General features: G+C 66.9%; 49 protein-coding genes (2 of these 49 running past the window's edge). 26 read left to right on the forward strand and 23 right to left on the reverse strand.

What is annotated here, in order from left to right; translation table 11 throughout:
* The 5 genes from AC3IT0_RS10505 to rsgA all read right to left on the reverse strand — a co-directional run.
* Positions 1–930, reverse strand: partial view of a DUF5682 family protein gene (locus tag AC3IT0_RS10505; protein ID WP_489323625.1) — the beginning only. 1,371 nt of this gene lie to the left of the window's left edge; 930 of the gene's 2,301 nt are visible here — the first part of the coding sequence; the start codon lies at positions 928–930; its stop codon lies beyond the left edge, outside the window.
* Positions 931–933: 3 nt separating this feature from the next.
* The gene (locus tag AC3IT0_RS10510; RefSeq protein ID WP_489323626.1) at positions 934–2,040 is read right to left on the reverse strand and encodes an ATP-binding protein; all 1,107 of its coding nucleotides are present in this window, start codon (positions 2,038–2,040) and stop codon (positions 934–936) included.
* The gene (locus tag AC3IT0_RS10515) at positions 2,037–3,488 is read right to left on the reverse strand and encodes a DUF5691 domain-containing protein (RefSeq protein ID WP_489323627.1); all 1,452 of its coding nucleotides are present in this window, start codon (positions 3,486–3,488) and stop codon (positions 2,037–2,039) included. The genes AC3IT0_RS10510 and AC3IT0_RS10515 overlap by 4 nt, the downstream gene beginning before the upstream one ends.
* Complete coding sequence (locus AC3IT0_RS10520) at positions 3,485–4,783, reverse strand: SWIM zinc finger family protein (RefSeq protein ID WP_489323628.1); 1,299 nt, start codon at positions 4,781–4,783, stop codon at positions 3,485–3,487. Before AC3IT0_RS10520 ends, AC3IT0_RS10515 begins: the two co-directional genes overlap by 4 nt.
* 179 nt (positions 4,784–4,962) lie before the next feature.
* A complete protein-coding gene (gene rsgA / locus AC3IT0_RS10525; RefSeq protein WP_489323629.1) occupies positions 4,963–6,150 on the reverse strand; it encodes a ribosome small subunit-dependent GTPase A in 1,188 nt (395 codons plus the stop codon).
* Between the two features lie 382 nt (positions 6,151–6,532).
* Here rsgA and AC3IT0_RS10530 point away from each other — a divergent pair, with 382 nt between their 5' ends.
* From AC3IT0_RS10530 to AC3IT0_RS10540, 3 genes are read left to right on the forward strand one after another with little or no spacing between them, the layout of a single operon-like run.
* On the forward strand, positions 6,533–8,095 hold the full coding sequence (locus AC3IT0_RS10530; protein ID WP_489323630.1) for an MFS transporter: 1,563 nt from the start codon (positions 6,533–6,535) through the stop codon (positions 8,093–8,095).
* On the forward strand, positions 8,088–10,592 hold the full coding sequence (locus AC3IT0_RS10535; RefSeq protein WP_489323631.1) for a PEP/pyruvate-binding domain-containing protein: 2,505 nt from the start codon (positions 8,088–8,090) through the stop codon (positions 10,590–10,592). The genes AC3IT0_RS10530 and AC3IT0_RS10535 overlap by 8 nt, the downstream gene beginning before the upstream one ends.
* Positions 10,589–11,221: a TetR/AcrR family transcriptional regulator gene (locus AC3IT0_RS10540; RefSeq protein WP_489323632.1), complete on the forward strand. Its 633-nt coding sequence runs from the start codon at positions 10,589–10,591 to the stop codon at positions 11,219–11,221. The genes AC3IT0_RS10535 and AC3IT0_RS10540 overlap by 4 nt, the downstream gene beginning before the upstream one ends.
* Here AC3IT0_RS10540 and AC3IT0_RS10545 read toward each other — a convergent pair.
* Entirely contained in the window at positions 11,218–11,757 is a 540-nt protein-coding gene (locus AC3IT0_RS10545) for a dihydrofolate reductase family protein (protein ID WP_489323633.1), read from the reverse strand. The two genes, AC3IT0_RS10540 and AC3IT0_RS10545, sit on opposite strands and share 4 nt — an antisense overlap.
* A gap of 155 nt (positions 11,758–11,912) precedes the next feature.
* Between AC3IT0_RS10545 and AC3IT0_RS10550 the strand changes: the two genes are divergently transcribed.
* The gene (locus AC3IT0_RS10550) at positions 11,913–12,218 is read left to right on the forward strand and encodes a putative quinol monooxygenase (protein WP_252568731.1); all 306 of its coding nucleotides are present in this window, start codon (positions 11,913–11,915) and stop codon (positions 12,216–12,218) included.
* 5 nt (positions 12,219–12,223) lie between these two features.
* Here the strand turns inward: AC3IT0_RS10550 and AC3IT0_RS10555 are convergent, their stop codons facing one another.
* Both AC3IT0_RS10555 and AC3IT0_RS10560 read right to left on the reverse strand, forming a co-directional pair.
* Positions 12,224–12,808 (reverse strand): histidine phosphatase family protein, encoded by a 585-nt coding sequence (locus AC3IT0_RS10555; RefSeq protein WP_489323634.1) that lies wholly within the window; start codon positions 12,806–12,808, stop codon positions 12,224–12,226.
* A 63-nt stretch (positions 12,809–12,871) separates the two neighbouring features.
* Entirely contained in the window at positions 12,872–13,687 is an 816-nt protein-coding gene (locus AC3IT0_RS10560) for an alpha/beta fold hydrolase (protein WP_489323635.1), read from the reverse strand.
* 380 nt (positions 13,688–14,067) lie between these two features.
* On the opposite strand from AC3IT0_RS10560, the gene AC3IT0_RS10565 reads away from it, so the two are divergent.
* Positions 14,068–15,009 carry a 5'-3' exonuclease gene (locus tag AC3IT0_RS10565; RefSeq protein WP_489323636.1) on the forward strand — a complete coding sequence of 314 codons (942 nt, stop codon included), beginning with the start codon at positions 14,068–14,070 and terminating at the stop codon, positions 15,007–15,009.
* Positions 15,010–15,071: 62 nt separating this feature from the next.
* Here the strand turns inward: AC3IT0_RS10565 and AC3IT0_RS10570 are convergent, their stop codons facing one another.
* Together AC3IT0_RS10570 and AC3IT0_RS10575 are read right to left on the reverse strand one after the other, a co-directional pair.
* The gene (locus tag AC3IT0_RS10570) at positions 15,072–16,667 is read right to left on the reverse strand and encodes an HNH endonuclease signature motif containing protein (protein WP_489323637.1); all 1,596 of its coding nucleotides are present in this window, start codon (positions 16,665–16,667) and stop codon (positions 15,072–15,074) included.
* Between the two features lie 221 nt (positions 16,668–16,888).
* Complete coding sequence (locus tag AC3IT0_RS10575; protein ID WP_489323638.1) at positions 16,889–17,470, reverse strand: hypothetical protein; 582 nt, start codon at positions 17,468–17,470, stop codon at positions 16,889–16,891.
* Between the two features lie 162 nt (positions 17,471–17,632).
* On the opposite strand from AC3IT0_RS10575, the gene AC3IT0_RS10580 reads away from it, so the two are divergent.
* From AC3IT0_RS10580 to ggt, 3 genes are all read left to right on the forward strand, one after another.
* Positions 17,633–19,792 (forward strand): elongation factor G-like protein EF-G2, encoded by a 2,160-nt coding sequence (locus AC3IT0_RS10580; RefSeq protein ID WP_489323639.1) that lies wholly within the window; start codon positions 17,633–17,635, stop codon positions 19,790–19,792.
* A gap of 10 nt (positions 19,793–19,802) precedes the next feature.
* Positions 19,803–21,059: an MFS transporter gene (locus tag AC3IT0_RS10585; RefSeq protein WP_489323640.1), complete on the forward strand. Its 1,257-nt coding sequence runs from the start codon at positions 19,803–19,805 to the stop codon at positions 21,057–21,059.
* A gap of 102 nt (positions 21,060–21,161) precedes the next feature.
* Positions 21,162–22,991, forward strand: coding sequence for a gamma-glutamyltransferase (gene ggt / locus AC3IT0_RS10590; protein ID WP_489323641.1), 1,830 nt, complete (start codon positions 21,162–21,164; stop codon positions 22,989–22,991).
* A 42-nt stretch (positions 22,992–23,033) separates the two neighbouring features.
* Here ggt and AC3IT0_RS10595 read toward each other — a convergent pair whose 3' ends face one another.
* Positions 23,034–23,294, reverse strand: a complete 261-nt coding sequence (locus tag AC3IT0_RS10595) for a hypothetical protein (RefSeq protein ID WP_489323769.1) — start codon at positions 23,292–23,294, stop codon at positions 23,034–23,036.
* Positions 23,295–23,356: 62 nt separating this feature from the next.
* Between AC3IT0_RS10595 and AC3IT0_RS10600 the strand changes: the two genes are divergently transcribed.
* On the forward strand, positions 23,357–26,005 hold the full coding sequence (locus AC3IT0_RS10600) for an ATP-dependent RNA helicase (RefSeq protein WP_489323642.1): 2,649 nt from the start codon (positions 23,357–23,359) through the stop codon (positions 26,003–26,005).
* A 164-nt stretch (positions 26,006–26,169) separates the two neighbouring features.
* Complete coding sequence (locus AC3IT0_RS10605; protein WP_489323904.1) at positions 26,170–26,313, forward strand: hypothetical protein; 144 nt, start codon at positions 26,170–26,172, stop codon at positions 26,311–26,313.
* A gap of 43 nt (positions 26,314–26,356) precedes the next feature.
* On the opposite strand, the gene AC3IT0_RS10610 is transcribed toward AC3IT0_RS10605, so the two are convergent.
* Positions 26,357–27,034, reverse strand: coding sequence for an alpha/beta hydrolase family protein (locus AC3IT0_RS10610; protein ID WP_489323643.1), 678 nt, complete (start codon positions 27,032–27,034; stop codon positions 26,357–26,359).
* A gap of 78 nt (positions 27,035–27,112) precedes the next feature.
* On the opposite strand from AC3IT0_RS10610, the gene ligD reads away from it, so the two are divergent.
* Complete coding sequence (gene ligD, locus AC3IT0_RS10615) at positions 27,113–28,135, forward strand: non-homologous end-joining DNA ligase (RefSeq protein ID WP_489323644.1); 1,023 nt, start codon at positions 27,113–27,115, stop codon at positions 28,133–28,135.
* A gap of 17 nt (positions 28,136–28,152) precedes the next feature.
* On the opposite strand, the gene AC3IT0_RS10620 is transcribed toward ligD, so the two are convergent.
* Complete coding sequence (locus AC3IT0_RS10620; protein WP_058932553.1) at positions 28,153–28,773, reverse strand: L-threonylcarbamoyladenylate synthase; 621 nt, start codon at positions 28,771–28,773, stop codon at positions 28,153–28,155.
* 173 nt (positions 28,774–28,946) lie between these two features.
* Between AC3IT0_RS10620 and AC3IT0_RS10625 the strand changes: the two genes are divergently transcribed.
* Positions 28,947–29,702 carry a ZIP family metal transporter gene (locus AC3IT0_RS10625; protein WP_489323645.1) on the forward strand — a complete coding sequence of 252 codons (756 nt, stop codon included), beginning with the start codon at positions 28,947–28,949 and terminating at the stop codon, positions 29,700–29,702.
* A 20-nt stretch (positions 29,703–29,722) separates the two neighbouring features.
* On the opposite strand, the gene AC3IT0_RS10630 is transcribed toward AC3IT0_RS10625, so the two are convergent.
* Complete coding sequence (locus AC3IT0_RS10630; protein WP_489323646.1) at positions 29,723–31,696, reverse strand: APC family permease; 1,974 nt, start codon at positions 31,694–31,696, stop codon at positions 29,723–29,725.
* Positions 31,697–31,873: 177 nt separating this feature from the next.
* Between AC3IT0_RS10630 and AC3IT0_RS10635 the strand changes: the two genes are divergently transcribed.
* The 3 genes from AC3IT0_RS10635 to AC3IT0_RS10645 all read left to right on the forward strand — a co-directional run bounded on the left by AC3IT0_RS10635 (position 31,874) and on the right by AC3IT0_RS10645 (position 35,084).
* The gene (locus tag AC3IT0_RS10635; RefSeq protein ID WP_489323647.1) at positions 31,874–33,826 is read left to right on the forward strand and encodes a DUF4118 domain-containing protein; all 1,953 of its coding nucleotides are present in this window, start codon (positions 31,874–31,876) and stop codon (positions 33,824–33,826) included.
* Entirely contained in the window at positions 33,823–34,542 is a 720-nt protein-coding gene (locus AC3IT0_RS10640; RefSeq protein WP_489323648.1) for a response regulator, read from the forward strand. Before AC3IT0_RS10635 ends, AC3IT0_RS10640 begins: the two co-directional genes overlap by 4 nt.
* A gap of 110 nt (positions 34,543–34,652) precedes the next feature.
* Positions 34,653–35,084 carry a VOC family protein gene (locus AC3IT0_RS10645; protein WP_489323649.1) on the forward strand — a complete coding sequence of 144 codons (432 nt, stop codon included), beginning with the start codon at positions 34,653–34,655 and terminating at the stop codon, positions 35,082–35,084.
* A gap of 5 nt (positions 35,085–35,089) precedes the next feature.
* Here the strand turns inward: AC3IT0_RS10645 and AC3IT0_RS10650 are convergent, their stop codons facing one another.
* From AC3IT0_RS10650 to AC3IT0_RS10675, 6 genes are all read right to left on the reverse strand, one after another.
* A complete protein-coding gene (locus AC3IT0_RS10650) occupies positions 35,090–36,199 on the reverse strand; it encodes a class I SAM-dependent methyltransferase (RefSeq protein WP_489323650.1) in 1,110 nt (369 codons plus the stop codon).
* A gap of 186 nt (positions 36,200–36,385) precedes the next feature.
* A complete protein-coding gene (locus tag AC3IT0_RS10655; protein ID WP_489323651.1) occupies positions 36,386–38,023 on the reverse strand; it encodes a LuxR C-terminal-related transcriptional regulator in 1,638 nt (545 codons plus the stop codon).
* A gap of 125 nt (positions 38,024–38,148) precedes the next feature.
* Positions 38,149–38,901 (reverse strand): maleylpyruvate isomerase family mycothiol-dependent enzyme, encoded by a 753-nt coding sequence (locus AC3IT0_RS10660; RefSeq protein ID WP_489323652.1) that lies wholly within the window; start codon positions 38,899–38,901, stop codon positions 38,149–38,151.
* Complete coding sequence (locus AC3IT0_RS10665) at positions 38,901–39,737, reverse strand: fumarylacetoacetate hydrolase family protein (RefSeq protein ID WP_489323653.1); 837 nt, start codon at positions 39,735–39,737, stop codon at positions 38,901–38,903. Before AC3IT0_RS10665 ends, AC3IT0_RS10660 begins: the two co-directional genes overlap by 1 nt.
* The gene (locus AC3IT0_RS10670; RefSeq protein ID WP_489323654.1) at positions 39,734–40,867 is read right to left on the reverse strand and encodes a cupin domain-containing protein; all 1,134 of its coding nucleotides are present in this window, start codon (positions 40,865–40,867) and stop codon (positions 39,734–39,736) included. Before AC3IT0_RS10670 ends, AC3IT0_RS10665 begins: the two co-directional genes overlap by 4 nt.
* A 131-nt stretch (positions 40,868–40,998) precedes the next feature.
* The gene (locus AC3IT0_RS10675) at positions 40,999–41,820 is read right to left on the reverse strand and encodes an IclR family transcriptional regulator (protein ID WP_489323655.1); all 822 of its coding nucleotides are present in this window, start codon (positions 41,818–41,820) and stop codon (positions 40,999–41,001) included.
* A 48-nt stretch (positions 41,821–41,868) separates the two neighbouring features.
* On the opposite strand from AC3IT0_RS10675, the gene AC3IT0_RS10680 reads away from it, so the two are divergent.
* The 6 genes from AC3IT0_RS10680 to AC3IT0_RS10705 all read left to right on the forward strand — a co-directional run bounded on the left by AC3IT0_RS10680 (position 41,869) and on the right by AC3IT0_RS10705 (position 47,258).
* Positions 41,869–43,185 (forward strand): MFS transporter, encoded by a 1,317-nt coding sequence (locus AC3IT0_RS10680; RefSeq protein WP_489323656.1) that lies wholly within the window; start codon positions 41,869–41,871, stop codon positions 43,183–43,185.
* On the forward strand, positions 43,178–44,428 hold the full coding sequence (locus AC3IT0_RS10685; protein WP_489323657.1) for an FAD-dependent oxidoreductase: 1,251 nt from the start codon (positions 43,178–43,180) through the stop codon (positions 44,426–44,428). Before AC3IT0_RS10680 ends, AC3IT0_RS10685 begins: the two co-directional genes overlap by 8 nt.
* A gap of 134 nt (positions 44,429–44,562) precedes the next feature.
* A complete protein-coding gene (locus AC3IT0_RS10690; RefSeq protein ID WP_489323658.1) occupies positions 44,563–45,072 on the forward strand; it encodes an HAD domain-containing protein in 510 nt (169 codons plus the stop codon).
* Between the two features lie 153 nt (positions 45,073–45,225).
* Positions 45,226–46,443, forward strand: a complete 1,218-nt coding sequence (locus tag AC3IT0_RS10695; protein ID WP_489323659.1) for an inorganic phosphate transporter — start codon at positions 45,226–45,228, stop codon at positions 46,441–46,443.
* Positions 46,440–46,661, forward strand: coding sequence for a hypothetical protein (locus AC3IT0_RS10700; protein ID WP_193342919.1), 222 nt, complete (start codon positions 46,440–46,442; stop codon positions 46,659–46,661). Before AC3IT0_RS10695 ends, AC3IT0_RS10700 begins: the two co-directional genes overlap by 4 nt.
* 39 nt (positions 46,662–46,700) lie before the next feature.
* On the forward strand, positions 46,701–47,258 hold the full coding sequence (locus tag AC3IT0_RS10705; RefSeq protein ID WP_489323660.1) for a dihydrofolate reductase family protein: 558 nt from the start codon (positions 46,701–46,703) through the stop codon (positions 47,256–47,258).
* 22 nt (positions 47,259–47,280) lie between these two features.
* On the opposite strand, the gene AC3IT0_RS10710 is transcribed toward AC3IT0_RS10705, so the two are convergent.
* Positions 47,281–47,754, reverse strand: coding sequence for a hotdog fold thioesterase (locus tag AC3IT0_RS10710; RefSeq protein ID WP_489323661.1), 474 nt, complete (start codon positions 47,752–47,754; stop codon positions 47,281–47,283).
* A 196-nt stretch (positions 47,755–47,950) separates the two neighbouring features.
* Here AC3IT0_RS10710 and polA point away from each other — a divergent pair, with 196 nt between their 5' ends.
* From polA to rpsA, 3 genes are all read left to right on the forward strand, one after another.
* Positions 47,951–50,587: a DNA polymerase I gene (gene polA, locus AC3IT0_RS10715; protein WP_489323770.1), complete on the forward strand. Its 2,637-nt coding sequence runs from the start codon at positions 47,951–47,953 to the stop codon at positions 50,585–50,587.
* Between the two features lie 137 nt (positions 50,588–50,724).
* Positions 50,725–52,014: a GNAT family N-acetyltransferase gene (locus AC3IT0_RS10720; RefSeq protein ID WP_489323771.1), complete on the forward strand. Its 1,290-nt coding sequence runs from the start codon at positions 50,725–50,727 to the stop codon at positions 52,012–52,014.
* Positions 52,015–52,249: 235 nt separating this feature from the next.
* Positions 52,250–53,728, forward strand: coding sequence for a 30S ribosomal protein S1 (gene rpsA / locus AC3IT0_RS10725; RefSeq protein WP_489323662.1), 1,479 nt, complete (start codon positions 52,250–52,252; stop codon positions 53,726–53,728).
* Positions 53,729–53,848: 120 nt separating this feature from the next.
* Here the strand turns inward: rpsA and AC3IT0_RS10730 are convergent, their stop codons facing one another.
* Together AC3IT0_RS10730 and AC3IT0_RS10735 are read right to left on the reverse strand one after the other, a co-directional pair.
* Positions 53,849–54,379 carry a GNAT family N-acetyltransferase gene (locus AC3IT0_RS10730; protein WP_489323663.1) on the reverse strand — a complete coding sequence of 177 codons (531 nt, stop codon included), beginning with the start codon at positions 54,377–54,379 and terminating at the stop codon, positions 53,849–53,851.
* On the reverse strand, positions 54,363–55,052 hold the full coding sequence (locus AC3IT0_RS10735; protein ID WP_489323664.1) for an IMPACT family protein: 690 nt from the start codon (positions 55,050–55,052) through the stop codon (positions 54,363–54,365). Before AC3IT0_RS10735 ends, AC3IT0_RS10730 begins: the two co-directional genes overlap by 17 nt.
* Positions 55,053–55,148: 96 nt before the next feature.
* Here AC3IT0_RS10735 and coaE point away from each other — a divergent pair, with 96 nt between their 5' ends.
* Positions 55,149–56,363: a dephospho-CoA kinase gene (gene coaE, locus AC3IT0_RS10740; protein WP_489323665.1), complete on the forward strand. Its 1,215-nt coding sequence runs from the start codon at positions 55,149–55,151 to the stop codon at positions 56,361–56,363.
* Between the two features lie 78 nt (positions 56,364–56,441).
* A protein-coding gene (gene uvrB / locus AC3IT0_RS10745) for an excinuclease ABC subunit UvrB (RefSeq protein WP_489323666.1) crosses the window boundary here: on the forward strand, positions 56,442–57,357 show its beginning. The gene runs 1,184 nt beyond the window's last position; the window shows 916 of its 2,100 coding nt (coding positions 1–916); its start codon is at positions 56,442–56,444; its stop codon lies off the right edge, out of view.

A 57,357-nucleotide genomic window follows, 5' to 3' on the forward strand; every position in this document is an offset into this window, starting at 1 on the left:
GACCAGCCAGGTGGTGGAAACATCCGTGCCGGGATCCCGGGACATCCAGTGGGTGAACAGGTGCTGGTACCAACCGGGCGCCGTGACGCCGGCCCCGTATCCGCTGCGCAGGCTGAGCCGTTCCGAGGTCCACGGCACCCAGGTGACGGCGATCTTTGCCTTGGGTAGGCCGGCTAGCACCAGGTTGTCGGCGGACGCCGGGGGAAAGCCCGCGGGAACCAGGGCTGGGGCGTGGTAGGCGCCACAGACCACGGCAATCCGCGCGTGCCCTTCTCGCATGGCTGCCCGCAGCAGGCGCCGCATCGCGGCTTCCCGCCGATTGTTCTCCATCACGTCGGGATGGTCGCCGGGCCTGTCGTCAACGGCACGGATCTCCGCAATGGCCTCGGTCAGCGCCGCGAACCGCTCCACCGGGTCCGTGTTCCGGTGTTCGACCGCGTCCTCCCACCACCGTTCGGCATCGCTGTACCCGGCGGCCCCTGCGAGCATCCCAATGGCATCGGGGCGATAGGGCAGCTCTGGCGGAGCCGCCGGTTCCGCGCCCGCTTCGGAGGGGTCGCCGTCGTCCTCGGCTGACACCGGCGGCCCGGCAGCGAAGGCAGCCAACCGGAGTCCGAGGGTGTGCGCCGCGGGCAGGTCGATCGCCCGCACCTGGGTGCCGGTGGACAGCGCCCAGCGGATCGCCACCCACTCCGGCGAGAAGCTTGCCATCGGGTAGAACGAAGCCAACCGGGGCTCATCGGCGGCGTAGATGAGTCCCGCGACCGGCGGGACCATCTCCGGATCGGACAGCAGCGGGATCACCTGGTCAAGTTCCGGGGGACCCTCAACCAGCACCAGGTCCGGCCGCAGGGTTGCGAGTGCTTCGGCGACTGAATGTGCCGACCCGGGACCGTGGTGCCGGATCCCCAGGACGTGGACGGCTGTCATCGGTCAGTTCGACGATTCGAGGTCGCGGCAGGCCCGGTACAGGTCCTTCCACTCCGGCCGGTTCCGGACGACGGTTTCCAGATACTCCTGCCAGACCACGCGGTCCTGCACGGGATCCTTGACTACCGCGCCCACCAGGCTGGCCGCCACGTCCTGGGCCCGGACCGTTCCGTCACCGAAATGGGCTGCGAGGGAAAGCCCGTTGGTCATCACCGAGATGGCCTCAGCAGTGGACAGCGTCGCGGAAGGCGATTTGATGGTTGTGCGCTGGTCCTGGGTCACGCCGGCGCGCAGCTCACGCATGACGGTGACCACACGGCGGACCTCGGAAAGCGCGGCAAGGTCGGCTGGAAGTTCAAGTGCAGTGCCGAGGCTCCGGACACGGCCGGTGACGATCTCGACCTCCTGCTCGATGCTGTCCGGCAGTGGCAGCACCACGGTGTTGAAGCGGCGGCGCAATGCCGACGACAGATCGTTCACGCCCTTGTCCCGGTTGTTGGCCGTCGCGATGATGTTAAAGCCCTTCCGCGCCTGTACTTCCTCATTGAGTTCGGGGATCGGCAGGGTCTTCTCGCTGAGGATCGTGATCAGGGAATCCTGCACATCGGACGGAATCCTGGTCAGTTCTTCCACCCGTACCAGGCTTCCGGTTTCCATCGCGCGCATCACCGGCCCAGGGACCATTGCCGCCCGGGACGGCCCGTCGGCGAGCAGCCGCGCATAGTTCCAGCCATACCGCAGTGCCTCTTCCGGCGTGCCGGCAGTGCCCTGCACCACGAGGGTGGAGGATCCCGAAACGGCGGCCGACAAGTGCTCGCCCAGCCAGGTCTTCGCGGTGCCCGGCACACCAAGCAGCAGCAGGGCCCGGTCCGTGGCCAGGGATGCGACGGCGATTTCCACCAGCCGCTCCGAACCCAGGTATTTCGGGGTGATCTGCACTCCGTCCGGCAGGGTGCCGCCCAGGATATAGGTGGTCACCGCCCATGGAGACAGCCGCCAGCTGGGCGGCCGGGGCCGGTCGTCGACGGCGGCCAATGCGGTGAGCTCGTCGGCATAGGCGTTCTCGGCATGGGCGCGAAGAACGTCTGTGTCGGTCTGGGCATCGGTCATTGAAAAGCCTCCGTCAGGGATTGTCGGAATGATTGGTATTGCACGGCATCACGAAGCACACGGCGGCGCCCTGCGTCGTCGTCGGACTGCTCGAGCAGGCGCCGGCAGTGCGGGGCCGCCTCCGGCGGCAGTGCCGCAGGAAGAACGGCGGCCAGCAGCGCCGCCAGCTGGCCGCCGTTCGTGGCGGAGATCTGCTCAAGCACGGCCTCAGCCAGGGCAGGTCCCCAAGGTCGTGGCATGTCACGCAGTGGTGTGGCCAGCAGGAACGGGCTTGCGGTGCCGGCCCGGATGTGCCGCATCAGCGTGTCCTCACGCTCGTCAGGGGGGAGGATCTGCAGGAGCCGCAGGTCGGTGCGGACCTCCAACAGCGCACGCACCCAGTCGAGATCGGCCCGTAGCACCGCAGTGGTGAGGATCGTTTCCAGGACGCGGGCTTCGCCCGTAAGCAGTGCCACGGTCGCCGCGTGGCTGCGGCCGGACACCGTCGTCCAGACATCGAGCGGGGCGCCGCGGACGACGGCGTCAAGCCGGCCCAGCCGGTCGGGTTCCCCAGTGCGCGGGTCCGGAGCGATCCCGTCCCGCAGGGCAGCCTGATCGGGTTCCGGCGGCAGGTCGATCTCGAACTGTTTGCGCAGCACGCCCTTGACGTGGAGCAGCGGGAGCAGCCGGGCGGCCATGCGGCCTGCGCGGGCGCTGGCGGGGAGCCGGTCCAGCAGGCCGGCGGCGACCTCACGCACGCTCTTGGCCTTGTCGTCCAGGCCCCGCTCCAGCAGCTCCTCGTCGTCGTCCCTGAGGTTTGTGGCGAAGGTGGCCAGATGGGCTGCGCGCTCCCGGGCGCCAAGGGCGTCCCAGTGCGTGGCCAGTTGTTCGCGGGCGGCAGCCGGATCACCGGCACGAAGCCGTCCAAGCTCCGCGGTGGCGTCAGCACTCGTCAGCTCCGCCCAGTCGGCCGGCGTTGCAGGGAGCGGGTCCGGGCTACCGGCCTTGAGATCCTGGAGCCAGCGGCCCCGGATTCCGATGGCTGGATTCAAGTGCCTGGCTACGCCGGGTTTGGTTTCCGCCAGGGAGAGCAGCTTGGGCAGCAGCCGGTGCGGAACCCGTTGTCCGGAGGCTCCGGCGGTCTGCAGCCAGTCCGTCACCAGTTGGTCGCGGAGTTCCAGCCCGACGGGCGGCTGGGTCAGCAGGAGGTCCAGCAGCCTGGCGGCTTCACCGGAGGCTTCGGGGACATCGTCCGGCGGCGCGGGCTCGGGTAGGTCAGCAGCGTCCAGTGTGATGGAACGTCGTCCCGCACGCGTGGCGGTGTCCGCCAACGCCGCCTGAGCAAGGAGCGCTTCCTCGCTGGACAGGCCATCCGGTGGGCGGACGCCCAGCTCACTGGGAGGGGGCGGTGCCGCGTGCCGCGCAGTTCCTACGAGCGCTGCGGTTCGAAGTTCGGCGAGCCAGGTCATGGCGTCACCACCGTTCCACCGACGACGGCGGACAGGGGCCGGATGCGGCCCGCCTCCAGTTCTCCGAAGACGTCCACCGGATGGCCGCCGGTCAGGGCAAGCAGCGAGTCCAGGGGTGCGTCGACCAGGGGGAGGGCGTTGCCGGATCCGTCGCTGAGCCAGCCATGGTCGCCGGGGGAGACCCGCACTCCGGCCAGCAGCACGGGGTGGCGTTCACGCCACGGGGAGAGCGCCACGGCAGCCGATTCAGCTTCGAGCGCTTGCAGAATGCTGCCGCCCTCTCCAAAGCTGGTTGCCATTCCCTGCGGCTGAACAGGGCTGGTGAACATTGCTCGCTGTGGCCCGGATCCGGGGTACCGCGCCACGGTGACATCCAGCACCGCGCCCGCAAGCTGCGGTGTCGCCAGCGCCTCGCTCTGGGTAGCAAAATCAAGGACGACGACGACCGTTCCGTCGGGTGCGCGGAGCCAGGTCCGCTGCTGCTGGAGCCGCCCGTCGTCGCTGCGGTGGGCGCCGAGCACCAGCCACGGCCCATGCAGTGCCTCGGTGCCCTGAACGTCGGCGGCAGGCGTGGCCCAGCCGACGGCCACACGGAGATCCGCAAGTTCCTGGCCGCTCAAGGTGTCCCGCTTGCGCCACGCCTTGGTCACTGCCCACCAGCGGCCCGCCCGCAGCAGCAGGTGATCTGCCCAATCGGTCCGTGCATGCACATCCGATCCCATGGCCCGCACCTGTTCAGCCAATCCTGGGAGCTGGGCGTCGACGAGCCGTGCTGCCACTCCGTCCCACCAGGAATACGGCTGGGTGCGGGCAGTGGCCAGGCCTGTCCGCACCAGATCTGTCAGCCAGCGGGCAAAGTCGTCCATCCCGGCATCCATCAGGGCCATTCGGTCGGCCAGCCGCTTGGCCTGGGCCGCCGGATCCACCGGTTGATCAGTCTGGCGCCGCTCCCTTACGGTGGCCCGTTCCGCCCGCTGGGCCGCCCATTCCTGGGCGAAATCGGCGGTCTCCGCGCCGGCGTCGGCCGCTTCACCGCGGGACCACAGAAGCAGCAGCGCCAGCGCGTGCTTGCAGGGAAACTTCCTGCTGGGGCAGGAGCAACGGTAGGCGGGGGCGGCAGTATCCACGCTCACCTGGTAGGGAGTCTTGCCGCTGCCTTGGCACTTGCCCCAGACCAGGACATCGTTGCTGCCTGTATCGGACCATGGGCCCTGACGTGCCAGCTTACGGGCGGCTGCCAGGGAAGATGCGTCGGGAGCGGCGTTGATCACCCGCTCCTCGCTCCAACGCCCCATGAAGCACATTGTGCCCGATGTCACAGGAAGCGCAAGCGAGGCGGCGCGGCGTGGCGGCGGCGCGAGCGTCACCAGCGTTAGGAGTGCACTATGTGGCCCAGAAAAGTTCTCCCGACGAGCCGAAGGCCAGGCGCCGTCTCTATGGCTATGACGAGGATCTGTGGCGCTGAACCGTCGGCTCATCGCCGTCTCCGCTTGGACCGTTGCTCCTCCCGCCGCTCGGAGCTGTCACGCTCGGCGGAACGCTGCGACTTCCCTGCCACCACCACCTTCTGGTGCCACTCGCGCTGGTAGGCGCGGCGGGCGGCCGCGTCAGTGCGGCGGGCCAGTGCGGCGAGTTCGCGCTGGAGTTTTCCGTAGCTGAGCCAGCGGCGCTCGTCGATCGTCCCGTCCGCCAACGCCGCCTGCACGGCGCAGCCCGGCTCGCTTTCATGAGCGCAGTCCGCGAACCGGCAGCGGCTGGCCAAATCCTCCACGTCCCCGAACATTTCGCCCAGGCCTTCGTCGGCGTCGAACAGGCCGAATCCGCGGACGCCAGGGGTGTCCATGATGACGGCACGGTTCGCCAGCGGCACGAGTTCGCGCGAAGTCGTGGTGTGTTTGCCTTTGAAGTCGCCGGAGCGGACCTCGCCGGTGTGCTGGACCTCGCGACCCGCCAGAGCGTTGATGAGCGTGGACTTGCCGGCGCCCGAGGGGCCCAGGAGGACCATCGTGCCGTGCGGCGGCAAGTGCGCCAGCAGCGCATCGATCCCGTCACCGTTTTCGGCTGACGTGGTGACCACGTCCACGCCCGCCGCCTGCAGAATGACCTTCCCGACGACGTCGTCCGCTATGTCTGCAAGATCGGCTTTGGTGATGATCACCAGCGGAACCGCGCCGGAATCCCAGGCGGCCACGAGTGTTCGTTCCAGGCGGTTGTGCGTCAGCGGCCGGTCCACCGGGACCACTACACCCACCACATCCATGTTCGCGGCCAGGACCTGCGCCCCCGAGGAGTCTTCAAAGGCGCGCTTGCGGCTGAGCTCAGACCGGCGCGGGAGGATCCCGGTGATCTGGCGGCCGCCCGCGCGGTTGGGCCCGATCCAGACCCAGTCGCCGGTGACGGGAATGCCGGCGTCGAGCGGGTACGGCAGGTGGAGAAGTTCGCGGCCAACGGCTGTGAGCACGAGGCTGCGGTCCAGGCGCACCACCCGTCCTCGCTCGTATTGCATGATGGCTGGGTGGCGGCCCTGGTGCTGGGGTTGGTGGGCGTCAAAGTAGGCGGCGACGGTGGGGGAGTAGCCGTACGTTGTGGGTCCGTCGGGTCCGTCGGGGCTGGAGGTGGATGGGGCGGAGCTTTCCAGGCTTGTGCCTGAGGAATTGTTCAAGGTGAGTCCTCGGGAGAGGTCTCCAGACTCAGGAATCAGCGCAGACCTGCGGCTGTTAGGCCTGTCAGTTAGTTTGTTGCGCGCTTACGCTGTGCGGATGCTGGAGACGGTGGTGATTGGTTTGAAGTGTGCGGGGCGCTCTGGGCGCGGGGCTGTAGCAGTCATCAAAACCACCTCCGTTTCTCTCCAGGTGTCCGGGTGCCGTCACGGACTCTCGGCTCTGAGTGTAGCTGCCCGGGGTCGCGTTGGGTAGGGAAGTTCCCGCTTGGCGCCGCTGGCGTTCGTATGGCGCAGTCCACAATCAACGCGGAACCTTGCGGGCTCCAGACACAGCGGCGTAGCTTATAGAGAACTAACGGTTCTCTACTTCTGGGATCCTTCAATGAGCAGCAAGCAGCGCCGAAACACCGCAGTTCCGACGGCCATCCGTGGGGCGCTTCCGGGAATTCTGCTGGTGATGTTTCTGGGGGCTCTGGACCAAACGGTCATGGCTGCTGCCTTACCGACTGTCGCCGGTGACCTGCGTGGTTTGGACCAGATGCCCGCCATCATTACCGGGTACCTCGTTGCAGCTACGGCGGCCATGCCCCTCACAGGAAAGCTGGGGGACGCCTTCGGTCGCAAGCTCGTCCTGCAGGCTTCGCTGGTTCTGTTCGTCGTCGGCGCCGTCCTGTGTGGACTGGCGCGGTCGGTGCCCGAACTCATCGCCTTCCGGGCCGTGCAGGGAATCGGCGGCGGCGGTCTGATGATCGGAGCCCAGGCCATCATCGGCGAACTCGTCAGCCCGCGGGAGCGCGGGAAATTCCTCGGCATCATCGGAGTGGCCTACATTGTGGCGGCCGTCGTCGGTCCCCTGGCCGGCGGGGCGGTCGTTGACACACTGTCCTGGCGGTGGATCTTCTACGGCTACGTGCCGGTGGGGCTCACGGCCCTCGCCGTGGTTTCGCTGGCCCTGCACCTGCCGGCGCCACCGCGGGGCCGGCGCATCGACTACGGCGGCGCGGCGCTGCTGAGCCTGGCCTTCGTGGCGATCATCCTGCTATGCAGCGTCGGCAATTATGCCGGACCCCAGTGGCTCGTACCGGTCCTGGCCGCGGTGGCAGCGGCGTCGCTGGCTGGCTGGGTCCTGACGGCACGCCTGGCGGCCGATCCGATCGTCCCGCTGGCCCTGTTTCGAGACCCGGCCTTCACCATTCCGACCGCCATCAGCTTCCTCCTCGGTTTCGCCATGTTCGCGGCCGTCAGCTACCTGCCGGCCTTCCTCCAGGTCGGGATGGGTCTGTCTGCCACAGCGTCCGGGGCCATGCTGATTGCCCTGGTAGCCAGCATTCTGCTGACGATGGCGGCCTCTGGGCTGCTGATTACGCGCACCGGGCGCTATAAGCAGTACCCGATCGCCGGGACGCTGCTGGCGGCGCCGGGGATGTGGCTGTTCAGCACCTTGGATTCGACGAGCAGCCTCTTGCTGGTCCTGGTAGCCATGCTGCTGCTGGGGCTGGGGATCGGCCTCGTCATGCAGGTCATGGTGCTTGTGGTGCAGAACTCCGTGGAACTGCGCGATCTCGGTGCCGCCACCTCCACCGTAACCTTCCTGCGGCAAGTGGGCAGTTCCGTGGGCGTCGCGGTGCTGGGATCGCTCATCACCGTGCGCTTCGCCGCTGCGGTCCCCGCAGGACTGGCAGCCCAACTCGGCGACAGGATCAATTCGCTCACGCCGAAAATGCTGGCGGAGCTGCCGGCGGCGGACCGCTCCGCCGTGGCGGTGGCCTTCGGTCAGGCGCTGCCGCCTGCGTTCGGCTACGCGGCGATCGTGCTCGCGATTGCCTTTGTGCTGACTCTTTCCCTCCCTGAACGGGAACTGCGCACTACGGCGCATGCCGATTCCGGCCAGGGCCGCTCCAACCCCAACCCCAACCCCCGTCCCCAAGGAGCCTCGGATGACTGAAAAATTTACGGGTACGCTCGCAGACTTCGGCGCCGCGGACCTGGCGTCGGCCGGCGGGAAGGGCGCGAATCTCGGCGAACTCGTGCGCCACGGTTTCCCGGTTCCTGCGGGTTTCCTCGTCACCACCGCCGCCTACGCCACCCTACTGGCGGAAACCGGGTTGGGTGCCGAGCTGGAAAGGTTGCTGGAAGCCGAAGCCGAAGCCGAAGACGCCGGAGCACGGATCCGGGCGCTGTTTACCGAAGCCCAAATTCCGGCGCGCGTCTCCGCGGACGTTGCTGCGGCCTATGCAGCCCTGGGCGGCGGACCGGTGGCCGTGCGTTCCAGCGCCACCGCCGAAGACCTGCCCGGTGCCGCGTTTGCCGGGCAACAGGACACGTTCCTGAACGTTGTCGGCGAGCAGGCGGTGATCCAGGCCGTGGTGGAGTGTTGGGGCTCGTTGTGGACGGACCGCGCCATCTCTTACAGACAGCGCCAGGGGATCGACCCGCGGGAGGTGTCCATCGCCGTCGTCGTTCAGGATATGGTTCCGGCGGACACCGCCGGAGTGTTGTTCAGCGCGAACCCGGTGACGGGCGAACGGGGCGAAATCGTGATCGATGCAAGCCCGGGCCTGGGCGAGGCGGTGGTTTCCGGGCGGGTCACGCCGGAGCACTACGTGCTGGATGGCACCGGCCGGACGCGATCGTTTACCCCCGGCGCGCACGAGGTGGTCATCCGGGCCTCGGCAGGCGGGGGCACGGAGGAGAGCGCCGGCACCGGCAGTACCCGTCCGGCCCTCGGCGAAGAGCACCTGGCGGAACTGGCGCGGCTGGCTCTGCGGGCCCAGGAGCATTTCGGCCGGCCGCAGGACATGGAATGGGCCATCGCCGGCGGGCGCGTATACGTCGTTCAGGCGCGTCCGATGACGGCCCTGCCGCCGCAGCCAATGCGCCTCAACCCGTTCCAACGGGTCGTGGGCCCGTTCTTCGTCGAGATGTTCCAGATCCGTCCCTATCCGCTGGACGTGTCGGGCTGGATGCAGCGTGGAATCCTGGCCATGCTCCACGGCATGGCCGGAAGCGTCGGGGTCGTCTTCCCGTCGGTGAAGGAGCTGCTGCCGGAGGAAGACGGCGTGGTGATCCGGCTGGTTCCGCCGACGCCTCGCCCCACGGTGCGCACACTCGGCGCGCCGGTTTCCGTGGCACGCCGTGCCCGTCGGTTCAATCCTGCCCGGTGGACCCAGGACAGCAGGTTCGCCGCGTTCCTGGAGAACGTCCGGCGGCTCGCAGGGCAGGATCCCCGGTCCTTGTCATGGCGAGGGGTCGTTGGGCTCGCGGAGGACGCCTACGCCACGATGCGCGGGATCACCGAGCTGCGGATCTCATACCTGCCGGGAGCCTTTCTTCCCCAGCTGAAGCTGCGCCTGATGCTCCTGCTGCTGGGCAAGAGGCACCTTGGCTCGGCACTCATCGCGGGCGCGGAAACCCGCACAAGCCAGGCCAACCGTGCGCTGGAGGAGCTGGCCGACCGGGTCCGGCCCCATGGCGAGCTGGCGCGGGCCTTTACGACGCTGGCACCGGGCGAACTGCTGTCCCGCTTTGAGCACGACCCGGAATTCAGGGAGTTCCACGCACGTTTCCAGGCATTCCTGGCCGAATACGGGCACCGCGAAACCGTCAGCGTGGTGATGAGCAGTTCACCAACCTGGTCCGATGCCCCCGAGGTGGTTCTCGGGCTGATCACGTCGATGATGGGCGAGCGGCGACCGGCCACAGACCAGACCGGCCAGGCACTGGCGGAACTGAAGCGACATCCTGCCCTGCGAATCACAGCCGTGCGCCGGCACCTGCTGTCCGCCGTCGACGCCGCCAAGGCCGGCATGGCCTTCCGCGAGGACAGCCACTTCTACGCCACCATGGTGCTGCCGCCGCTGCGCCGCGCGCTGTCGGAGCTGGGCCGGAGGCTGTGCGAGGCCGGTGTGCTGGCGGATCCAGCCGATGTGAATCACCTGCGCTTTGAAGAACTGGCGGAAATGGACGACGGCGGCGCGCTGCCGGCCGCGGAGCGGGAACGTTACCGCCGCCTGGTGGTGGCCAGGGCCGCCAAACGCCGGGAACTGGACGGTATTCCGCTACTGGATACTGCCACGTTGTTCCAGCACGGACGCCGGAGCCCGGGCGCCCTGGTTTCCGGCACGCCAGCCAGCCGTGGCCAGGCCCTCGGAGCGGTAAGGATCATCCGGGGGCCGGACGAATTCGGGTTGCTCCGCAGTGGCGAGATCCTTGTCTGCCCCTATACCAATCCATCCTGGACGCCACTGTTCCAGCGTGCAGCCGCTGTTGTGGTCGACGCCGGCGGGATTGCTTCCCATGCAGCCATCGTCGCCCGGGAATACGGGATCCCCGCCGTCATGGGCACCGGGTCAGGCACCAGTGCCTTGCAGGACGGCCAACTGGTTCTTGTGGACGGCACCCGCGGCCGGGTCACTGCTGCTGTTGCCGGGCCATCGGCGTGACCGCTGCGCCGGCCCCGGACCACCGAAAGCTGCCGCGCCGCCGCGGTGCGGTGCTGAGCAGGGCGATCTTCGATGCCGTCTTGGCCGAGATCGCCGAATCCGGCTACTCCACCCTGACCATGGACCGCGTCGCCGAACGTGCGCGCGCAAGCAAAGCCTCGCTCTACCGTCGCTGGCCTGGCCGCGCCGCCCTGGTACTGGACGCCGCCTACGAGGCGATGCCCGGCCCCGGCGCCGTCCCGAATACCGGCAGCCTGCGCCTGGATACCCTGACCGTCATGCGGCAAGGCGCCCGGCTGCTGGAAGGGATCGTGGGACAGGCCATGCGTGGAGTGCTGGGTGAGGCCTTGCAGAACCCCGACGTTGCCGCCGAGGTCCGAGAATTCGCGCGCGGAAACGCCAACAGGATGATGCACGAAATCCTTGCCAACGCGGTCAATCGGGGCGAATGCGAGCCGGACCTCGTGACCGACTTCAGGATCGAGGCCGGTCCCGCCCTCTTGAGGCAACGGTTCATCTTCGGTTCGGGACCGATCGAAGATGACTTCCTGGTGGGGATTGTGGACCAAGTGGTACTGCCTCTGTTCGGCGTCGACCCGAAGAACAACCTGCCACGCCGTTCCCGTTAGCCGGTGGGGCCGGTCAGTTGATAGTCCAGCAGCACAATACCGGACGGGAAGGAGCGGCACTCCCGGAGCGAAAGCTTTTTCCATTGGCTGATCCTGCCGAAGATTGGCACTCCGCCGCCGAGGATGACCGGCACGACGGCGACGCCCAGTTCGTCCAGCAGGCCCAGCTCGATGAATTCAGTGAGGAGCTGACCGCCGCCGAACACGCAAATGTCCTTCTCCTCAGGGATGGCGGACTTTATCCGGGCGACAAGATCGCCCAAATCGCCGGCGTACAGATGCGTGTTCCGTGCCGTGGCCAGAGTGTCATCGTGGGTGAGAACATACGTGGGAACCGCGGAGCCCCCGCCGCCCATACCCGCCATTTCCCGGTAGGTATTGGCACCCATGACATAGGCGCCGGTCCTGCGCTCGGTCGCCTCGAATCCGTAGTCCTCATTCTTGGCCATGGCATCGTTCAGCCATGACAGGTCGCCGCTCTCTGAACGGATGTAGCCATCGAGGCTGACCGCCATGCCGCCAAATATGGTGCCCATAATCGCGACGCTATCCAGCCCTGATTCGAGGGTCAAGACCACCGGTGCGCCGGTGGAAACCCCGGCTGACACACTCGTGGTGGCGGCTCAGCGGTCTCCACGGAAAGCAATAGGGTTGGGGGCAGCCCATACTTCCGAGAGCAAGGAATGCCGATATGTCAGAAACATACTTCCAGGTGGTGGTCCGCTACCAGGTGAAACCTGAAGAGACCGAAACGGTCCTGGGCCTGCTGGGCGAGATGGCCGCAGCCACGCGGACAGAGGAGGCCAACATTTCCTACGAGTTTTTCCAGGGAGTGGAGGACCCCGCGCAGATCGTGATCCTGGAGCGCTACACGGATGCTGCCGGTTTTGCCGCCCACCGCGAATATGAGCATATCGAGCGGATCGGGGCTGCGCAGATTATCCCGCGGCTCGAGCGCAGGACCATCCAAACCTTCGAGGTCACCGCGGACGCCTAAGCTGATCAGCCCTGGGCTGCCGCCACGACGCGCTCGCCGTTGAAGTATTCGAGCTCCCAGCCATCAACGGCATGGTGGTGGGCCAGGTTCAGTACGGCGTTGTCGATGCTGTGCAGCGTGCGGCCGATCGCACGGCCGAGGCTCATACGGAGGAGCGTGCCGTGGGCAACTACTAGGACGCGGCGGCCACGGAATTCATCGGCCAGTGCTTCCAGTGCCCCCAACCCACGGGACGCTGCCTCGTCCTCGCTTTCCGCGCCTCGGTAACCACCGGGGATGCGCAGGGCCTCCAGTTCTGCGCCGGCCTGCAGGCCCTCAGCCGGTCCGAAGCTGCGCTCGGTCAGTTCCGGAATGTGCCGGGTCACGCCAAGCCCCAGCCCGTCCGCAATCAGGTTCGCCGTTTCCGCGGCCCGGCTCAGTGGCGAGGACACGATCGCATCCCACTCGTAACCTGACAGGACCTTAACGGCGTCGCGCGCTTGGCCGCGGCCGACGTCGTTCAGCGGGATATCAGTGGCTCCCTGCAGCCGGCGCTGGGCATTCCAGTCTGTCTGGCCATGGCGGATGAGGGCGAAGGTCGTTAGGGTCATGCTGTCTATTCTGCCCTGATTGCGGGCTCGGTCCCGCAGCCGTCAGGAGCAAAGGAATCCCTGCTAGGCCCAGGCGTTCGGTCCGGCGTTGCGGTCGATGAAGGCCAGGACAGCCGCATGAGCTGGATCTATGAGGTGTCCGCCCGGGACCAGGACTTCATGCGTAAAGGGCAACGCGCCCGACAACCGTGCGTTCACCAACCGGCACGCTTCGATGGAGTCCTCGGCGGAAACGATCAGGGTTGGCCGGCGGATCCCGGCAAGTTGGTCCTCGGTCAGTTCCAGAGCGTCGTCGCTGAGATCCATGCCATGGCCATTGATTTCCGCGAGGACGGCGTGGCTGGTGCCGGCAAACATCTGCTTGAGCTCCGCTGGAAGCGACTCCCACGTCGCATCACCAAGGGCCTCCCGGATCACGCTCTCCGCAGCAAGCCCGGGCCGACCCTCCGAGCGCTCAAGCACCCGGCGGCGCAGGCTGCGAGCCCAGGCGTCTGCAACCGGATCGATGGTGAACAACGCCGGTTCCAGGAGGACCAGAGCTTTGACCTTGTCCGGGAAACGGCGGGCAAGTTCGACGGCGATCAGGCCACCTGTGCTGCGGCCGATCACGATAGCAGGCCCGGCATGGAGCGCCGCCAGGACGCCCGCCGCGTCGTCGACGTGATCCACCAAATCCAAGGCCACGAACGGCAGCGGCGGGGCGCTGCGGTGGAAACCCCTGCGGTCATAGATGATGCAGCGGCCGTGCCGGGCGAGTTCGCTTGCGGCGTCCGCCCACATCACCGCAGAACTTGGCGTTCCGTGCAGGCACAGTATTGGTGTCCCTTGGCCTTGCTCTTCGTAGAAGAGATCCACGCCGTTGACACTGAGTCGGGGCATGCCGTCAGCCTCTAATTCTTGCGCTCACCGCAAAGGACAGCGCCCGGGCTCATGAGTCCGGCCAGTGCTCCGGATTGAAGCCGTACCGGTTAGGGGCGGCCGTTCGATCGGCCGGCGCAGCGGGGCGGTCCCGGCCAGCGTGGTCGTCATGACGCGTTGAGGCTGGCTGAACATTGGCCCGTTTCACACGCGTGCGGGGCGACGGGGCAACAGGGGCATCATGAGACAAGGTCGAACCTCCCAGACAAGGTTGGTTTGGTCCCGCTGCTTGAACCGTTAGAGGCATCCTAACCCCGCCGGAGCGTTTGTGGGCATGCCTATCCGCGCCGGACAGCGGAAGTCCTGTTAGCCCAGCGGCTGCTTCCGTGTCAGGATCAGGTATGCCACACCGTTTGATGCTGCTCGACACCGCGTCCCTGTACTTTCGCGCCTTTTACGGCCTGCCGGACACCCTCCGCCGCGCTGACGGAACACCGGTGAACGCCGTGCGCGGCCTCCTGGACATGATTGCCCGCCTCACCACTGACTACGGGGCAACCCATCTGGTTGCCTGCTGGGACGACGATTGGCGTCCGCAGTGGCGTGTGGACCTGATCCCTACGTACAAGTCGCACCGGGTCGCCGAACTGGTGTCGGATGCCCCCGACGTCGAGGTGGTCCCGGACGCGCTCGAAGCGCAGCTTCCGATGATCCGCCGCGTCCTCGAGCTGGCCGGCATCGCTATCGTGGGCGCTGCTGAACACGAGGCCGACGACGTCGTCGGTACCTATGCCAGCCACGCGGACCTCCCCGTCGATGTGGTCACCGGCGACCGTGATCTTTTCCAGACCGTCAATGACGACCGTCAGGTGAGGGTGATCTACACTGCGCGGGGCATGAGGAACCTCGAAGTCGTGACCGACGCCGTCGTCGTCGGGAAGTACCGCGTGCTGCCCGAACAATATGCCGACTACGCGACCCTTCGCGGCGACGCCTCCGACGGGCTGCCAGGCGTGGCCGGCATCGGCGAGAAGACCGCTGCGTCGCTCCTGGGCGAGTACGGCACACTGGAGAACTTGCTCGCTGCAGCCGCTGACGGGGGCGGCGGAGTATCCGCGTCCATTCGCTCGAAGCTGGCCGCGGCCGCCGACTACCTCACGGTCGCGCCAACGGTTGTGAAAATTGTGCGTGACCTCAAGCTTCCCACCCTCGAGGAAGCGGGAGCCCAGCTGCACCCCATCGACGGCGAATCGCGCGCCGAGCTGGAGCGCCTCGCCGTCGAATGGAACCTGGGCGGCTCTGTCAAACGGCTGCTGGACGCGTTTGACCGGCACGAACGTTAAATTGCTGCATACGCACCGACCGTGCTGTCCGGGAGCGGCCTCACTGACGCTGCCTGTGGGTGTCAGTGTGCCGCACGGTTGGGGGACGGCTGCTCTGATAGCCAGAGAAAGTCAGCTACTGACAGGCAGGGTCCCGGTTCGTCGAGGGCTTGCCGCAGCCAGGCGGGATCCGGCGACCGGTCTGCAGGGGGCAGAAAATCGGGCAGCGCGCCGTCAAGCATGGCATCGTTAGACACCGTTCCGTCACGCGGGACTTCGTCGGGCGGGGCGTCGTTGGGCAGTGCGGAGCCTGGTTCCTGGTGGCATAGCTCGTCCAGTATCTGGGGTGGCCAGTGGGGTGGTTCCCAGTCCTGATGTTCGCTTTGGTAGTGGCGGCCTGACGGTGAAGTCCAGCCGGGTGGGTTGTTGGTTGCTGCCCCCGTGGGTGTCCAGGTTGTGGTGTGTTTCAGCCTGTGGTGCTTGGGGCAAGGCGAACCGAGGTTCGATATGCCGGTGGTGCCGCCGTCCGCCCAGGAGAGCAGGTGGTCGGCTTCGTTGTCGAGGGACTGGTTGCTGCAGCCAGGGAACGGGCATTTCCCGTCCCGCAGTCTCAGCCATTGGCGCATCGCGGCAGGGATCCGGTAGCTGGTCCGTCCGATCTCCAGCGGTGCCCCGTCGCGGGGGTCGGTCAGGACGCGGTGGAACGAGGACGCCCCTTCGGCAACAAGTTGGCGGGCCATCGACGCCGGGATGGGTCCGTATCCGTCGAGCATGGCGGGTTCGTCGGTGAGGCCCATAAGGGCGAATACAGGCACGGTCACCAGGACCTGGGCGGTGGGTGAGGGCACGTGCTCGGCGGTGCCGCCCAGGAGCCACAGGGCGGCCACATCGGCGCGGAGTTGGGTGAGGGTCCGGCCCTCGGTGGGGCCTTGGAGGGCGCGGGCTGCAGCGGTGGTGCGGTCCCAGATCCCGGCGGCCTGATCCGCAGGGAGGTAGGCACTCAGCCAGGCCATGCCGTCCCGGTCCGGGGCGAGCTCGAGGCGCCGGTCGGCGGCGCTGCGGGTGTGGCGTTTTTCGATGCTGTCCGGGTGGTGGCGTTCGCGCCAGGTCCGGGCTTTGTGCCGGAACCGGGACGGGATCATTTCCCCGGCCGCGCAGCGACAGGCCGCGTTCTCCGCATTAGGGTCAAGGAAGTGCGCCTCCAGCGCGGCGGCGTCAGCGGGGTTGAGGTTGGCTGTTTCGTCGACCATAACCCGGGCGTGCTGCCACGAAATGCTCCCACCCTGTAACGCGGCGAGCGTCAGGGGCAGGGTAGTAGTCAGTTCGTGGGCCTGGGCCAGCAAGTCCCCGGCAGCGGGTTCGCTGACGGTCAGCACACAGGCGAGTTCCGACACCACACTCATTTCCAGGGCGGTGTCCTGGCCCGGGCCCGTGGCGGGGGCGGCCATTTTCATGGACTTGTCTGCGAACGCGGCGGTAAGGTGCACCTTCACAGCTGCCAGCATGGCTTCCACCCTTCCCGCTTCTTCGAGCCCGTCGAGGCATGCATCCGCCTGGTCCCGGAGAGGATCGGCACCTGTGGAGCCCAAAGCCGGTGCGGCGCGGCGCATATGAACAACAAGCGCGGCGACAGAAGCCTCAAGGGCCCCTACTGCTTCACCTGCTGTGATGCGTTCCATAGATCCATCATCATGAGGGGGTACGACATTTAAGGACCCGTCCGGCCTGGTCCGAGAAAACCTTTTGAAAAGTTTTTCGGCCCGCCGGCCGGGCGGGCCGGAACTGTCCGTTCGCGCAGGGCGGCCGCATGCACAGCGGAGCGGACGACGGCGGTGGGTCCCGCCGTCGTCCTCCGTGCTGCGTACCGGCAACTTTCAAAGTGGAATGACACGCCGGCTGCTCAGTCTGCTGCCGTGAGGGACCGGCCGTTCCTGATCCGCGACGGACCAAAAACGACGGTCAGCGGGGCAATCGTCCGCGGCGCGCGTTCCCGCGACAGTGGACGGCCGACGGCGACATGGGGCACCCAGTGCGGAAAGCGGTAGCCCAGCGCCGGTGAGCTGAGGATGAAATCGTCCACATTGTCCACGAGGAGCCGGTCCAGGAGATCATGCAGGCCCTGCACCAGGGACACCTGGTAGTCGTGCACGCGATCGGGCACGTCCACTTCGAGCCCGGAGATGCCTCCTCCTCCCAGCACGATCAGTTGTTGCGACGTTGCCGCAAACCCGTCCAGTACGGGCAGACCCTGCAACCAGCCCGTTGTTTGCCGGACGGCCTCACCGGCCGGGGTGATCCCCTTGGTCCAGTCCGCGACGTCCTGCGCAAAATCCGCCAGGATGCCGACATGCAACAGTGTCAGGTGCAGCCCCTGCGGCCGGCGGAGGGCGTTGACATAGCTGCCCAGCGCCTCGTAATCGGACGGGCCCGCACCAACCATGAGGACGGGAACCTCCACTGTGATGCGCGGAACCGGCTGCATTGGACCCCTTCACAGTGGCACGGACTCTTGGGCTCTGGCTGCCATTATCCTCCGCTGCGGCCGCCCCGACCCGGTGGTTGCTCTTGCCCTTGCGCCCGCCAGGGTGTCGAATCAGAGAACACGATTCGGCCCGGTGCATGGCAAAGACGCCAGGAGGTTCCCATGTCAGTGAAAGCCGCAAAGGACGTAGCGCGGACACCGGGGCGGGGAGGGCCGGAGGTGCGCCGGGCTGATGCTCCGCACGGCATCGCGGCAACAGATCCGGAACAGGTGCGCAACGTGGCGCTCGTGGGGCATTCGGGCGCCGGGAAGACCCTGCTGATCGAAGCATTGCTGGCCGCCCACGGCATGATTTCACGCAAAGGCTCCATCGCAGAGGGCACCACCGTCAGCGATTCCGACCCCTCGGCAGTGCGGCAGCAACGGTCGGTCACGCTGTCCCTGGTTCCGCTGCTTGTCGACGGGATCAAGGTGAACCTGCTGGACACTCCGGGCTATCCGGACTTTATCGGCGAACTTCGGGCGGGGCTCCGGGCTGCGGACGCCGCCCTCTTTGTTGTCTCCGCCGTTGACGGCATCGACGCCACCACTACGGCGCTCTGGGGCGAATGCGAAGGCCTGGGGATGCCGCGGGCTGTGGTCATCTCCCGCGTTGACCACCTCCGGGCAGATTACGACGGCGTCCTGGCCGCCTGCCAGCAGGCGTTCGGCGACGCGGTGCTGCCGTTGTACGTCCCGGTCCGTGCCGGCGGCGAAACCAGCGGGCTGCTGGGATTGCTGACAGGCACGGTTTCTGACTACTCCGCCGGGAACGCGGACGCCGGTTCCCGGGACGCTGACCCCGGCGAGCGCGCGGCGTCGGAGGCCGCCCGGGGCCGGCTCATCGAAGGGATCATCGCGGAGAGCGAGGACGAGACCCTGATGGACCGCTATCTGGGTGGTGAGGACATCGATACCGATGTCCTGATCGCGGACCTGGAAACCGCCGTCGCCCGCGGTTCCTTTTTCCCGGTGGTGCCGACCTCGGCGGTCACCGGGCTTGGTACGGCGGAACTGTTGGAAGTCCTGACCCGGGGCTTCCCGTCGCCGGTGGAGGGCGCCCTCCCGGAGGTGACTGACCTGGCGGGCGCGCCGGCGTCCGCCTTGGCCTGTGACCCGGACGGGCCGCTGGCTGCTGAGGTGGTCCGCACCACCATTGATCCGTTCCTTGGCAGGGTCTGCCTGACGCGGGTCTTTTCCGGCACGCTGCGTGCTGACACTCCAGTCCACGTCGGCGGGCACGGGCTCGCCGACCGCGGCCATCAGGACCATGACACGGACGAGCGCGTCACGCACCTGTATTCTCCGCTGGGCCCCAACCTGCGCCCTGTCGCGCACTGTGTGGCCGGTGACATCTGTGCGGTGGCGAAGCTGGGAAGCGCCGAAACCGGGGACACCATTTCGGCCAAGGACCAGCCGCTGCTGCTGGCCACCTGGGAGATGCCGGAACCGCTGATGCCGGTGGCAGTGGAGGCGGACTCGCGCAGTGACGAGGATGCGCTGGCCCGGAGCCTGGCCAAGGTGGCCGCCGGCGATCCCACGCTGCGTGTGGAGCGGAACGCGGAAACACACCAGCTGATCCTCTGGTGCATGGGGGAGGCCCATGCCGAGGTGGTGCTGGACAGGCTGCGCGACCAGGGCGTGAAGCTTCACACCATTGACGTGGTGACGCCGCTGCGGGAAACGTTCGCCGCCCCGGCAACGGGCCACGGCCGGCACGTCAAACAGTCCGGCGGCCACGGGCAGTACGCCGTCTGCGACATCGACGTGGAGCCGCTGGACCGTGGCGGCGGGTTCGAATTCGTCGACAAAACAGTGGGCGGGGTGATCCCCGGAACGTTCATCTCCTCCGTGGAGAAAGGGGTGCGCGCGCAGATGCAGAAAGGGCTGGCTGCCGGGTTCCCCGTAGTGGACCTGCGCGTCACGCTGGTGGGCGGCAAGGCCCACAGCGTTGACTCTTCCGACGCCGCGTTCCAGGCGGCGGGGGCCCTTGCGCTCCGGGAGGCCGCCGCCACAGGTCGCATCCAGCTGCTCGAGCCGGTTTCCTTCGTCAGCATCACGGTATCCGAAGCGCACGTGGGGGCCGTGATGAGTGACCTCTCAGCACGCCGCGGCAGGCTCACCGGCACGGCCACATCCGGTGGTGAGCTGACCGAAATCAGCGCGGAAGTTCCGGACCAGGAACTGCTGAAGTACGCCGTGGAGCTGCGGGCGCTGACTGCCGGGACCGGCCGGTTCCGGCGCCGGTACCTCCGGCATGACCCGGTGCCCAGCAGCTCATGAAAGCCAGCCTATGAACGCTGCCGCGCGGAGGATCCAACGCATCTACCTCACCCTGACGCTGGGCAATACCCTTGCGGCCTCCTTCATCTGGGGAATCAACACGCTCTTCCTGTTGGACGCCGGGCTGAGCAACCTTGAAGCATTCGCGGCCAACGCCTTCTTCACAGCCGGCATGGTCCTGTTCGAAGTACCCACCGGGGTCATTGCGGACAGTTGGGGGCGCCGCGTTTCATTCCTGCTCGGCACCGTCACCCTGGCCGTCTCCACCTACCTGTACTACCTGCTCTGGCAGATATCCGCGCCCTTCTGGTCCTGGGCGGTGGTGTCGGTCCTGCTGGGTCTGGGCTTCACTTTCTTCTCCGGGGCAGTGGAGGCGTGGCTCGTCGATGCGCTGCATTTTTCGGGTTATTACGGGGACCTGGAGACCGTCTTCGGACGGGGACAGATGGTGTCGGGCTTCGCGATGCTGGTGGGCTCGGCGGCCGGCGGCGTGATCGCCCAAGTCACTGACCTGGGCGTGCCGTTCCTGGTGCGCGTCGGAGTGCTCGTGGCGATGTTTAGTGTGGCCTTCTTGCTGATGCGCGATGTTGGATTCACTCCGGAACGCTCCCCGCATCCGCTCAAAGCGACCAGGGCAGTGCTGACGGCCTCCATTGAGAGTGGCCTCAAGAACCCGCCCGTACGGTACGTCATGCTTTCCGCCCCGTTCAGTGCCGGCATCGGGTTCTATGTGTTCTACGCGCTGCAACCGTACCTGCTGGAGCTCTTCGGGGACCCGCGGGCCTACTCCGTCGCCGGACTCGCGGCGGCCGTTATGGCGGGAGCGCAGATCCTGGGCGGCTGGTTGGCACCAACTGTCCGGCGCCGGGTCCGCAGGCGCACCACTGTGCTGGTGGTGAGCAGCAGCATGGGCGGGCTAATCCTGGTGGCGCTCGGCATCACGCGCGTGTTTTGGGTGGCCCTGCTGCTGCTGGTGCTCTGGGCTCTGGTCTCCGCGGCGGGCACCCCGGTGCGGCAGGCCTACCTCAATGACATGATTTCCTCGCAGCAGAGGGCAACGGTGCTCAGTTTCGATTCGCTCATGGGATCGAGCGGTGGAATTGTGGTCCAGCCGCTCATGGGCCGGGCAGCGGACGTGTACGGTTACCCCCTCTCGCTTGCCATCAGCGGTGTCATCGAACTGTTCGCCGTGCCGTTCCTGCTGGCCAGCCGGCGGCGGCGCTCGCCGGCCGACACTGCCACCACCGAAGCCGGCACACCGGTCTGAGGCATGGCCTTGGCACAAAAAGTTGAGCCTTGAGAGTCCCAACCCGGCGGAGTATCGTGGCGCAAACCCACCCTGCGCAAACACCCTGACTTGGGAGAGATCATGCCTAGTGTGCGACGTCAATTGGCTGCTGTGACTGCTGTCCTGGCTTTGAGCGTGACGGGTGGGGCTGTCACCACCCCAGCGTTCGCAGATCCCCGGGAGATCAAGAAGGAGGCGACGGCGACCGGGTACGGCGGGGCGGTGAGCACCGTTGACCCGGAAGCGTCCGCCGCGGCGATCGAGGTCCTGCGCGACGGCGGCAATGCGGCGGACGCCGCCGTCGCCGCGGCCGCGACCCTGGGTGTGACCGAGCCCTACAGTGCCGGCATCGGCGGGGGAGGTTACTTCGTGTTCTACGATGCGAAGACCCGTGACGTGGGAACCATAGATGGACGCGAGACGGCTCCGGCAACGATGCCGACCAACGCGTTCATAGACCCCGCCACCATCACACCCGCGAACCCGGCCGGCAGCCCGTACCGTTTCTCTCCGGAACTGATCACCAGCGGCGTCTCGGTAGGTGTCCCGGGTACGCCGGCCACGTGGGAACGGGCCCTGGATCGATGGGGCACCCTGGACCTTGATGAGGCCCTCGAACCTGCCATCAAGGTGGCTGAGCGTGGCTTCGTAGTAGACGAGACCTTCCGCCAGCAGACGGCCGACAACCAGGCGCGGTTCGAGGCCTTCCCTGCCACGAGCAGCCTGTTCCTCCCCGGCGGCGAACTGCCCGCCGTCGGCAGTATCCTCCACAACCAGGACCTCGCCAAGACGTACCGCCTCCTTGCCAAGGAGGGGACGGATGCCTTCTACGGCGGCCCGCTCGCAGCGGAGATTGCCGCCACGGTGCAGGCGCCGCCCAAGAGTGCCACTACCACGCTGCCCGTTCCACCGGGCTACCTGACGACGGCGGATCTCGCCGCATACCGGACGCTGGACCAGGAGCCCACCCATGTGGAGTACCGCGACTACGACGTTTATGGCATGGCGCCCTCCAGCAGCGGCGGCACCACCGTGGGCGAGGCACTGAACATCCTGGCGCCGTTCAACCTGGCCGGGATGACCACGCCGGGCGCCCTGCACCACTACCTTGAGGCCAGCGCACTCGCTTTCGCGGACCGCGCCAAGTACCTGGGCGACCCGGCATTTGTCGACGTCCCCACCGAAGCGCTGACCAACCCGCTGTTTGGCAAGGAACGGGCGTGCGCAATCGACCCGAAGCATGCGGCGACACCGAAGCCCGTCGCCGCCGGTGACGTTTCCGGGTTCGACGGCGTCTGCACGGTTTCGTCGGCGGCAGCCGCGGACGAGAAGGACACCGAAAACATCTCCACGACCAACCTGACTGTGGCGGACAAGTGGGGGAACGTGGTGGAGTACACGCTCACGATTGAGCAGACCGGCGGTTCCGGCATCGTGGTTCCCGGCCGTGGGTTCATCCTCAACAACGAGCTCACCGACTTCTCCACCGTCTATGTCCCCACCGACCCGAACCGGATCGAAGCGGGCAAACGCCCGCGCTCCTCAATGTCGCCCACCATCATCCTCAAGGACGAGAAGCCGTTCCTGGCGCTCGGTTCCCCCGGCGGATCGATGATCATCACCACGGTCCTGCAGACAATCCTCAACCGCGTGGACCTGGGCATGACTATCTCCGAGGCGATCGCGGCCCCGCGCGCGTCGCAAAGGAATACTCCCGCGGTGGCTGCCGAGCCTGCCTTCAGGGCGGCTTACGAAGCGCAGCTGACCACGTACGGCCACACGTTCTCCACAACAGCCGAGATCGGGGCGGCCACGGCCATCGAGTTCCAAGATGATGGCGTCATGGTTGCCGCGGCCGAACCCACACGGCGCGGAGGCGGTTCGGCGATGGTGGTCAAACCGTCGCGGTGAACCAACTTGCCGCGGTGAGCCGGATGGCCGGGGTGGCCCGGGTTACTGCCCCATCCCGGGCCGGACGGGAACAAACTCGATGCTGGTCTGCACCTTTTTCTGCGGGCCACGGGAAAAACCCTTGGCATCAAGGTGATTCTGGGCGCGGAACACCGCCAGGGCGTCGTCGTAGATCTCGTTGAGACGGCGGCCGGAGAACTCCTCCTGGGAGCCGTCGCTGAACGTGACCGTCACGGTGGCACTGGCGGGAAAGTGCCGCTTCATACGGATGAAGCCTTCGGAGTCCTGCTGGAGGTTGATCAAGGGAAGTCCTGCTTTCATGGTCGACGACCTCCAGTCTGACCTATCCAGGCGCACCTGCGCTGATGGCGGTGGGGGATTGCGGCGACAATGGACGGGTGACATCGCCACCCAAATCCGCCGCCGTCCCCGCCGGCACCCCTGGTGCCGCCACCTTTGATCTGGCGGCCATCGGCACCGGTTTGGCCTTTGCTGAGTCGCTCGCGGAGTTGTCCTCGGTGCTGCGCGCCGGCGGTGCGGCGGGTACGGCAGTGGTGCAGGCACCGCCCGGCACCGGCAAAACGACGCTTGTCCCGCCGCTGCTCGCCAACCTGACGGGACCTACCAGAACGGCCCGGCGTGTGGTGGTCACACAGCCGCGGCGGGTCGCGGCGCGTGCAGCTGCCCGGCGGCTGGCCGCCCTGGACGGCAGCCGGATCGGAGACCGCGTGGGGTACACCGTCCGCGGAGAACGCCAGGCCGGCCCTGCCACCGTAGTGGAGTTTGTCACGCCGGGCATCCTGCTGCTGGGGATGCTCACCGAAGTGCGCCAGTTGCGCGGCGACCTCACCCTCGTGGCTATGTCCGCCACACTGGACGCGCCCCGCTTCGCCGCCCTGATCGGGGGAACAGACGGGAACGCAGGGAAAGGACAGACAGGGACAGCGGACGACGGCGGCGGGCCGGCGCCCGTCGTCGACTGCCCCTCAGCGCTGTACCCCCTGGCCGTGGACTGGGTACCCGCCGCCGTGCCGCGGCTGGACGACCGCGGGGTGACACGAGGGTTCCTCGACCACGTGGCAGATACCGCCGCGCAGGCCCACGCGGCCGCGGTGGCACTGGACGCGGGCACTGATGCCTTGGTCTTTGTCCCGGGGGCCTGGGAGGTCTCCTATGTGGCAGCCCGGCTCCGCGGCCGGGCGGCCCCCGGGACCGATGTGCTGGAACTCCACGGCCAGGCCAGCCCCACCGAACAGGACCAGGCCGTCTCCGGGCGCCGGCCGGGCGGCCCGGTACGGATCATCGTGTCCACGGACCTGGCCGAGTCGTCCCTGACCGTCCCTGGTGTGCGGCTGGTGATCGACTCCGGGCTGACCAGGGAACCCCGCCGTGATGCCAGCCGCGGCATGTCCGGGTTGGTAACTGTTTCCTGCTCCCGGGCCTCGGCCGAACAGCGGGCCGGCCGCGCCGCGCGGCAGGGCCCGGGCCGGGTGGTCCGCTGCTACGACCAGAAAACGTACGGTGCCGCGCCGGCGCATGTAACGCCCGAGATCGCTGTCGCGGACCTCACCGGTGCCGCGCTGCTCCTGGCCTGCTGGGGATCACCGGGCGGCGCCGGGCTGGCACTGCCGGATGCACCTCCTGCGGCAGCCATGGGCGAGGCTGTGGAGGTCCTGCGCGAACTCGGAGCCGTGGCGCGGGACGGGCACGCCACCAAGCTGGGGCGGACGCTGGCCAGGGTCCCGGCCGATCCCCGGCTGGCCCGCGCACTGCTGGACGGCGCAGCGGCCGTGGGCCACCGCGCCGCGGCAGAAGCGGTGGCACTCGTGGCGGGGGACCAGCGGGCCCCGGGGGCCGACCTCACGCGGCTGCTGACCGCCCTGCGCACCGGAACGGACCCCGCCGCCCGGCGCTGGGCGGAGGACGTTCGCCGGCTGGAGACCATCGCACGGAAGGAAGGCGCCGCCGTCGGCCCTTCCGCCATCGCCTCCCTGGTCAGCAACGCGCCGGTGACAGCTGCGGAGGCGGTGGGCGTCGTCGTCGCGCTGGCGTTCCCGGACCGCGTGGCCCGGCGTGTCCCGGGCGACGGCCCGGCACGGTACCTGCTGTCGTCCGGCACTCGCGCGGGGTTGCCGGCGGGCAGTCCGCTGACAGGGCATGAGTGGCTGGCCGTGGCGGAAGTTTCACGCGCCGCCGGCCGGGACGCTGCCGGCACGGGCGCGGTAATCCGGTCCGCCGCGCCGCTGAGCGCCGACACCGCCGAGGCGGCCGCCGGGCACCTCCTGACCGACACCGTGGAAGCGCAGTTCAGCCAGGGCCGGGTGAAGGCCAGGCGGGAACACCGGCTGGGTGCCATCAGCCTGTCCTCCACCCCCGTCCGCCCCTCCGCCGAGGACGGCCGGGCCGCCGTGGCCCGCGCCCTCGCCAAGGACGGGCTGGGAACCATCGGATGGTCGACGGCGGCCGACGCGTTGCGCCGCCGCCTCGCCTTGCTGCGCCGCGAATTGGGCGAGCCGTGGCCCGACGTTTCGGAACAGTCACTGCTGGCACGGCTGGACTCCTGGCTGGGACCGGAGCTGGAGGCACTGGCTGGCGGTGCCGCCACCAACAGCATCGACCTCACCAACCCCTTGCGGCGACTGCTGCCCTGGCCCGAGGCGGTCCGCCTGGCGGAACTGGCACCGGAGGCACTGAAAGTGCCGAGCGGCTCCATGGTGCGGATCGATTACCCCGAGGTTTCGGACAAAGCCGGCCCGCCGGTTGTCGCGGTCAAGCTGCAGGAATGCTTTGGCTGGGCTGAGACGCCACGGCTGGTGGACGGCAGGGTGCCTGTCCTCTTCCACCTGCTCTCACCCGCGCGGAGGCCGCTCGCCGTGACGGATGACCTGGCGTCGTTCTGGTCCGGGCCCTACGCACAAGTGCGGTCCGAGATGCGCGGCCGTTACCCCAGACATCCGTGGCCGGAGGATCCCTGGACAGCGCAGCCGACTGCCCGGACCAAAGCCCGCATGTGACGCCGGCCCCGCCGCGCGCCTTCTTTCGGTGGTTGCACAGGTGAGATGAAGGATACGTGGCCGAAACGTTGCGTCGACGCGCTGAAACATGGCCCAGTTAGGCTCGTTCCTACTTGGACAACGTGGTCCAGACCACCACACGAAGGGACACAATAATGTTGCTTTTGAGTAGCCTGAACTTCCTCCTTGACGCCGGCCGCGGAGAGGGCAGCCGCCCGCACAACAGCGGGATCGGGAAGACCGATTTCCCCACCGGCCGGCTGACCTCCACCGCCTGGGAAGGCTGGTGGCACGAGGACGTCGCCTAGCCGGACCGGACGACTGGCCGGACGGCACATCTGGCCGGACCGGTCAGACGCGGCTCCGCATGAACTCCGCCACCCTCGGTGCCAGCGACGCTCCGATCTCCGCAGCGTCGCGCTTCTTGCCTGCCACGGCGAAGGAATGGTCACCGCCGTCGATCCAGTCAAGGACGGCAGACCGGCCGATCCGGGAGACCACACCCTCCAGCAGGTCCGGCGTCGCGAAGGTGTCGCGGGTGCCCTGCAGGAACAGCATGGGGAGGGTGAGCCCGTAGAGGTGCTCGTCGCGGAGCTTTTCCGGTTTGCCGGGCGGGTGGAGGGGATACCCGAGGTAGACAAGTCCGGCAGTGTCCATTCCCTCGGCGACGGCCATGGACGCCATCCGGCCGCCGAACGATTTGCCGGCCGCCCACACCGGTCCGGTATCACCGTGGGCCTGGGCTTGGCGCGTGGCTTCGTCCATGGCGGCGCGCCAGGCGGCGATGGCTGCTGGCGGCCGGTCCGGGAACTTCCGGCCGGCCTCGCGGTAGGGGAAGTTAAAGCGCAAGGTGGCAACGGCGTCGTCGTTCAGTCCGCGGGTGAACCCGCTCATGAAGGGATGCTCCATACCAGCGCCTGCCCCGTGCGCCAGCACCAAGGTGGCGAAAGGGCTGTCCGGGCGGGCATAGGCGGCGGAAACGCCGACGTCGCCCACGGCGATCGTCAGGGCGGACTCTGAGACGGTCATGGATCCATCATGCCGGAAACGTGCCACAGGAGGGGCGGGGTGCTGACGCCGCGAGCGGCGCAGGGTAGGTTTGGCCCCATGGCGAGCGAACAGACCACCCTCACTGTCCCGGGACCGAACGGCGAGCGCGAGATGCGCGTTTCCAGCCCCAGCAGGGTGCTCTGGCCTGACCTGGGCCTGACCAAGCTGGACCTCGCACGCTACATGGTGGACGTGGGGGAGGCGTTCATTGCCGCGAACGGTGACCGGCCGGTGGCGCTGCAGAGGTTCTCAGAGAACGTCGAGGGGGACCAGTTCTTCTCCAAGAACCCGCCCAAGGGCACGCCGGACTTCATCCGGTCGGTGAAGGTGGTCTTTCCGAGCGCACGCTCGCACCCCATGCTGGTCCTTGACGAACCTGCCGCGGCCGTGTGGGCGGTGCAGATGAATACGGTGGTGTTCCATCCGTGGCCCTCGCATGCAGGGAACACCGATAACCCGGACCAGCTGCGAATTGACCTTGACCCGCAGCCGGGCACAGACTTCGACGACGCCGTCCCGGCTGCACTGGCGCTGAAAGAGGTGTTGGCGGAGGCCGGGCTGGATACTTTCATCAAGACCTCGGGGAATCGCGGCCTCCACGTTTACGCGCCTATCGAGCCCAACCACGAATTCCTGGAAGTCCGCCACGCGGTGATCGCTGCGGCCCGCGAACTGGAGCGGCGGATGCCGGACAAGGTCACCACGGCCTGGTGGAAGGAGGAGCGCGGTGTGAAGGTGTTCCTGGACTTCAACCAGGCGAACCGGGACCGGACCATCGCCGGCGCGTACAGCCCCCGCGCGCTGGCCCACGCGCCGGTCTCCTGCCCCATCAGCTGGGACGAACTGGGCAGCGCGGATCCCAAAAACTTCACCATCCTGACGGTGCCGGAACGGCTCAGGACCGTGGGCGATCCCTGGGCAGACATGAAGGCGCAACCGGGCACCATCGACGTGCTGCTGGGCTGGTGGGAGCGGGACCTCAAGGCTGGCCTCGGCGAACTGCCCTTCCCGCCGGACTACCCGAAGATGCCCGGTGAGCCCCCGCGGGTGCAGCCGAGCCGGGCCCGCAAACAGGACTGAGTCCGTTCGAGCCCGGGTTACTCGAACCGGGACGGGTCGCCGGTGCCGCGCCGGACCACTTCCGCCACTCCGCTCGAATAGTCGATCACCGTGGTGGGCTCTGCTCCGCAGTCGCCGGAATCGATGACGGCGTCCACTTCGTGCTCGAGCCGTTCCTTGATTTCCCAGCCCTGGGTCAGCGGGTCTTCCTCGTCCGGGAGCAGCAGGGTGCTGGAGAGCAGCGGTTCGCCAAGTTCGGCCAGGAGCGCCTGGACCACGCGGTTGTCCGGGATCCGCACGCCCACGGTCTTTTTCTTCGGGTGCAGCAGCCGGCGCGGCACTTCCTTGGTGGCCGGCAGGATAAACGTGTAGCTTCCGGGCGTGACGGCCTTGATGGCGCGGAAGACGTCGTTGCCGATGTTCACGAACTGGCCCAGCTGGGCGAAGTCCTTGCACACCAGCGTGAAGTGGTGCTTGTCGTCGAGCTTGCGGATATTCCGGATCCGGTCCAGCGCATCCTTGTTGCCCAGCTGGGCCCCGAGGGCGTAGCAGGAGTCCGTGGGGTAGGCGATCAGCCCGCCGTCGAGCACGATCTTCACGGCCTGCGTGATCGCGCGGGGCTGGGGATCCTGGGGATGAACATCAAAGTATCTGGCCATGCTCCTGAGCCTACGACAATTGCCGCCCTGGCCAGAAGACAGGCACGGCTCCGTGGACAGGCACGGCGCCGTGCGTACAACGCCGACGGAGGATAGGTTCAGGGCGTATAGGTTCATCCAGGCTGGTGAGACCGGGTGGATGAGTCCTGGTCGGGCAAACGAAGGGTGGCAGCATGCCGGAGTGGCTTCAGGCGTTGATGTGGGGAACCGTGGCCGGTGCCGCCCTGGTACTGGGGGCCGCCGCGTCATGGAAATGGCCCATTCCGTCCAAACTTGTCTCCTCGATCATGTCCTTTGGGGCTGGCGTGCTGATATCGGCGCTGGCGTTCGAACTCGTCGGTGAGGCTGTTGAGGGAGGGGGCCTGTGGCCCACCGTGGCCGGATTCCTGGCCGGTTCCGTGGTCTACGTGGGAGCGAACACGCTCCTCACGCGGGCGGGCGCTAAACACCGCAAACGCTCAGGCGGCCAGCAACCGTCGGAGCAGGAGAGCCCGGGCAGCGGCGCGGCCATCGCCTTCGGTGCTCTCCTCGACGGGATCCCGGAGTCAATAGTGCTCGGCGTCGGACTCATCACCGCGGGATCAGTCAGTCCGGCCATGCTTGCGGCTGTGTTCATCTCCAACGTTCCCGAGGGCCTTTCCGGAACTGCCGGGATGAAAAAGGCAGGCCGCAGCACCGGCTACATTTTTGGGGTGTGGGGAGGCATTGCCGTCATGTGTGGGCTCGCCTCACTGCTCGGGTACGTGGCGCTGGAGAACGCTCCGGACGCCGTCATCGCCTTCATTACCGCGATCGCGGCGGGCGGGATCCTGGCGATGCTCGCGGACACGATGATCCCCGAGGCGTTCGAAGAGCATCACAACCTCACGGGACTGACCGCTTCCGTCGGGTTCCTGACGGCCTTCACAGTCCACCAACTCGGAGGGTGACGTCCCGCCGGCGTCAACGCTCAGCCCACATGCACCCACGGCCGCTTCGTGACATCCGGTTCGGCTTCACGCAGGATCTCGCGTGTCACGGGTGCGATCTCGCCTTCGCCCAGCACCAGGAACTTCAGGAGGTTCACGGCAGGATTGCCCTCGGTCCAGCGGAAGTAGACGTGCGGCATCAGCCCGGTCACATCGCGGATGTGCAGGAGCACCGAAGCGATGGTGTTGGGCACAACCGGTCCATGGACTTCCAGCACGTCGAACCCGTGCCGCACCACACCCCGGACCTCCAGGGCGGTCTCGAAGTCGGAGGAGTCATCCACTGTCACTTCCAGGAACAGGGGCCGGTAATCAGAGGGGAAGTGGCTCGCTTCGGTGGCGGACGCCAGCTTCTGCCGGTAAGCGTCCGCTGACTGGCGCAGCGGTTCATGGGCGATGATCCCGATGGGCCCGGACAGGGTGTCCGCCATGAACTCAAGCGCCTGGGTGTCCAGCCGGACGTGCGTGGCGTGCAGTTCGAAGGACCGCAGCACGCGCGAGAGCAGCGAGATGCTGATGATCCCCAGGATGAAGAAGCCGGCAATCCGGATTCCTTCCGGACGTTCAAAGATATTAGCAACTGTTGTGTAGACAAAGAGCACGGTGATGATGCCAAAGCCGATGGTCCGGTTGCGCTGCTGCAGCCGGCGGGCGGAGAGTGTCACGGCAACTGCCGCCGAGGTCATCAACACCAGGACGCCGGTGGCGTACGCACCGCCCTGGGCGTCGACGTCGGCCTCAAACAGCCAGGTGATCAGGAACCCGATCAGCGTGAAGACGAGCACGAGCGGACGGACGGCCTTGGCCCACTCAGGCGCCATGCCATAGCGCGGCAGGTAGCGCGGCACAAGGTTCAGCAGGCCGGCCATCGCTGATGCGCCGGCAAACCAGAGGATGGCGATGGTGCTGAGGTCATAAACGGTCCCAAAGCCGGCGCCGAGATGTTCGTGCGCCAGGAACGCCAACGCCCTGCCGTTCGCCTGCCCGCCCGGCAGGAACTCGTCCGCCGGGATCAGGACCACCGTGGTGAAGCTGCTGGTGACCAGGAAGGAACTCATGATCACGGCGGCGGTGGTCAGCATCCGCCGGGTCCCCTGGATCCGCCCGATCGGGTTCTGCTCGGTATCGCCCGCGCCGCCGCGGACCTGCGGCATCACCGCAACGCCGGTTTCGAAACCGGACAGTCCCAACGCCAGCTTGGGGAAGACCAGCAGGGCGATCGCCACCGCCATCAAGGGATTGCCGTGCGACGTGGTGAGGGTCTGCCACCAGTCGCCCACAGCAACGGGGTGGGTGGCAGCCTCCCCGAGCGCCCTGGCTATCACCACCACGTTCAGCCCCAGGTACACCACCACCAGCACCACGGCGACGCCGATGGCCTCCTTGAACCCGCGCAGGAAGACCGCGGCGAGCAAAGCAAGCAGGACCAGCGTCACGGCCACCTCCTGGCCGTGCAGCATGTCCGGGGCAAAGGGATTCTCGATCAGGTGGGCCGTTGCGTCCGCAGCCGACAGCGTCATGGTGATCATGAAGTCGGTGGCCGCGAACCCCAGCAGCACCAGCACCAGGAGCTTGCCCCGCCACTTGGCCAGCAGGCGCTCCAGCATGGCAATGGATCCCTCGCCGCGGTGGCTTTCGATGGCAACCCGGCGGTAGACCGGGAGCGCGCCGAACAGTGTGACAGCCACCAGGACCAGCGTGGCCAGGGGAGAGATAACGCCCGCCGCGAGCGCAGCGATGGCGGGCTGGTAGCCGAGCGTGGAGAAGTAGTCCACGCCGGTCAGGCACATCACCTGCCACCAGTGGTGCTTCTTCCGCTGGTCGGCGAGCCCGCCCGGCCCCTGATGGGTGCCCTTCGCGTCCTCCAATCCATGCAGCAGCCAACTGCCCAGGGCCGCCCTGCGCGTCGGGCGGAGGGCCGAGGGATCGGCGGGAGGTCTGCTCATGGTGGTCATACATGCCTTTCCGTCCGCGGCACAGCACGGCGGCACAGCTGAATCTAGTACGGGGGAGACGTGCCGGAGCCGGATTCCGGCGGATCCTGACGCATCCTTAACACCCGTATGGCCAAAGCCACCATCCCAGGGTGGGGGCCGCACGGGACGTCCGGATCCGGGTGGGAGAATGGCCGCATGGCACGGGAACAGATAATCGTTGGCCTCAACGGCAGCGACGACGCAGAACTGCTCATCCGCCGTGCCCACAGGATTCTTGAAAGGAGCGACGGCGGCGAGCTGGTGGCCGTCCACGTCCGCACCGCAGGCGGTGCCGCGGGCGAGTCTCCACAGGTCCTGGAGGCACAGCGGCGGCTCGTCAATGGCGCGGGCGGGACCTACCACACCGTCTCCGCGTCGGATCCGGCCCGGGCCCTTCTGGACTTCGCCCGAAAGAGCGGAGCGACCCATATTGTTGTGGGGCAATCCCGCCGCGGGCCGCTTGCCGGAGTGCTGGCGGGGTTGTTTGCCGGCGGCTCCGTGGAAGCCCGCGTGGTGCGCGGCGCGGGGGACGTTGCTGTCCAGGTCGTTCCCCGCGTCCCGTCCCGGCGGAAGGCACCACACAGGCGGCCGGACCTGGGCCGGACCAGGGTTGGCATTGGCTTTGCGCTCGCAGCAACACTGCCGGTCCTGCTGCAGCTGCTGCTCGCAGCCTTCGAACACAGCGTTGCCACTGCCGTCCTGATCCAGCTCGCCGGCGCGGTTGCGGTGTCGCTGGTGGGCGGGTTGTGGCCGGCCGTCGTCGGCGCTTTGTGGAGCAGCGTGCTGGTGAACTACTTTTCCACGCCGCCCCTGGGGGATCTGGCCATCAGCGATCCGCAGGACTTCCTTTCCCTCGGCGTGTTTGTTGGGGTCTCCGTGGCAGTTGCGGGCGTGGTGGACACGTCTGCCCGCAGGTCCAAGGAAGCCGCCCGCGCCCAGGCGGAGGCCGCGACGCTGGGCGACCTTGCGCTGGGCGCCTCGCGTTCGGAGGACACCCTGGACGGGATCCTGGCGGAGGCCCTGGACGTTTTTGGTGCCACCGGTGCCGGCGTGTTCAGCAGCCGGGAGGCCATGGCGGAAGGTTCCGTCCCGGCGTCGGGATCCTCCGGAGTCCGCGGCGCGGACGGCCGGGCCTGGTCGCTCGTGGCCGGCGCGGGGGATACCGCCGGGTGGGAGCATGGCGTCACCGGACTGCCGGGCAGCACTGCAGAACCGGTCGACGACGACACCTGGCTGGTGCTGTTCGGCCGGGAGGTGCCCGCAGCGGAAAGCCGCCTGCTGGGTGCGTTTGCGGTCCACGTGAAAGCCCACCTGGAACGCCGCCAGCTGGCCGTTAGCCGGCGCGAGGTGCTGCGGCTGGCCGAAGGAAACACCATGCGCACGGCGATCCTGCGGGCGGTGTCCCATGACCTGCGGACGCCCCTGGCCGGGATCAAACTCGCCGCCGGCGGCCTGCTGCAGCGGACCGTCACCTATACGCCCGCGGAGGAAAGGGAGCTCCTGGAAACCATTGACGAATGCACGGACCGGCTGGACCAGCTGGTGGGCAACCTCCTGGACATGTCACGGATCACCGCCGATTCCGTCCGGCCGCTGCTGGGACCCGTGCGGTGGAGCGAGGTTGTGGCGCCGGCCCTGCGCGGGCTCCCGGACGGTACAGTCCGCGTGGAGCTGCCCGCCAACATGCCTACAGTCGAAGCCGATCCGGTGCTGCTGGACCGCGTTATTGCGAACATTGTGGAAAACGCCGTCAAGTACGCGCCGGGTTCGGGAATCACCATCACCGGAACTTCCGACGGCATGGGCGCAGCCACGCTGGATGGCTATCCGTCCGGCGAACTGTGGATCATCGATCACGGCGCTGGTGTGCCCGCCGGGAAGGTGCTGGAGATGTTCCAGCCGTTCCAGCGGCTCCACGACCGGCCCCAGGCCACCGGCGTGGGACTGGGCCTGGCCGTCGCTGACGGGTTCGTCAGGGCCATGGGCGGCACGCTGACTGCACAGGAGACGCCCGGCGGTGGGTTGACCATGGTGATCAGGCTGGCCCTTTCCACGGGTTCCCCGGGCGCGCGCCACGCGGCCGACCTGCCTCGGCAGGAGGCCACGTGAACACGGACCAGACCGATTCTTCCGGCACGCAGGGCGGCCACCGGACCAGTGTGCTTGTTGTGGACGACGATCCCCACCTGCTGAAGGCACTCCGGATCACGCTACAGGCCCACGGTTACGCCGTGGAGACAGCGGCCGACGGCGGAACCGCCTTGCGTGCCGCATCCCACCGTCCGCCGGACGTGATGATCCTGGACCTCGGGCTGCCGGACCTTGACGGAGCGGAAGTCCTGCGGGAACTCCGTCGATGGAGCAACCTGCCCGTACTGGTGCTGTCCGCACGCCACGGCTCATCGGACAAAGTCGACGCCCTGGATGCAGGTGCGGACGACTACATCACCAAGCCGTTCGGACTCGACGAGCTATTGGCCCGCCTGCGTGCGCTCCTCCGCCGCGTTCCGGATCCCGCGTCGGCACCCACGGTGGCCGCATCCTCCTTCACCGTGGACTTGGCTCAACGGCAGGTCACGAGGGACGGTGACGTTGTCCGGCTGACGCCGACCGAATGGAACATCCTGGAACTGCTGGTCCGGAACCCTGCCCGGCTGGTGACCCAGCAGCAGCTGCTGCTGGACGTCTGGGGTCCGGCCTATCAGACGGAGGCCAACTACCTGCGCGTGTACATGGCCCAGCTGCGGCGGAAGCTGGAGGCCGATCCCGCGAAACCCCGCCACCTGGTCACCGAACCTGGTGTGGGATACCGTTTTATGCCCTGAATCCGGAGGGAAAATCCGAGTGCCGTGAACCCTATGAACCCGGCTGGAAGTGCGGCAGGATGTTGACTGTTCCTTTTCGACTCTGTTCCGTACCGCAAGGAGAACCGGCCATGCCAACGACGCTCAACCCCTACCTTGGCTTCCGTGACAACGCCCGCGAGGCAATGACCTTCTACCAGTCCGTGTTCGGCGGCGACCTGGCGCTCAGCACGTTCGGGGAATTCCACGCCAGCGAAGATCCGGCCGAAGCCGACAAGATCATGCACGGCATGCTGACGGCCAGCAACGGACTGGTCCTGATGGGAGCGGACACCCCCAACGGCATGGACCTCGCGTCAGGCAGCACCATTTCCGTTTCCCTCAGCGGCGACGACGAACCTGAACTGCGCGGCTACTGGGACAAGCTGTCCGCCGACGGCGGCACCGTCACCGTTCCCCTCGAACTGGCCCCATGGGGCGACATTTTCGGCATGTGCACCGACAAGTTCGGCACCGCCTGGCTGGTCAACGTCAACAACCCCCAGGCTACGCCCGCGTCATAGGTCCGTTACCGGCTTTCGGCGGCCTGCTTCCTGGCCACAAAGTAGGCGTTGAATGGATCCTCCTCCAGATCCACGACCTGCACGTCGCCGAAGCCGGCATCGCGGACCATGGACTCCGCCAACTGCACGCCCCACACCGTCCCCAGGCCGTCGCCGCCCTGGGCGAGGGACACGGACGTGCAGTGCGTGGTGGAAATCGCGTACAGGAATGCGGCCCATGGCAGGTCAATGTTGTCCTCCAGCCTGCTTGATGCCTTGATGTCCACCATCAGGAATGTGCCTCCCGGCCGGAGGGCCTGCCAGATGTTGCCCAGGACTGCGGCGGGGTGGGCCTGGTCGTGCACGGCGTCAAAAACCGTGACCAGGTCAAAGCATTCCCTCAGGTCCAGGGTGGCGGCGTCGCGCCGTTCGAACCTGACGTTGGACAGGCCAATCCGGTCAGCCTCGGCGCGGCCCGCGGCAAGAGCCTCCTCCACGAAGTCGTAGCCAACGAACCGGCTCGCCGGGAACGCCTGCGCCATCAGGTTTACGGCATGGCCGGCACCGCAGCCGATATCGGCGACGTCAATTCCCGCCAGCAGGGCATCGGTCCGGCCGGACAGCGGAATAATCGTTTGCAGCAGCGACGCATCGTGCACCGAGCCGCTGTCCGCGGCCTGGACCTGGACAAAGCCCGGGTACTCGGCGTAGCCCAGCCCGCCTCCGCTCCGGAACTTCCCCGCGATCTTTTCGGCCACCTCGCCCATGAGTGTGACATAGGTAAGCGTCCGCGCCAGGTTTTCCGGGCCAGGCCCGCTGACGGAGGGCACGAACTCCCGGCGCAAGGCGTACGTCCCGGCAGCTGGCTGGTAATCGATGAACTTCGCTGTCACCATGCCACCCAGCCACTCACGCACGTAGCGTTCGTTGAGCCCTGCTGCGTCCGCGATCTGTTCGCTGCTGGCCGGCGGCAGGGCGGCGAGGGCGTCAAAAAGCCCTGTCTGGTGGCCGATGCTGGCCAGGACCGCCGTGGAACCGTCGTTCAGGATGCCCAGCAGGCGCCCGGCAGCCGCCTCCACCCCAGCCGCATCCACGTCAGCAGATTCGACGGCGGTGTCTGTCTCGGAAATGCTCATGGTCATGCCTTTCCCCACACGTCCGGACACGGTGTCCGATGCTCCGAGGTTATGGCCGTGCCGCCTGTGGCCGCGTCGGGCAGATGATGCATCTTTGGGCGCCGGGATGGTGGAAATCATGCAGGACTCCGGTACCGGTGGGGCCAGTTTCAGGGGGAGTACGACGGCGGCAGGCGCAGCAGGCAGTCAGATCGCCTCACGCCGTCGGGCGTCAGGAACTCCGTGAGTGCGCGCCCACCCCGCCGCCGCTGTCCGTGACGTGACTCCGATCTTCACGAAGATATTGGCCAGGTGCCGGCCCACGGTTTTTTCGCTGATGACCAGGGCCTCCGCCACTTCGCGGTTCGTGGCGCCGCGGCAGACGAAGCCCAGCACCTCGGCTTCCCTGGCCGTAAGACCGCCGGGGGCGGCACCAGCCAGGCGCTCCACGTCCGGGGTTGCGCCCAGCTGCCGGTAGATGGCCAGGGCAGTGGCCTGATCGGCGTTGGCGGCAGCGGACTCGCCCACCATTCTTCGGCACGTCGCCGAAACCTCATGGACCCTGGCGATGCTGTACCGGGCCCGCTGCTCGCGGTATATCCGGACGGCCTCGTCCAGCAGCGCCAGCGCGTCCCCGGCTCGGCCCGAGGCCAGCAGGACAAGAGCCCGGGCGTGATCTGACCAGGCGCGCAGCCCGGGGGAGGCGAACCGTGCCGCTGTCTTTTCGAGCTCGGAACAAAACGCGGCCGCGCGTAGCTGGTCGCCGGCGGCCAGGGCGAGCTCTGTGGCCGGGAGGAGGAGGCGTATGCCGTCCACGGGACCACTCTCGCCAAGGGCCACCCCGAGCTGCTCCAACGCTTCGCGATGCTCCCCTGCCGCGAAGCGAAGCAGCGCTTCGCCGGGCTGTGGTTCCACCCCTGTCTCGCGGGCGCGGGTGAACGCCCACCGCGCCCCGGCGACATCACCGCGCAGCCGGCGGATCTCGCCGAGTTCGCAATAGCCAGCGCCGGCCATCCAGCCATGCGCTGTGGCCAGCCTGTCACTGAGCGGTCCGATCTCGCTGAGCACGGCGTCCCAGCTGCCCTCGGTGGCCAGCAGCTGCAGTTCGTGCACCCGCGTGACATGGGCGTAGACAAAGGTGCGCGATACCCCGGACGTCCAGCGGTCCAGCTCGCTGGTCCAGGCGCGCATCCGGGCGTAGTCGCCGAGCACATGGCAGAAACGGATCACAGTGCAGTAGATATCCCCGGCCCATTCGGGCGGGACCGCTCCCGCCAGGACCGGGAGCATCGCCTCATCGAGTTCGCTGAAGCCTGTGTCGGTCTGGCCCTCGCGCACCAGGACGAGGCCGGCAAGCACGCGGGCGAAGCAGGACAGCGCCGGGTCGCCAACCGTGCGGGCCAGGGCGTCAACCGCCCGGGCGGCCGCCGCCGCGGTTGCCGGGCCGGTGTCGAAGTCCAGGGACATCGACGCCTCCATGTACAGCAGGTAGCCATATTCAGGCTCGCGTTCCCGGCCGGCAAGCATGCGCCGTGCCCGGTTAAGCCACCCTGAAGCCACGGCGAGGTCACCGCGGGTACTCCAGCGCAGCGACAGTTCGATCGCGGTCATGGCTGCCCTGGGCTCGTTGCCTTCCGCCGCCAGGTGGGCATAGAGCTCCTCGGACGCCGCCAGCGACTCGGGGACGTTTCCCAGCCACCAGGCCGAACTGGCGAGTGCGTCCAGGTCGGCTGTGGCCAATCGCGAACTGCGGTGGGCTGCGGTGAGGTTGCGGTACGCCGCGGCCCAGTCCCGCCGGACGAAGGCGTCGCGTCCGGCCGTGAGCAGTTCTTCGAGTTCTGGCATGGCCCGGCTCCCTGACGATGCATCCAGCGTACTGCCGGGGAGAACAACGGAACAGCGGCGGGTCATCCCGCCGCTGTTCCGTTGTACTGACTATTGGTGCTGCTTCGACGACCCGAAGGTCAGGCTCAGATCCACTTTGGGGCTGCGGGCGTTTCGGCCAGCGGTGCTCCGTGGTGTGTTGCGGTGACGCCGTGGGTGCCGCGGCCGGTGGCCCATTGGACGACGCCGGGCAGGGGCCCGGTGATGACCGTGGGGTTCTGGGCGGTGGTGTCGCCGAACGCCTGGTCCGTGCCGGTGATCTTGACGATCAGTCCGGTGTCGGTGCCGCGGGTTTGCCAGGCTCCGGTGATATCGCGCAGGAGCCCTTCGAGGACGGGTGCTGGGATGTCGGCGAAGGTGGCGCCGTTGTCCAGGTCCACGGCGTGGGTCCAGACTTCGCGGGTGCGCATCCACACGGTTTCGGTGGCCGGGACTTCCCGGCCCTGGATGGTGCGGACCTTCTTGTACCAGGCCTGTTCGGGCAGGTCCCGCCATTCGACGTTCAGGTGCACGGCGGAGTGGTCAAAGAGGTTCCGCAGTGCGATCGGGGACAGGGTCGCCCCGAAGCTGATTTCGTGGTCCCGGACGTTAGTGGAGGCGTACATGGGTGTTTCCACGCCCGTGTTGGCCCACTCGATGAGCCGCGCGATGGCCCGCGCGTTGTAGCCGATGTGCGCCGTGACGTGGCGGCGGGTCCAGCCCTGCAGCAGCGAATCCCCGTCAAGCTCCGCGTCGGTGAGTTCGTTGAGCTTCCGGGCGAAGAACGCGGTCCCGCGCCGGGCCTGGAGCAGTGCTTCGAGCAGTTCCGGGTCCGTGCTCTGGTCCTGGCGGGCTACCATCAGGCTTCCTTGACCACGCGGTTGTTCAGCTGGCCCAGGCCCTCGATGGTGGTGACCAGGATCTGGCCTTCCTGCAGGTAGCGTTTGGGGTCCTGGGCGTGGCCCACACCGCCCGGGGTGCCGGTGGCGATGACGTCGCCCGGGTTCAGGGTGATGATCGTGGAGATGTAGGAGACCAGGAATTCCGGCGTGAACACGACGTCGCCGGTGGGGGTGCTCTGCTGGATCTCGCCGTCCACGGTGGTGGTCATGAGCGGGCCCGCGGTGAATTCGTCCTGCGTGACCAGGGCGGGACCGAACGGGGTGGACTTTTCCCAGGTCTTGCCCTGGAGCCACTGGATGGTGCGGAACTGGTAGTCGCGCATGGACACATCGTTGAGGACGGCGTACCCGGCAATGTGGTCCCTGGCATCCGCTTCAGCGATCCGGCGGCCGGTCTTGCCGATCACGACGGCGAGTTCGGCTTCCCAGTCCACAGAATCGGATTCCTGCGGGAGGGCCAGGTCATCGTTGGGCCCGATCAGGGACTCGGCGTACTTGGCGAACAGGGTGGGGTGCTCGGGGACTTCCCTCCCCATTTCCTTGATGTGGTTGCGGTAGTTGTGGCCCACGCAGATGATCTTGCCCGGGGCGGGAACCACGGCGTCCAGGTCCGCGCCCTCAAGCGGGTGGGTGGCGCCGGTGGCGGCCTGCGCGATGGACTCCCAGGAGGAATCCTTCAGGAGTGCCCCGACGTCGGTGAACCCGTCGATCTCGGTGAGGGTGTCGCCGTCCTGGCGGACCGCCTTGGTTTCTGTTGTTTCCCCATTGGAGAGGCGGAGGGTGAGGAGTCTCATGCGTTCTTGCGTCCTTCGGTGTAGCTGCGGTTGAAATTGAGGCGTTCAAAGATGGGGGCGTCGCTGAAGCGGAACAGATCAAACTCGGTCTCGGCCTGCAAGGACCATTCCTGCCAGGACGGGACCACAAACAGGTCGCCCTTGGCCAGGGTTTTGACCTCGCCGTTCAGGGTGGCGGTGCCGGAGCCTTCGAAGACCTGCCAGACACTGGAGCCCACTTCACGCAACGGTTCGGTGGACGCGCCGGCGCGGAGGCGGTGGAACTCGGCGCGGATGGTGGGCATCACGTCCCCGCCGGTGGTCGGGTTCGAGTAGCGGATGGCTGCGTGGCCCTGGGACACGGTGGCGGGGTGGCCTTCGTCCTCGAGGAGGAGCTGCTCGCGCAGGGCGGCGTCGGTGTGTTCCCACCGGTACGCGGCGATGGGGGAGTTGACGGTGTCCTGGAGCCCGGAGAGGGGGCGCAGGCCGGGGTGGGCCCAGAGCCGCTCGGACCGGGAAATGTCCGGGGTGGCCTCGTCGGTGACGCGTTCGGTGCCGAACTCGAAGAAGCCGGCGTCGGCGTAGTGCACAAACGGGATGTCCAGGCCGTCGATCCAGGCCATCGGCTCATCGGTGTCGTTGTGGTGGCCGTGGAAGTTCCAGCCCGGAGTCAGCAGGAAATCACCGCGGCGCATCGCCACCGGGTCCCCGTTCACCACGGTCCACACGCCTTCGCCCTCGACCACGAAGCGGAAGGCGTTCTGCGAGTGGCGGTGCTCCGGAGCGGTCTCGCGGGCGCCCAGGTACTGGATCGCGGCCCACAGCGTCGGGGTCGCGTATGGGGTGCCGGCGAGGCCCGGGTTGGCGAGGGCTATGGCCCGCCGCTCGCCACCACGGCCTACGGGCACCAGGTCACCGGCACGTGCGGCGAGCGGGTAAAGGTCACTCCAGCGCCACACGTGCGGCACGGCCTTCGGGGTGGGGACCATCGGCATCAGATCCCCGATCTCCGTCCACAACGGAATCAGGTTCTCTTTGTCGAAGTCCCGGTACAACTGGGCAAGCTGCGCCGCCTCTTCCGGTGTCGGCTGGGGCATCGCGTGGCTGAGGGCCACAGATTCATGAGTCGTGTTCTCGGCGCTGATGGACACGTAGGCCTCCTCGATAGGTACGAACAGTTTTTGGCGTAGTTCGACCCTACGGATGCGCCGGTGTGACTCCCAGCATATTCTGCTAGCCAGAATTACTTTCGACGGTGGTTGCCAACCGACCCGTGGGTGGTTCAGTCCCGCTCGGCCGGGTTGGCCGCGATGTCGATCTCCAGCTGCCTGCAGGTCTCGCGCAGGGCGGCGACCAAACCGCCGTCGAACACTTTCCGGAACCGGGTGGCAGGCGTGGCGACGCTCAGTGCCCCAACTACCACGCCGTGCCGGTTGTGCAGTGCGATGCCGAGGGCACTCACGCCTTCCTCAGTGCCCTCGAAATTCGCCGCGAAGCCGTTGTTCCGGATGGTCTCCAGCTCGCGAAGGAATGCCGGGTGTTCGGAGTCCGGAAGGGTGTCGCCGCCAATTTCTGCGTTCTGGCTGCGGAACAACTGCTCGATCATCGGGAGTTCCAGCTCGGCGAGCATGGCCTTCCCGCCGGAGGTCTTGTTCGCGGGCATGACAGTGCCTTGCCGATCGCCGATCCGCAGGACATTGCTTCCCTCCACCGTGGCAAGGAAACGGACTTTCGTGCCCACGCGGACCATGAGGTTGACCGTCTCGTTGAGCTGCGCGGACAGGAGTTCCATGTGGGGCTGCGCCAGGTCGCGCAGCAGCCTGGTCCAGCTGAGACCGGCCGGCCCAACGCCCATCGCGGGGCCGGGGACGTAGCGGCGGTTTTCGTCCTGGACGGCAAAGCCGCGGTAAACGAGCATCGCCAGGAGGCGGTGTGCCGTGGACGGGGCGACACCCAGGTCCGCTGCGGCATCCTTGAGGCGGAGGGTGCCCCCGTCGCGAAGCAGTTGGAGGAGCTGCAGGGCGTTGTCCACGGCCTCGATGGAATAGGTGGGCCGCTTCTGAACGGGCTTCCGGCCTGACTGTGATGCTGGCTTGTTCTGCACAACAGAATTATATGGTGCTTCGCTTGGTGTTCACCTGACAGTGGTGGGATGAATCACACACTTCCCGCTGCAGAGCCGCGGCGGTCATCAGCCGATGCCGTCACCGCTGACGCTTCCGGCACCGCAACGCGGTTCTCGAAAGGCTCGGCCCTGGCCGTCCTTGTCTGCTGGCTGCTGGTGGTCTTCGACGGCTACGACCTCATCGTCTACGGCACGGTGCAGTCGTCCCTCATCAACGACACCGACTGGGGACTCACGAAGGCTACAGCTGGAACCGTAGGTTCCATGGCGTTTGTTGGCATGATGATCGGCGCCATCTTCGCCGGCAGGATGTCGGACACGTGGGGACGCCGCCGGACCATCATCGGCTGCGCCATTGTCTTCTCCGTTTTCACCATCCTGTGCGCGTTTTCGCCTAACGCCTTTGTTTTCGGTGCCCTCCGCCTGCTGGCAGGCATCGGCCTGGGCGGCCTCGTCCCCTCAGCCAACGCGCTCGTGGCCGAACTGGTCCCTACCAAGTGGCGTTCAACCGTTGCCACACTGATGATGTCCGGCGTGCCGATCGGTGGCTCCATCGCAGCCCTGGTGGGTATCCCGCTGATTCCCGCCTTCGGCTGGCCGGTGATGTTCCTCGTCGCGGTGCTGGCCCTGGTGGTGGTCATTCCGCTGGGACTCCGCTACCTGCCCGAAACGTTGGCACCGTCCCAGCACGTCGCGCCCTCCGACGCTGCCGTGACCCGGGAACCTGCCGGCTTCGGGTCCCTGCTCCGGGCGCCGTTCCTCGGCATGAGCCTGCTCTACGCCATCGCCACGCTGGTGACACTGTTCGCCTGGTACGGCCTGGGCACCTGGCTGCCCAACCTGATGCAGCTGGCCGGTTACAACCTGGGCTCAGCACTGACGTTTGCCCTTGCCCTGAACCTGGGTGCCGTCGCAGGCTCGATCATCACCGCCTGGGCCGGAACCCGCTTCGGCCCGATCCCGACGGCGATAGCCGCCGCCGCTGTCGCGGCCACCGCCCTGCTGGTTCTGGTGACCGGCCCTCCGGTCGGCGTCGTCTACCTCATGCTGGTCCTGGCCGGGGTGGGAACCCACGGCACGCAGTGCCTGATCATCGCCGCGGTCGCGAGTCACTATCCCGCGCATCTTCGCGGAACGGCTCTCGGCTGGGCCCTCGGCGTCGGCCGCATCGGTGCCGTCGCGGCACCGCAGGTGGGCGGGCTGCTTCTCGCAGCCGGGCTCGGCGTCAACTCCAACTTCCTAGCGTTCGCCGGCGCGGCGGCAGTAGCTGCCGTCCTGCTGGCCGCCACCGGCATCAAGATCAAATCCACTACCAAAATCTCAGAAGGAGCCAGCAATGTCTGACCTCAAATCGTCCACCGAAGTCCTCGTAATCGGCGGCGGAATGGCGGGCCTGGCCGGTGCCCTGGCCCTGCGGGAGAACGGCGCGGACGTGACCCTGGTGGAGCGTGCTCCTGAGTTCGGCGAAGTCGGCGCCGGCCTGCAGATGGCCCCGAACGCGTCCCGTGTCTTGAAGCGCTGGGGCCTGCTGGAGAAGGCGTTGGAAATCGGCGTGCAGCCCAAGCACCTGGTCTTCCGCGACGCCGTCACCGGCGAGGAGCTCACCCGGCAGACGCTCGGCGGGGAATTCGCCGAGCGCTACGGCGCGCCGTACGTTGTGATCCACCGCAGCGACCTGCACCGGGTGCTGCTCGAGGGCTGTGAGGCGGCTGGCGTCAAACTTGTTAACGATGTCATGGTTGAAAGCGTTGAAACCGTCAACGGCCGCGGTGTGGCTCACACCGCCGCCGGCGTGGACTACGAGGCGGACGTTGTGATCGGCGCCGACGGACTCAAATCGACCCTGCGTCCACTCGTTGCCAACGACGAGCCGGTTTCGTCGGCCTATGTGGCGTACCGCGGCACCGTGCCGATCACCGAAAACACGCCCAAAGCCGACCTTGAAGATGTCATTGTCTACCTCGGACCGGACTGTCACCTCGTGCAGTACCCGCTGCGCAAGGGTGAGTTGCTGAACACCGTAGCCGTCTTCAAATCGCCATCCTTCGAACGCGGCGAAGAGCAGTACGGCGGCGTTGACGAGCTTGAGGCCGCCTACAAGGACTGCGTCCCCGCCGTCCAGGAAGCGCTGAAGAACCTGGCTACGGGTATCCGCTGGCCCATGTACGACCGCGACCCGATCGAGAACTGGGTCGCCGGCCGCATGGTGCTGATGGGCGATGCCGCCCACCCCATGCTTCAGTACCTGGCCCAGGGCGCCTGCCAGGCCCTCGAAGATGCTGCCGTCCTGCAGGATGCCACCAACGGCACCGTCTTCACGGCGGAAGGCATCAACCCCGAAGGCTGGGATGGTGCGATCAAGGAGTTCAACACCGCCCGCGCCGGCCGTACCGCCCGCGTCCAGCGCACCGCCCGCGTTTGGGGCGAATCCTGGCACGTCTCAGGACTGGCCCGCACCCTCCGGAACCTTCTGTTCAAGAGCCGGGCGGACAACAACTTCCAGTACAACGACTGGATCTACGGCCAGGACCAGCCCGGAACTCCGGAGCGCCGCGAAGCTGCCCGTCCGGAGACGCTTTCTGTCTGAGACCCGGTCTAGCGGAGCCGGCTATGCGGCCGGAAGCCCTTGAGGAGGGCTGCACGCAATGCAACGATTGATGCGTGCAGCCGCTCCTTTATTTAAGGCTCGGTCCGGGTCCGCGGATCTGACGGAGAGCCGCCTTGCAGAACGTCACCCTGTATTTGGATGTCGACGGCGTGGTGTGCCCGTTCGGAGCAGCGGGACAGACGCCGTGGGGTTCCGGCTGGACGCTCGCGAACGCCGGCGTGCTCGAAGTGGCCTACGCGAGGGAGCTGATTGACGGGCTCAACGACGTGGCACGACTGCCGGGGGTCCGGTTCGTGTGGCTCACCAGCTGGGAGGACATGGCCCCTCAATACCTCTGCCCCGCCATCGGCCTTGCGGGCGCCCGATGGCCTTGGCTCACGGCGGAGGGCGCCGGAACAGGGGAAGGGTGGTGGAAGCTCGCCGCCCTCCAGGAAGACCTGGCAGACAACACCCCGGACGGCATTGTGTGGCTGGACGACCAGCTCCGGTATGAACAGGAAGCACTGGCCTGGGCCGCATTCCTGGGCCCGCGCATCCTTACGGTGTCGCCCGATCCGCGCCGGGGAATCTCTTCCGCAGAACTGGCCGCCGTCAGCGCGTTTGTCACCCAGCAGCCGTTTTGACCTGATGTCATGGACGCGTACGATCGATAAGGTTTCAAGCCGGTTCTGTTAACACCACAGGTCATTTCACATGAACTGCAGGTGAATTATGCATTGCAGGGCAGGTGGGGGAAACGGAACTGCTGAACGTCGACTCTGCAGATTGGGCAACAGGTGGATATCACCTTTATGGTGGCGCTGGTCATCGCACTGGCACTTTTTTTCGACTTCACAAATGGCTTCCATGACACCGCCAATGCGATGGCCACGCCCATCGCAACCGGTGCCATCAAACCGAAGACCGCTGTGACGCTCGCCGCAATCCTGAACCTGGTGGGTGCTTTCCTCTCAACGGAGGTGGCCAAGACAGTCTCCGGCGGTATCATCCGGGAAGGCTCGGACGGCGTCCTGATCACTCCGGACATCATTTTCGCCGGCCTGATGGGTGCCATCCTCTGGAACATGATCACCTGGCTTAAAGGCCTGCCTTCCAGCTCGTCGCATGCCCTCTTCGGCGGGCTGATCGGCGCAGCCATCGCCGGCATCGGCTTCAATTCCGTGAACCTGGAAACGCTGCTCCAGAAGGTCATCCTGCCGGCCATCTTCGCCCCGCTCATTGCCGGCCTTGTGGCGTACCTTTGCACGCGGCTCGCGTATGCCCTCACATCGCGGCACGATCCGGAAACCGGCAGCAAGCTGACGCAAAAGCGCGGTGGCTTCCGCACCGGGCAGATCTTCACCTCCAGCCTCGTGGCGCTGGCCCACGGCACGAACGACGCACAGAAGACCATGGGCATCATCACCCTGGTGCTCATTTCCGCCGGCACCCAGGCCCCGGGCTCAGGTCCCCAGTTCTGGGTCATCGCGGCGTGCGCCGTGGCCATCGCCGTCGGCACCTACGCCGGCGGCTGGCGCATCATCCGGACCATGGGATCCGGGCTCACCGAGGTCAAGCCCGCCCAGGGATTCGCGGCCGAGACCAGCACCGCCTCAGCCATCCTGGCTTCCTCCCACCTCGGTTTCGCGCTCTCCACCACGCAAGTGGCGTCCGGCTCAGTTATCGGGTCCGGCATGGGCCGTAAAGGCACCACGGTGCGTTGGAACATGGTGGGCAAGATCGCCCTGGGCTGGCTGTTCACGCTTCCCGCGGCCGGCATCGTGGGCGCGCTTACCGCGCTGCTCGTGAAGACGGGCGTGGTGGGTGTGGTGATTGCCGCCGTCGCCGGCACTTCCGCGGTGCTGTTTATGTTCTTCTACTCCCGCAAGTCCGCGGTGGGCCACCACAATGCCGTGGAAGTCGAAGAAGCGGGCCAGACCGTCCGCTTCGCCAAGAAGAAAGCACTCGCCCGGGCCCGTGCCAAGGCGGACCAGCAGAAGGATGCTCAGCTATGAAGTGGTTGGAACTCTTGACGGTGGCCGGCACCACCCTGGTGTCCGCGGTGACCGTGGTGGTCCTGTATTCGCTGGGCGTGCGGCTGACGGCCATCGCCGGCGACGCCCAGCAGGCCTCACCCCGTGCCAAGCGCTACTTCGCCTACACCTGCTTTGGCCTCTGCGGCGTAGCTGTTCTCTTCGGGCTGTACCTGATCATTCCCTACTTCAGCAAGTAGGCCTTCAGCCCGTCCACGCCGCAGGACTACTGTGGTTCCATGTCCAGGATCCAGTATTTTGTCGCGGCCTCAATCGACGGGTTCATTGCCACCACCAAGGATGACCTAGCCTGGCTTCTCGAGTTCGACGGCTTCGAAGGCGGCAAGGAAAGCTACGAAACCTTCATGGCCGGCGTCGGCTGCATTGTGATGGGCGGCGAGACGTACGCCTGGCTGATGGAGCACGAACCCGGCAACTGGCCGTACCCTTCCACGCCCTGTTATGTGTTCACCCGGCACGAGCACGTTGCGCCGGCCGGCACGGATATCACGTTCGTCCGCGGTCCCGTCCAGGAGTTCGTCCAGGACTTCAAGGACCACGCCGGTGAGCAGAACGTCTGGGTGGTGGGCGGCGGCAACCTCGCGGCGCAATTCGCCGATGCCGGACTGCTGGACGAACTCATTCTGTCGGTCATCCCCGTGGTCCTGGGCGAGGGCAAACGGCTGCTGCCGTTGGAAGGCCCGACGCCGCCACTTGAGTTAACGGCGTACCGCACCATGGGGCGGGGGATCGTGGAGTTGCGCTACACCCTCACAACCCCGGATCCGGCCCGCTAGGAAGCAGGACTGCGGGCGGCGATCAGGCCTCCGCGGACTCGTTGTCCCGCAGCATGTTGGTGATGCGCGCGGTGGAGAGGCGGCGGCCTTTTTCGTCGGTCATCACGATTTCATGGGTTGTCAGTGTCCGGCCCAAGTGGATCGCGGTGCAGATACCCGTCACAGTGCCCGCGGAAATTGCGCGATGGTGCGTGGCGTTCACTTCGATGCCCAGGGCGTGCCTGCCGGCGCCGGCGTGCATCCCGGCGGCGAAGGATCCCAGCGTTTCGGCCAGCACCACATGGGCGCCGCCGTGCAGGATGCCCGCCACCTGGGTGTTTCCTTCCACCGGCATGGTGGCCACCGTTCGTTCCGGGCTCATCTCCAGGAAGTGGATTCCCATCTTCACCACCAGGGCACCGATGCCCAGCCGGCCCAGCCAGTCGTGGAGGTGCGCCGGGATGCCTGCTGTGACCAATTCCTCAGTGAAGGGCCCGGGCGTGAAATTGTCCATCATGGGAACTAGGCTGGCACCTGTGAGTGAAACTACCAAACCGGCCCCCTTCCCTTCCGAGACCGCAGTGCTTGACGCTGATGCTGCCTTACAGGACATCACCGTTCCGCCGTCGGCCGGGGGCCGGGTTTCCGCCACCGAAGCGCCCGTCATCCCGCTGACCGACCAGCCGCGGCTTCTGGTGCTGGACGGCCACTCGATGGCGTTCCGCGCGTTCTTTGCCTTGCCGGCAGACAAGTTCTCCACCGCCAACGGACAGCACACCAACGCCATCCACGGCTTCACCTCCATGCTCATCAACCTGATCAAGGAACAGAAGCCCACCCACATTTGCGTGGCCTTCGATGTTTCGGATGAGACCACCCACCGAAAGGCCGAGTACAGCGAGTACAAGGGCGGCCGCAACGAGACTCCCCGCGAGATGAGCGGCCAGATCGACCTCATCGACAAGGTCATGCAGGCCTGGGGCATCAAGACCATCAAGCTGCCGGGTTATGAGGCTGACGACATCCTGGCGACCCTCGCTGCCATGGGGGAAAAGGCCGGCTTCGAGGTACTGCTCGTCTCGGGCGACCGTGACGCGTTCCAGTTGATTACGGACAACGTTTTTGTACTGTACCCGCGGAAGGGCGTCAGCGACATTCCCCGGATGGACGCGGCCGCCATCCAGGAAAAGTACTTCGTGACGCCCGCCCAGTATTCGGACCTTGCCGCGTTGGTGGGGGAGACGGCGGACAACCTTCCGGGCGTTCCGGGCGTCGGCCCGAAAACCGCGGCAAAGTGGATCAACCTTTACGGCGGTCTCGAGGGAGTCCTCGAGCACCTGGATGCGATCGGCGGCAAAGTCGGCGATGCCCTCCGGGAGAACGTCGAGGACGTCAAGCGCAACCGGCGCCTGAACAGGCTCCATACGGACCTCGAACTTCCGCTCACGCTGGACGATCTCGCCGAACCGCGGCCGGATGAGGCTGCCCTGGAGGCGCTGTTCGACGAGCTGGAATTCAAGACCATCCGTACCCGGCTCTTTGCCCTGTACGGCAGCGAGGAAGTGGAGTCTGCGGAGCGCGAAAGCATCAACACGCCGGACTTCGTGACTCCCGCCGACGCAGCCGGGCTGGGTGCCTTCCTGGCGGCCGGCGCCGGCAAGACGTCGGCAGTCGCCGTCGACCTGGTGCCCGGGCGCATCGGTGAAGACGCCGCCGCACTGGCCATTGTCCGTGACGACGCCGCCGTCTACATCGACCTCGCCGCGCAGGACGCCGCCGCCGAAAACGTCCTCGCGGACTGGCTGCGTGATGAAAACAGCCCGAAGGTCATGCATGGCTACAAGGCTGCGCTGAAGGCCCTGTCCAGCCGTGGCCTGGGCCTGGAAGGCGTGGTGGACGACACCTCCATTTCCGGATACCTCATCCAGCCGGACCGCCGCACCTATGAACTCGCGGAGCTGGCGCAGCATCACCTCAACGTCACTGTCTCGTCGGAGACCTCCAAGGCGGGCCAGCTGGAGCTGGCCTTCGACGGCGACGATGCGGCCGCTGCCCTGGTCCAGGTAGCGGCCGTGGTCCAGGCCCTAAGCCGGCAATTCGAATCAGAACTCACCGAACGCAAGGCAGGGGAACTGCTGACCACCCTTGAGCTGCCGGTCAGCCGCGTGCTTGCCGATATGGAAACCGCGGGCATCGCCATCGACCTGGAGCGCATGGACGACCAACTCGCGGATCTGTCCAAGGTGATCGACAACGCGCAGGAACTGGCCTTTGCCGCGATCGGCCACGAGGTCAATCTCGGATCGCCCAAACAGCTGCAGACCGTGCTCTTTGACGAACTCGAGCTGCCGAAAACTAAGAAGATCAAGTCCGGCTACACCACCGATGCCGCGTCGCTGAAGAACCTGCTGGAAAAGACCGGGCACGAATTCCTGGTCCAGCTGATGGCGCACCGGGAGTCCTCGAAACTGCGCCAGATGCTGGAGTCGCTCAAGAAGTCCGTGACCGAAGACGGCCGGATCCACACCACATACGCCCAAAATGTGGCAGCGACCGGCCGGATCTCCTCCAACAACCCCAACCTGCAGAACATCCCCATCCGCAGCGAGGAAGGCCGGCGCGTCCGCGGCATCTTTGTGGTCAGTGACGGCTACGAGTGCCTGCTGTCCGCGGACTACTCTCAGATTGAAATGCGGATCATGGCGCACCTTTCGGGCGACGCTGGCCTGATCCAGGCCTACAAGGACGGTGAGGACCTCCACCGGTTTGTGGGCTCGAACATCTTCCACGTGCCCACCGAAGAGGTCACCAGTGCCATGCGCTCCAAGGTCAAGGCCATGTCCTACGGCCTCGCCTATGGCCTGACCTCGTTCGGCCTGTCCAAGCAGCTGGAAATTTCCGTGGACGAGGCCCGCACCTTGATGAAGGACTACTTCGACCGGTTCGGCGCAGTCCGCGACTACCTCCGCGGTGTGGTGGACCAGGCCCGGGTGGACGGTTACACGGCCACCATCGAGGGGCGCCGCCGCTACCTGCCGGACCTCACCAGCACGGACCGGCAGCTGCGCGAAAACGCGGAACGCATCGCTCTGAACTCACCCATCCAGGGATCGGCCGCGGACATCATCAAACGCGCCATGCTGGGCGTGCACGCTGAACTGGCGGCCCAGGGCCTCAAGTCGCGCATGCTCCTTCAGGTCCATGACGAACTGGTGCTTGAAGTCGCCGCCGGCGAACGTGTTGCCGTGGAGAAGCTCGTCACCGAGCAGATGGGCTCTGCCGCGGACCTCAGCGTCCCGCTGGATGTCCAGATCGGCGTGGGCACCAGCTGGTACGACGCCGGCCACTAGGAAAAGCTCAAGACCATCCTCCGCCAACCCGTGCGGCGGCTCTGACCCATTTTCTGCCGGCGCGTTCCTGCCGGCGCGGGCGTGTTGCTGCTGGCCAGGCGCCGGATTCATTGGTTAGGCTCGGCGGTGTGGCTGAACTGAGTGATGACTATGAAATCCGGCGTTTCCCAGCGGCTTCCAAGGGCGAGGCGGGTTATCCCGATGCCGAATCATGGGTGAAGGCGGTGGCCTTTGGCTTCCACGAATCCACGCGGACGCCGGAGCATATTGCGAAGTCACTGGAGACCTACGCAGCTGACCGGCGGATCTTCACCGGCGCCTACCAGACGCGGGAAGTCGCGCCGGGGTCGCTCCCCGCAGACGTACCGGTGGCAACCTTCGGCACCCTGCGCAAAACGCTCAACATCGGCTTCGGCCGGCTGCTGGAAACCCAGCTGGTCACCGCGGTGACGGTCCGGACCTCGCACCGCCGGCGTGGCCTGCTGCGCCGGATGATGTCCGAGGACCTGGCCATGGCGAGGGGTGATGGCCTGGCCGTGGCAGCCCTGACGGCGTCGGAGGGATCCATCTACGGCCGCTTCGGCTACGGGGTGGCCAGCTTCGAACGCAACGTCAAGGTGGACACCACCGCCCGGTTCCGCCTCAACCACAACTCGGTTGGCACCGTGGACGTCGCGGACCCGCGCGTGCTGCTGGACCTGGCGCCGGAAGTCTTTGACCGCGTGCACCGCCTGACCCCGGGATCGATCGGCCGCCAGGACTGGTACCGCCAGCTGGCCTCAGGGTCCTTGGGCCGCGACGGCAAGGAAGATCCCGCCATCAAAGTGGCCCTGCACTACAGCCCCGACGGCGCCGTGGACGGCTATGTCTCCTACAAATTCCTTGGCTGGGACACCGAGCCCTACACCATGCACGTGGTGGACCTCGTGGCGGCTACTCATGAGGCCTACCTGGAGCTCTGGCAGTTCCTCGCCGCCATCGACCTCGTGGAGCGTGTCACGTGGGAGGAAGCACCGCTGGATGACCCGCTCACGTGGGCACTTGCCGATCCCCGCTGCATCGACTCCTCGGACAGCCGGGACATGCTCTGGCTCCGCATCCTGGACGTGGCCCAGGCACTTGAAGCGCGGCATTACCCGGTGGATGGAAGGCTTGTGCTTGAGGTGCAGGATCCGCTTGGCCTCACGGCTGGAACGTTTGCCGTGGAAGTCAGCGGCCGCGAGGCCGCCGTCGTGCGCCTGGAAGCTGCGCACGATCCGGACCTGACGCTGGATGTCTCGGCGCTGTCATCCATCTACCTCGGCGCCGTCAGCCCGGTGACGCTGGCGGCGGCGGGCCGGATCCGTGAACACACCCAGGGCGCGGCGCTCCGGGCGCGGGGGATGTTCGCGGTGGAACGCGCCACGCACTGCCTCACGCACTTCTGAGCCGCGGCATTGCAGGCTCGCTCGGCCAGGGCCGGTCATTGCCATGCGCTTTGACCCGTGTTGGCCGCTGCGACTAGAATGAGTGGGCGCGTACTACGTGCACGTTTCTAAAATCCACAAATCAGGATGACCCGGAAGATCCCAGCGATCGCCCGAAGACCTGCGCCTGCGTTCCATAACGCGGGCGCGGCGGTTTGCCTGACCGACTAACTATCCACAACGGAGCCCCTACTACATGACCATCACCTCCACCGAGAAGCCCGGTACCCCCGTAGTCGCCATTAACGACATCGGTACCGCTGAGGACTTCCTCGCCGCAGTCGACGCCACCATCAAGTACTTCAACGACGGAGACCTTGTCGAAGGTACCGTCGTCAAGGTCGACCGCGATGAAGTTCTGCTCGACATCGGTTACAAGACCGAAGGTGTCATCCCCTCCCGCGAGCTGTCCATCAAGCACGACGTTGATCCCGGAGACGTTGTCTCCGTTGGCGATCTCGTCGAAGCCCTGGTGCTCACCAAGGAAGACAAAGAAGGCCGCCTGATCCTCTCCAAGAAGCGGGCTCAGTACGAGCGCGCCTGGGGCGACATCGAGAAGGTCAAGGAAGAAGACGGTGTCGTCACCGGTACCGTCATCGAGGTTGTCAAGGGTGGTCTTATCCTCGACATCGGTCTGCGCGGCTTCCTGCCCGCATCCCTCGTCGAGATGCGCCGTGTGCGCGACCTCGCTCCGTACATCGGTCAGAAGATCGAAGCCAAAATCATCGAGCTGGACAAGAACCGCAACAACGTTGTGCTGTCCCGCCGTGCATGGCTCGAGCAGACCCAGTCCGAGGTCCGCTCCACGTTCCTCAACAAGCTGGAAAAGGGCCAGGTCCGTCCCGGCGTCGTTTCCTCCATCGTCAACTTCGGTGCATTCGTGGACCTGGGCGGCGTAGACGGCCTCGTTCACGTTTCCGAGCTGTCCTGGAAGCACATCGACCACCCGTCCGAGGTTGTCGAAGTCGGCCAGGAAGTCACCGTCGAGGTTCTCGAGGTCGACCTGGACCGCGAGCGTGTTTCCCTGTCGCTCAAGGCTACGCAGGAAGATCCGTGGCAGACCTTCGCCCGCACCCACGCCCTCGGGCAGGTTGTTCCGGGTAAGGTCACCAAGCTCGTTCCGTTCGGTGCGTTCGTACGCGTCGAAGACGGCATCGAAGGCCTCGTGCACATCTCCGAACTGGCCGTCCGCCACGTGGAGCTGGCTGAGCAGGTCGTCTCCGTTGGCGACGAGCTGTTCGTCAAGGTCATCGACATCGACCTCGAGCGCCGCCGTATCTCCCTCTCCCTCAAGCAGGCTAACGAGGGCGTTGACGCCGAAAGCACCGAATTCGATCCGGCTCTCTACGGCATGGCCGCTGAGTACGACGAAGAGGGCAACTACAAGTACCCGGAGGGCTTCGACCCGGAGTCCAACGAGTGGCTTGAAGGCTACGAGAACCAGCGCGCCGCCTGGGAGCAGCAGTACGCTGACGCCCAGACCCGCTGGGAAGCCCACAAGAAGCAGGTTGCCCAGCACGCTGCCGACGACGCTGCAGCTGCAACGTCCGGTGAGAGCGATTCCGGCACCACCAGCTACTCCTCGGAGCCTGCTGCTGAGTCCAGCGCCGGTGCAGGCACGCTTGCATCCGACGAGGCTCTTGCTGCTCTGCGCGAAAAGCTGACCGGCAACTAGTCGCCACCGGCCCGGGGCTTCCCGGGCCAACACAGCGGGCCCCTGCGAATGCAGGGGCCCGCTGTGTTTAACGGCCATCTGACCGGCACTTAACGCTCCCAAACGAGCGTTTCGGTGCGTCTACTGCGAGTTAGTTGAGAGTACGACGACGGCACTCAATGCGCCGTCGTCGTCGTGCGTCAGGACTGCACCCGCCGCGGTGAGGAGCCGCTGGGCGCCGCTGTTGCCTGCCGTCGTGTTGGCCACCACCTGGTGCAGCCCAGCGCGGCGGGCTTCGGCCAGTACCAGCCACAACGCGGCGCCACCGACACCGCGGCCGCGGTAGCTCCGGCCCAGCCAGATGCCGGTCTCGGCAGTGTCGGAACCCAGGGTGGCCGTTTCCGGGTCCGTCCGCTTGAGCCTGATCGAGCCCGCCGGGCTGCCGTCGCAGAGCACCGCCCAGCTCTTTTCCGAGGCCGGGCCGTCCAGTCCCGCGGCTGCAGCCCGGTGGTAAGTGCGGAACCAGTCGATGCGTTCCGCGTTCCAGCCCGTCCCGTCGCCAAGGGGCGGTGTGACTTCGTCCGCGGATGCGTCGAGCTGCGCCAGGTCCAGCAGCCGCTCCAGCATGGGTTCGTCGACATCCGACAGCCGGACGTCAGGGGAGCGGGACATCGATCCACTCCGTTCCAGAGATTGTGAGCCCGGTCCTCCCGGCGGTGAGCGACAACACGCGTTCGCCGGCGGCAGCGATATCCGCAGCATTGTCAGGCACGGCCAGTCGAAGGACCGTGTCCTGTGCTCCATATGTGGTTTCCGCCATCACAAACCCCGCTGCCCGAAGATCGTTCTCCAGCCGTCCGGCAGCGGCATGAGGCACGGATGCCGAACAGATCCGCAGCCGGCTCCGGCGGACCAGCGGGGCCCGTTCCAGGGCCGCGGACACCGACTCGGAATACGCACGCACCAGGCCGCCCGCACCCAGCAGGACGCCGCCGAAATATCGGACGACGACGGCGCTCACGTCGCTGAGGTCCGTCACCCCCGGTGCTGTTTCCCTCTTGACGATGGCCTCCAGCATGGGGATGCCGGCCGTGCCGGAGGGCTCGCCGTCGTCATTGGAGCGCTGGATCTCCCGGTCCGGCCCCAGGACGAACGCCGAGCAGTGGTGGCGGGCATCGTGGAACTCGCGGCGCAGGGCGGCCACGAGATCCCGTGCAGTGTCCTCGTTGTCGGCGCGGCGCAGCACCGTGATGAACCGGGAGCGTTTGATCTCGAGCTCGTGCCGGAACTCCGGCCCCAACGCGAGCGTGGTGTAGGCGGTGGCCCGGCTCTCTTGCTCTTGCACCGCCCAAGTCTAGCGGGGCATGGGCCCACGCCGCCGGGGTTCCCTGGCCGAGCGGAGCGAGGCGAGGGGGGCGGTGGGGACTAGTAGGGTGGTGGGGTGCTGAAGATCGGATTGACGGGCGGCATCGCCTCAGGGAAGTCAGTGGTTGCCTCACGGCTCGCCGAGCTCGGCGCCGTGGTGGTGGACGCAGACGCGCTGGCCCGGGACGTGGTTGAGCCGGGAAAGCCGGGGCTCGCCCGGGTGGTGGAAGCCTTTGGACCGGACATGCTCGACGCCGGCGGCCAGCTGGATCGGGCCAGGCTGGGTTCCGTGGTGTTCGGCAATCCCTCGCAGCTGGCCGTCCTCAACGGTATTGTCCACCCGCTGGTCCGGGACGCCGCGGCCGGCATCATGGCAACAGCCCCGGCCGGCGCCATTGTGGTCCAGGACATTCCGCTGCTGGTGGAAACCGGCCAGGGCAGCGGCTTCCATCTGGTCCTTGTGGTGGACGCAGACGACGACGTCAGGATCGCCCGGATGCTCGAACACCGCGGCATGACGGCCGAGGACGCCCGGTCACGCATGGCTGCCCAGGCTTCCCGCGAGGAGCGGCTGGCCGCTGCCGACGTCGTGCTGGACAACTCCGGATCGCTTGCGGATGTGACGGCGCAGGTGGACCGGCTGTGGACGGAGCGGCTGGTCCCGTACGCGAAAAATATCGGCCGCGGTGTCAGGGCGGCCAGGACCGGCACCGCAGTCTTGTCTGCGCCGAAGGAAGATTGGGCGCCCCACGCTGCACGGCTCGGATCCCGGATCACCGCCGCGGCACCGGATGACATCCTGGCCGTTGACCATATTGGCTCCACCGCCGTGCCTGGCCTGGCAGCCAAGGACGTCATTGACCTCCAGGTCACGGTGTCGGACCTCAACGCCGCGGACCGGATCGCGCCGCTGCTGGCGGCAGTTGGCTTCCCCTCCGTCCCGGGGGTGGGTTTCGACACTCCGAAACCGACGGATCCGGACCCGTCGCAGTGGCAGAAACGCTTCCACGCCAACGCGGATCCTGGCCGCCCCGTGAACGTGCACGTCCGTCCAGCCGGATCGTCCGGCTGGCGTTATGCGCTGCTCTTCCGCGACTGGCTCAGGAACGACCCGGAAGCCGCCGCCTTGTATGAGGATCATAAACGCGCCTTGACCGAACAGTTTGCCGGCACCAAGGGTACCCACGCCTACGCGGAGGCGAAGGAGCCGTGGTTCACGGACGTCGCCTGGCCGCGTATGGACGGCTGGGCCACGCGCACAGGCTGGCAGCCGCCGTCGTACATCCCCTGAACTCCCTGCCCCTGTGGCGGGTTGTTCGCCGGTAACTGATCGGCTGCCACTGTCGGTCCCCGGTTGTAGATTAGAAGCATGAGCCTTGCCCAGGAGATCAACCGCGTCGTCGCTCCGTTTGAAGTCATCAGCGAGTTCCAGCCGGCAGGGGACCAGCCCGCGGCCATCACCGAGCTGACGGAGCGGATCAGGAACGGCGAAAAGGACGTTGTCCTGCTGGGTGCCACCGGTACCGGTAAGAGCGCCACCACGGCCTGGCTCATCGAACAGATCCAGCGGCCCACCCTGGTGATGGTGCAGAACAAGACACTCGCCGCCCAGCTCGCCAACGAATTCCGCGAGCTCCTGCCCAACAACGCGGTGGAGTACTTCGTCTCTTACTACGACTACTACCAGCCTGAGGCCTATGTAGCGCAGACGGACACCTTCATCGAAAAGGACTCCTCCATCAACGAGGAAGTCGAACGGCTCCGCCACTCCGCCACCAACGCCCTGCTGACCCGCCGCGACGTCATCGTCGTCGCCACGGTGTCCTGCATCTACGGCCTGGGCACGCCGGAAGAGTACATTGCCGGCATGGTGACGCTCCGCAAGGGGGCGCAGATGAACCGTGACGACCTGCTCCGGAAATTCGTCGCCATGCAGTACGCGCGCAACGACATGGACTTCCACCGCGGCACGTTCCGGGTCCGCGGCGACACCGTGGAAATCATCCCGATGTACGAGGAACTGGCTATCCGGATCGAATTCTTCGGAGACGAGATTGAGAACATCCACACTCTCCATCCGCTGACCGGCGAGATGATCCGGGACGAAGAGGAAATGTACGTCTTCCCAGCCTCGCACTATGTGGCCGGTCCCGAGCGGATGGCCCGGGCCATCAAGCGGATCGAGGATGAACTCGCCGAGCGGCTGCAGGTCCTGGAAAGCCAGAACAAGCTGGTAGAAGCCCAGCGCCTCCGGATGCGCACCACCTACGACCTTGAAATGATGC

The sequence above is a fragment of the Pseudarthrobacter sp. KH_020_B genome (assembly GCF_057840185.1).

Bases quoted from the DNA above. Each gene is read 5' to 3' on its own strand.
- AC3IT0_RS10705 (WP_489323660.1), top strand. From the start codon at position 46,701: ATGTCCAGGATCCAGTATTTTGTCGCGGCCTCAATCGACGGGTTCATT.
- polA (WP_489323770.1), top strand. From the start codon at position 47,951: ATGGCGTTCCGCGCGTTCTTTGCCTTGCCGGCAGACAAGTTCTCCACC.
- AC3IT0_RS10535 (WP_489323631.1), top strand. From the start codon at position 8,088: ATGACTGAAAAATTTACGGGTACGCTCGCAGACTTCGGCGCCGCGGAC.
- AC3IT0_RS10660 (WP_489323652.1), bottom strand. From the start codon at position 38,901: ATGGTAGCCCGCCAGGACCAGAGCACGGACCCGGAACTGCTCGAAGCA.
- AC3IT0_RS10555 (WP_489323634.1), bottom strand. From the start codon at position 12,808: ATGACCCTAACGACCTTCGCCCTCATCCGCCATGGCCAGACAGACTGG.
- AC3IT0_RS10650 (WP_489323650.1), bottom strand. From the start codon at position 36,199: ATGAGCATTTCCGAGACAGACACCGCCGTCGAATCTGCTGACGTGGAT.
- AC3IT0_RS10680 (WP_489323656.1), top strand. From the start codon at position 41,869: ATGAATCACACACTTCCCGCTGCAGAGCCGCGGCGGTCATCAGCCGAT.
- AC3IT0_RS10570 (WP_489323637.1), bottom strand. From the start codon at position 16,667: ATGGAACGCATCACAGCAGGTGAAGCAGTAGGGGCCCTTGAGGCTTCT.
- AC3IT0_RS10620 (WP_058932553.1), bottom strand. From the start codon at position 28,773: ATGGCCAGATACTTTGATGTTCATCCCCAGGATCCCCAGCCCCGCGCG.
- AC3IT0_RS10610 (WP_489323643.1), bottom strand. From the start codon at position 27,034: ATGACCGTCTCAGAGTCCGCCCTGACGATCGCCGTGGGCGACGTCGGC.
- AC3IT0_RS10685 (WP_489323657.1), top strand. From the start codon at position 43,178: ATGTCTGACCTCAAATCGTCCACCGAAGTCCTCGTAATCGGCGGCGGA.
- AC3IT0_RS10510 (WP_489323626.1), bottom strand. From the start codon at position 2,040: ATGACCGATGCCCAGACCGACACAGACGTTCTTCGCGCCCATGCCGAG.
- rpsA (WP_489323662.1), top strand. From the start codon at position 52,250: ATGACCATCACCTCCACCGAGAAGCCCGGTACCCCCGTAGTCGCCATT.
- ligD (WP_489323644.1), top strand. From the start codon at position 27,113: ATGGCGAGCGAACAGACCACCCTCACTGTCCCGGGACCGAACGGCGAG.
- AC3IT0_RS10625 (WP_489323645.1), top strand. From the start codon at position 28,947: ATGCCGGAGTGGCTTCAGGCGTTGATGTGGGGAACCGTGGCCGGTGCC.
- AC3IT0_RS10585 (WP_489323640.1), top strand. From the start codon at position 19,803: ATGAACGCTGCCGCGCGGAGGATCCAACGCATCTACCTCACCCTGACG.
- AC3IT0_RS10550 (WP_252568731.1), top strand. From the start codon at position 11,913: ATGTCAGAAACATACTTCCAGGTGGTGGTCCGCTACCAGGTGAAACCT.
- AC3IT0_RS10515 (WP_489323627.1), bottom strand. From the start codon at position 3,488: ATGACCTGGCTCGCCGAACTTCGAACCGCAGCGCTCGTAGGAACTGCG.
- AC3IT0_RS10580 (WP_489323639.1), top strand. From the start codon at position 17,633: ATGTCAGTGAAAGCCGCAAAGGACGTAGCGCGGACACCGGGGCGGGGA.
- AC3IT0_RS10545 (WP_489323633.1), bottom strand. From the start codon at position 11,757: ATGGGCACCATATTTGGCGGCATGGCGGTCAGCCTCGATGGCTACATC.
- AC3IT0_RS10730 (WP_489323663.1), bottom strand. From the start codon at position 54,379: ATGTCCCGCTCCCCTGACGTCCGGCTGTCGGATGTCGACGAACCCATG.
- AC3IT0_RS10645 (WP_489323649.1), top strand. From the start codon at position 34,653: ATGCCAACGACGCTCAACCCCTACCTTGGCTTCCGTGACAACGCCCGC.
- AC3IT0_RS10600 (WP_489323642.1), top strand. From the start codon at position 23,357: ATGGCGGTGGGGGATTGCGGCGACAATGGACGGGTGACATCGCCACCC.
- AC3IT0_RS10655 (WP_489323651.1), bottom strand. From the start codon at position 38,023: ATGCCAGAACTCGAAGAACTGCTCACGGCCGGACGCGACGCCTTCGTC.
- AC3IT0_RS10630 (WP_489323646.1), bottom strand. From the start codon at position 31,696: ATGACCACCATGAGCAGACCTCCCGCCGATCCCTCGGCCCTCCGCCCG.
- AC3IT0_RS10560 (WP_489323635.1), bottom strand. From the start codon at position 13,687: ATGCCCCGACTCAGTGTCAACGGCGTGGATCTCTTCTACGAAGAGCAA.
- AC3IT0_RS10575 (WP_489323638.1), bottom strand. From the start codon at position 17,470: ATGCAGCCGGTTCCGCGCATCACAGTGGAGGTTCCCGTCCTCATGGTT.
- AC3IT0_RS10520 (WP_489323628.1), bottom strand. From the start codon at position 4,783: ATGGGGCGTTGGAGCGAGGAGCGGGTGATCAACGCCGCTCCCGACGCA.
- AC3IT0_RS10710 (WP_489323661.1), bottom strand. From the start codon at position 47,754: ATGATGGACAATTTCACGCCCGGGCCCTTCACTGAGGAATTGGTCACA.
- AC3IT0_RS10530 (WP_489323630.1), top strand. From the start codon at position 6,533: ATGAGCAGCAAGCAGCGCCGAAACACCGCAGTTCCGACGGCCATCCGT.
- AC3IT0_RS10700 (WP_193342919.1), top strand. From the start codon at position 46,440: ATGAAGTGGTTGGAACTCTTGACGGTGGCCGGCACCACCCTGGTGTCC.
- ggt (WP_489323641.1), top strand. From the start codon at position 21,162: ATGCCTAGTGTGCGACGTCAATTGGCTGCTGTGACTGCTGTCCTGGCT.
- AC3IT0_RS10635 (WP_489323647.1), top strand. From the start codon at position 31,874: ATGGCACGGGAACAGATAATCGTTGGCCTCAACGGCAGCGACGACGCA.
- AC3IT0_RS10665 (WP_489323653.1), bottom strand. From the start codon at position 39,737: ATGAGACTCCTCACCCTCCGCCTCTCCAATGGGGAAACAACAGAAACC.
- AC3IT0_RS10565 (WP_489323636.1), top strand. From the start codon at position 14,068: ATGCCACACCGTTTGATGCTGCTCGACACCGCGTCCCTGTACTTTCGC.